Source organism: Paenibacillus brasilensis, assembly GCF_009363115.1.
In the GTDB taxonomy this organism is placed as follows: domain Bacteria; phylum Bacillota; class Bacilli; order Paenibacillales; family Paenibacillaceae; genus Paenibacillus; species Paenibacillus brasilensis.
In genome coordinates, this window is sequence record NZ_CP045298.1 from 1,291,028 (window position 1) to 1,347,758 (window position 56,731).

General features: G+C 47.2%; 59 protein-coding genes, 4 pseudogenes and 1 riboswitch (2 of these 64 cut by a window edge). Of the genes and pseudogenes, 19 read left to right on the forward strand and 44 right to left on the reverse strand.

All coding sequences use genetic code 11. The features are described 5' to 3' along the window. The 12 genes from GCU48_RS06060 to uptA all read right to left on the reverse strand — a co-directional run. Positions 1–355, reverse strand: the 5' portion of a protein-coding gene (locus tag GCU48_RS06060) for a DUF4097 family beta strand repeat-containing protein (protein ID WP_152379406.1). 1,049 nt of this gene lie to the left of the window's left edge; the window shows 355 of its 1,404 coding nt (coding positions 1–355); its start codon is at positions 353–355; the stop codon falls past the left edge of the window. Positions 356–362: 7 nt separating this feature from the next. After that, positions 363–1,016, reverse strand: a complete 654-nt coding sequence (locus GCU48_RS06065) for a hypothetical protein (protein ID WP_152379407.1) — start codon at positions 1,014–1,016, stop codon at positions 363–365. Between the two features lie 82 nt (positions 1,017–1,098). Continuing rightward, positions 1,099–1,809 (reverse strand): MgtC/SapB family protein, encoded by a 711-nt coding sequence (locus tag GCU48_RS06070; RefSeq protein WP_152379408.1) that lies wholly within the window; start codon positions 1,807–1,809, stop codon positions 1,099–1,101. Between the two features lie 59 nt (positions 1,810–1,868). Next, complete coding sequence (locus tag GCU48_RS06075; protein WP_152379409.1) at positions 1,869–2,330, reverse strand: GNAT family N-acetyltransferase; 462 nt, start codon at positions 2,328–2,330, stop codon at positions 1,869–1,871. Positions 2,331–2,429: 99 nt separating this feature from the next. Continuing rightward, the gene (gene gatB / locus GCU48_RS06080) at positions 2,430–3,875 is read right to left on the reverse strand and encodes an Asp-tRNA(Asn)/Glu-tRNA(Gln) amidotransferase subunit GatB (RefSeq protein ID WP_152379410.1); all 1,446 of its coding nucleotides are present in this window, start codon (positions 3,873–3,875) and stop codon (positions 2,430–2,432) included. Positions 3,876–3,901: 26 nt separating this feature from the next. Continuing rightward, complete coding sequence (gatA, locus tag GCU48_RS06085; RefSeq protein ID WP_152379411.1) at positions 3,902–5,359, reverse strand: Asp-tRNA(Asn)/Glu-tRNA(Gln) amidotransferase subunit GatA; 1,458 nt, start codon at positions 5,357–5,359, stop codon at positions 3,902–3,904. A 27-nt stretch (positions 5,360–5,386) separates the two neighbouring features. Continuing rightward, positions 5,387–5,674, reverse strand: coding sequence for an Asp-tRNA(Asn)/Glu-tRNA(Gln) amidotransferase subunit GatC (gene gatC / locus GCU48_RS06090; protein WP_025719083.1), 288 nt, complete (start codon positions 5,672–5,674; stop codon positions 5,387–5,389). 241 nt (positions 5,675–5,915) lie between these two features. Then, on the reverse strand, positions 5,916–6,302 hold the full coding sequence (locus tag GCU48_RS06095; RefSeq protein WP_152379412.1) for an ATPase: 387 nt from the start codon (positions 6,300–6,302) through the stop codon (positions 5,916–5,918). A gap of 79 nt (positions 6,303–6,381) precedes the next feature. Beyond that, positions 6,382–6,591, reverse strand: a complete 210-nt coding sequence (locus GCU48_RS06100) for a hypothetical protein (RefSeq protein ID WP_025719086.1) — start codon at positions 6,589–6,591, stop codon at positions 6,382–6,384. Between the two features lie 242 nt (positions 6,592–6,833). Continuing rightward, on the reverse strand, positions 6,834–7,463 hold the full coding sequence (locus GCU48_RS06105) for an MBL fold metallo-hydrolase (protein WP_152379413.1): 630 nt from the start codon (positions 7,461–7,463) through the stop codon (positions 6,834–6,836). A 3-nt stretch (positions 7,464–7,466) separates the two neighbouring features. After that, entirely contained in the window at positions 7,467–8,036 is a 570-nt protein-coding gene (locus tag GCU48_RS06110) for a thioredoxin family protein (protein WP_152379414.1), read from the reverse strand. A gap of 1 nt (position 8,037) precedes the next feature. Next, on the reverse strand, positions 8,038–8,652 hold the full coding sequence (uptA, locus tag GCU48_RS06115; protein ID WP_152382116.1) for an undecaprenyl phosphate transporter UptA: 615 nt from the start codon (positions 8,650–8,652) through the stop codon (positions 8,038–8,040). 146 nt (positions 8,653–8,798) lie between these two features. Between uptA and GCU48_RS06120 the strand changes: the two genes are divergently transcribed. Further along, complete coding sequence (locus tag GCU48_RS06120; RefSeq protein WP_152379415.1) at positions 8,799–9,122, forward strand: dehydrogenase; 324 nt, start codon at positions 8,799–8,801, stop codon at positions 9,120–9,122. 121 nt (positions 9,123–9,243) lie between these two features. Here GCU48_RS06120 and GCU48_RS06125 read toward each other — a convergent pair whose 3' ends face one another. Both GCU48_RS06125 and GCU48_RS06130 read right to left on the reverse strand, forming a co-directional pair. Further along, positions 9,244–10,458: a class I SAM-dependent methyltransferase gene (locus GCU48_RS06125; protein WP_152379416.1), complete on the reverse strand. Its 1,215-nt coding sequence runs from the start codon at positions 10,456–10,458 to the stop codon at positions 9,244–9,246. After that, a complete protein-coding gene (locus GCU48_RS06130; RefSeq protein ID WP_152379417.1) occupies positions 10,445–11,101 on the reverse strand; it encodes a DUF6483 family protein in 657 nt (218 codons plus the stop codon). Before GCU48_RS06130 ends, GCU48_RS06125 begins: the two co-directional genes overlap by 14 nt. A 399-nt stretch (positions 11,102–11,500) precedes the next feature. Between GCU48_RS06130 and GCU48_RS06135 the strand changes: the two genes are divergently transcribed. After that, positions 11,501–12,067: a pyridoxamine 5'-phosphate oxidase family protein gene (locus tag GCU48_RS06135; protein WP_152379418.1), complete on the forward strand. Its 567-nt coding sequence runs from the start codon at positions 11,501–11,503 to the stop codon at positions 12,065–12,067. A 125-nt stretch (positions 12,068–12,192) separates the two neighbouring features. Here the strand turns inward: GCU48_RS06135 and GCU48_RS06140 are convergent, their stop codons facing one another. Then, positions 12,193–12,987 carry an alpha/beta fold hydrolase gene (locus GCU48_RS06140; protein WP_152379419.1) on the reverse strand — a complete coding sequence of 265 codons (795 nt, stop codon included), beginning with the start codon at positions 12,985–12,987 and terminating at the stop codon, positions 12,193–12,195. An 87-nt stretch (positions 12,988–13,074) separates the two neighbouring features. Beyond that, positions 13,075–13,665 (reverse strand): spore protease YyaC, encoded by a 591-nt coding sequence (gene yyaC / locus GCU48_RS06145; protein ID WP_152379420.1) that lies wholly within the window; start codon positions 13,663–13,665, stop codon positions 13,075–13,077. Positions 13,666–13,786: 121 nt separating this feature from the next. Here yyaC and GCU48_RS06150 point away from each other — a divergent pair, with 121 nt between their 5' ends. From GCU48_RS06150 to GCU48_RS06170, 5 genes are all read left to right on the forward strand, one after another. After that, positions 13,787–14,014: a DUF1128 domain-containing protein gene (locus GCU48_RS06150; RefSeq protein ID WP_152379421.1), complete on the forward strand. Its 228-nt coding sequence runs from the start codon at positions 13,787–13,789 to the stop codon at positions 14,012–14,014. Positions 14,015–14,314: 300 nt separating this feature from the next. Beyond that, positions 14,315–15,028 carry a phosphatase PAP2 family protein gene (locus tag GCU48_RS06155; protein ID WP_152379422.1) on the forward strand — a complete coding sequence of 238 codons (714 nt, stop codon included), beginning with the start codon at positions 14,315–14,317 and terminating at the stop codon, positions 15,026–15,028. A 141-nt stretch (positions 15,029–15,169) separates the two neighbouring features. Next, the gene (locus tag GCU48_RS06160) at positions 15,170–15,427 is read left to right on the forward strand and encodes a GlsB/YeaQ/YmgE family stress response membrane protein (protein ID WP_152379423.1); all 258 of its coding nucleotides are present in this window, start codon (positions 15,170–15,172) and stop codon (positions 15,425–15,427) included. 43 nt (positions 15,428–15,470) lie between these two features. Continuing rightward, positions 15,471–15,875: a YtxH domain-containing protein gene (locus tag GCU48_RS06165; protein ID WP_152379424.1), complete on the forward strand. Its 405-nt coding sequence runs from the start codon at positions 15,471–15,473 to the stop codon at positions 15,873–15,875. A 96-nt stretch (positions 15,876–15,971) separates the two neighbouring features. Next, positions 15,972–16,469 (forward strand): DUF5665 domain-containing protein, encoded by a 498-nt coding sequence (locus tag GCU48_RS06170; RefSeq protein WP_152379425.1) that lies wholly within the window; start codon positions 15,972–15,974, stop codon positions 16,467–16,469. Positions 16,470–16,562: 93 nt separating this feature from the next. Here the strand turns inward: GCU48_RS06170 and GCU48_RS06175 are convergent, their stop codons facing one another. The 13 genes from GCU48_RS06175 to GCU48_RS06235 all read right to left on the reverse strand — a co-directional run bounded on the left by GCU48_RS06175 (position 16,563) and on the right by GCU48_RS06235 (position 31,132). After that, entirely contained in the window at positions 16,563–17,522 is a 960-nt protein-coding gene (locus GCU48_RS06175; RefSeq protein ID WP_152379426.1) for a magnesium transporter CorA family protein, read from the reverse strand. Positions 17,523–17,636: 114 nt separating this feature from the next. Further along, on the reverse strand, positions 17,637–18,410 hold the full coding sequence (locus tag GCU48_RS06180) for a sigma-70 family RNA polymerase sigma factor (protein WP_152379427.1): 774 nt from the start codon (positions 18,408–18,410) through the stop codon (positions 17,637–17,639). Beyond that, on the reverse strand, positions 18,407–18,859 hold the full coding sequence (rsbW, locus tag GCU48_RS06185; protein WP_025717074.1) for an anti-sigma B factor RsbW: 453 nt from the start codon (positions 18,857–18,859) through the stop codon (positions 18,407–18,409). The genes GCU48_RS06180 and rsbW overlap by 4 nt, the downstream gene beginning before the upstream one ends. A gap of 18 nt (positions 18,860–18,877) precedes the next feature. Then, positions 18,878–19,216, reverse strand: coding sequence for an STAS domain-containing protein (locus tag GCU48_RS06190; protein WP_152379428.1), 339 nt, complete (start codon positions 19,214–19,216; stop codon positions 18,878–18,880). A gap of 100 nt (positions 19,217–19,316) precedes the next feature. Next, entirely contained in the window at positions 19,317–20,987 is a 1,671-nt protein-coding gene (locus GCU48_RS06195) for a response regulator (protein ID WP_152379429.1), read from the reverse strand. A gap of 19 nt (positions 20,988–21,006) precedes the next feature. Next, positions 21,007–21,876 (reverse strand): CheR family methyltransferase, encoded by an 870-nt coding sequence (locus GCU48_RS06200; protein ID WP_152379430.1) that lies wholly within the window; start codon positions 21,874–21,876, stop codon positions 21,007–21,009. 78 nt (positions 21,877–21,954) lie between these two features. Beyond that, a complete protein-coding gene (locus tag GCU48_RS06205) occupies positions 21,955–25,671 on the reverse strand; it encodes a response regulator (protein ID WP_152379431.1) in 3,717 nt (1,238 codons plus the stop codon). After that, positions 25,655–26,836: a PP2C family protein-serine/threonine phosphatase gene (locus GCU48_RS06210; RefSeq protein ID WP_152379432.1), complete on the reverse strand. Its 1,182-nt coding sequence runs from the start codon at positions 26,834–26,836 to the stop codon at positions 25,655–25,657. Before GCU48_RS06210 ends, GCU48_RS06205 begins: the two co-directional genes overlap by 17 nt. Before the next feature lie 177 nt (positions 26,837–27,013). Continuing rightward, a complete protein-coding gene (locus GCU48_RS06215) occupies positions 27,014–27,349 on the reverse strand; it encodes a YflT domain-containing protein (RefSeq protein WP_152379433.1) in 336 nt (111 codons plus the stop codon). A 97-nt stretch (positions 27,350–27,446) separates the two neighbouring features. After that, the gene (locus GCU48_RS06220; protein WP_152379434.1) at positions 27,447–27,965 is read right to left on the reverse strand and encodes a hypothetical protein; all 519 of its coding nucleotides are present in this window, start codon (positions 27,963–27,965) and stop codon (positions 27,447–27,449) included. A 50-nt stretch (positions 27,966–28,015) separates the two neighbouring features. Beyond that, positions 28,016–28,492 (reverse strand): DUF948 domain-containing protein, encoded by a 477-nt coding sequence (locus GCU48_RS06225; RefSeq protein WP_025717066.1) that lies wholly within the window; start codon positions 28,490–28,492, stop codon positions 28,016–28,018. A 410-nt stretch (positions 28,493–28,902) separates the two neighbouring features. Then, a complete protein-coding gene (locus GCU48_RS06230) occupies positions 28,903–30,072 on the reverse strand; it encodes a C40 family peptidase (RefSeq protein ID WP_152379435.1) in 1,170 nt (389 codons plus the stop codon). Positions 30,073–30,262: 190 nt separating this feature from the next. Next, a complete protein-coding gene (locus tag GCU48_RS06235) occupies positions 30,263–31,132 on the reverse strand; it encodes a cation diffusion facilitator family transporter (protein ID WP_152382117.1) in 870 nt (289 codons plus the stop codon). A gap of 323 nt (positions 31,133–31,455) precedes the next feature. Here GCU48_RS06235 and GCU48_RS06240 point away from each other — a divergent pair, with 323 nt between their 5' ends. After that, on the forward strand, positions 31,456–31,641 hold the full coding sequence (locus tag GCU48_RS06240; RefSeq protein WP_010344684.1) for a hypothetical protein: 186 nt from the start codon (positions 31,456–31,458) through the stop codon (positions 31,639–31,641). A 198-nt stretch (positions 31,642–31,839) separates the two neighbouring features. Here the strand turns inward: GCU48_RS06240 and GCU48_RS06245 are convergent, their stop codons facing one another. The 6 genes and pseudogenes from GCU48_RS06245 to GCU48_RS06270 all read right to left on the reverse strand — a co-directional run. Next, positions 31,840–33,468 (reverse strand): ABC-F family ATP-binding cassette domain-containing protein, encoded by a 1,629-nt coding sequence (locus GCU48_RS06245; protein WP_025717063.1) that lies wholly within the window; start codon positions 33,466–33,468, stop codon positions 31,840–31,842. Between the two features lie 241 nt (positions 33,469–33,709). Further along, positions 33,710–34,489: an ABC transporter ATP-binding protein gene (locus GCU48_RS06250; RefSeq protein WP_152379436.1), complete on the reverse strand. Its 780-nt coding sequence runs from the start codon at positions 34,487–34,489 to the stop codon at positions 33,710–33,712. Further along, a complete protein-coding gene (locus tag GCU48_RS06255; protein WP_152379437.1) occupies positions 34,479–35,462 on the reverse strand; it encodes a FecCD family ABC transporter permease in 984 nt (327 codons plus the stop codon). Before GCU48_RS06255 ends, GCU48_RS06250 begins: the two co-directional genes overlap by 11 nt. Positions 35,463–35,477: 15 nt before the next feature. Then, positions 35,478–36,304 (reverse strand): annotated as a pseudogene (locus tag GCU48_RS06260) (ABC transporter substrate-binding protein). A gap of 160 nt (positions 36,305–36,464) precedes the next feature. Further along, positions 36,465–37,238 carry an NEAT domain-containing protein gene (locus GCU48_RS06265; RefSeq protein ID WP_244316249.1) on the reverse strand — a complete coding sequence of 258 codons (774 nt, stop codon included), beginning with the start codon at positions 37,236–37,238 and terminating at the stop codon, positions 36,465–36,467. A gap of 45 nt (positions 37,239–37,283) precedes the next feature. Next, positions 37,284–38,378: pseudogene (locus GCU48_RS06270) on the reverse strand (helix-turn-helix domain-containing protein); the annotation flags it as partial. Between the two features lie 262 nt (positions 38,379–38,640). On the opposite strand from GCU48_RS06270, the gene GCU48_RS06275 reads away from it, so the two are divergent. Continuing rightward, positions 38,641–39,075, forward strand: a complete 435-nt coding sequence (locus GCU48_RS06275; RefSeq protein ID WP_152379438.1) for an AbrB/MazE/SpoVT family DNA-binding domain-containing protein — start codon at positions 38,641–38,643, stop codon at positions 39,073–39,075. 274 nt (positions 39,076–39,349) lie between these two features. On the opposite strand, the gene GCU48_RS28615 is transcribed toward GCU48_RS06275, so the two are convergent. After that, the gene (locus GCU48_RS28615; protein WP_257721156.1) at positions 39,350–39,478 is read right to left on the reverse strand and encodes a hypothetical protein; all 129 of its coding nucleotides are present in this window, start codon (positions 39,476–39,478) and stop codon (positions 39,350–39,352) included. A 456-nt stretch (positions 39,479–39,934) separates the two neighbouring features. On the opposite strand from GCU48_RS28615, the pseudogene GCU48_RS06280 reads away from it, so the two are divergent. Both GCU48_RS06280 and GCU48_RS06285 read left to right on the forward strand, forming a co-directional pair. After that, positions 39,935–40,072: pseudogene (locus GCU48_RS06280) on the forward strand (Crp/Fnr family transcriptional regulator); the annotation flags it as partial. 76 nt (positions 40,073–40,148) lie between these two features. Then, positions 40,149–40,487, forward strand: a complete 339-nt coding sequence (locus tag GCU48_RS06285) for a darcynin family protein (protein WP_152379439.1) — start codon at positions 40,149–40,151, stop codon at positions 40,485–40,487. An 81-nt stretch (positions 40,488–40,568) separates the two neighbouring features. On the opposite strand, the gene GCU48_RS28795 is transcribed toward GCU48_RS06285, so the two are convergent. Then, complete coding sequence (locus GCU48_RS28795) at positions 40,569–41,336, reverse strand: carboxymuconolactone decarboxylase family protein (RefSeq protein ID WP_152379440.1); 768 nt, start codon at positions 41,334–41,336, stop codon at positions 40,569–40,571. A gap of 19 nt (positions 41,337–41,355) precedes the next feature. Further along, a complete protein-coding gene (locus GCU48_RS06295; protein ID WP_244316096.1) occupies positions 41,356–41,820 on the reverse strand; it encodes an NEAT domain-containing protein in 465 nt (154 codons plus the stop codon). A 101-nt stretch (positions 41,821–41,921) separates the two neighbouring features. On the opposite strand from GCU48_RS06295, the pseudogene GCU48_RS06300 reads away from it, so the two are divergent. Beyond that, positions 41,922–42,320, forward strand: a pseudogene (locus GCU48_RS06300) (ABC transporter ATP-binding protein); the annotation flags it as partial. 2 nt (positions 42,321–42,322) lie between these two features. After that, positions 42,323–42,673 (forward strand): heme oxygenase, encoded by a 351-nt coding sequence (isdG, locus tag GCU48_RS06305; RefSeq protein WP_025717057.1) that lies wholly within the window; start codon positions 42,323–42,325, stop codon positions 42,671–42,673. Between the two features lie 96 nt (positions 42,674–42,769). Here isdG and GCU48_RS06310 read toward each other — a convergent pair whose 3' ends face one another. The 4 genes from GCU48_RS06310 to GCU48_RS06320 all read right to left on the reverse strand — a co-directional run bounded on the left by GCU48_RS06310 (position 42,770) and on the right by GCU48_RS06320 (position 46,515). Next, positions 42,770–43,780, reverse strand: coding sequence for an MBL fold metallo-hydrolase (locus tag GCU48_RS06310; protein WP_152379441.1), 1,011 nt, complete (start codon positions 43,778–43,780; stop codon positions 42,770–42,772). A 244-nt stretch (positions 43,781–44,024) separates the two neighbouring features. Further along, complete coding sequence (cydS, locus tag GCU48_RS29070) at positions 44,025–44,135, reverse strand: cytochrome bd oxidase small subunit CydS family protein (RefSeq protein WP_425280865.1); 111 nt, start codon at positions 44,133–44,135, stop codon at positions 44,025–44,027. A gap of 5 nt (positions 44,136–44,140) precedes the next feature. Continuing rightward, a complete protein-coding gene (locus GCU48_RS06315; RefSeq protein ID WP_025717055.1) occupies positions 44,141–45,172 on the reverse strand; it encodes a cytochrome d ubiquinol oxidase subunit II in 1,032 nt (343 codons plus the stop codon). After that, positions 45,169–46,515, reverse strand: coding sequence for a cytochrome ubiquinol oxidase subunit I (locus tag GCU48_RS06320; protein ID WP_152379442.1), 1,347 nt, complete (start codon positions 46,513–46,515; stop codon positions 45,169–45,171). Before GCU48_RS06320 ends, GCU48_RS06315 begins: the two co-directional genes overlap by 4 nt. Before the next feature lie 360 nt (positions 46,516–46,875). Between GCU48_RS06320 and GCU48_RS06325 the strand changes: the two genes are divergently transcribed. From GCU48_RS06325 to GCU48_RS06340, 4 genes are all read left to right on the forward strand, one after another. Continuing rightward, the gene (locus GCU48_RS06325; protein ID WP_152379443.1) at positions 46,876–47,430 is read left to right on the forward strand and encodes a MarR family winged helix-turn-helix transcriptional regulator; all 555 of its coding nucleotides are present in this window, start codon (positions 46,876–46,878) and stop codon (positions 47,428–47,430) included. Between the two features lie 90 nt (positions 47,431–47,520). Continuing rightward, complete coding sequence (locus GCU48_RS06330) at positions 47,521–48,753, forward strand: MFS transporter (RefSeq protein WP_152379444.1); 1,233 nt, start codon at positions 47,521–47,523, stop codon at positions 48,751–48,753. Positions 48,754–49,075: 322 nt separating this feature from the next. Then, positions 49,076–50,209 carry a virulence factor gene (locus GCU48_RS06335; RefSeq protein WP_152379445.1) on the forward strand — a complete coding sequence of 378 codons (1,134 nt, stop codon included), beginning with the start codon at positions 49,076–49,078 and terminating at the stop codon, positions 50,207–50,209. 122 nt (positions 50,210–50,331) lie between these two features. Beyond that, a riboswitch (Lysine riboswitch) is annotated at positions 50,332–50,534 on the forward strand. A gap of 135 nt (positions 50,535–50,669) precedes the next feature. Beyond that, positions 50,670–52,136, forward strand: coding sequence for an amino acid permease (locus GCU48_RS06340; RefSeq protein ID WP_152379446.1), 1,467 nt, complete (start codon positions 50,670–50,672; stop codon positions 52,134–52,136). Positions 52,137–52,204: 68 nt separating this feature from the next. On the opposite strand, the gene GCU48_RS06345 is transcribed toward GCU48_RS06340, so the two are convergent. After that, positions 52,205–53,587 (reverse strand): MFS transporter, encoded by a 1,383-nt coding sequence (locus GCU48_RS06345; protein WP_152379447.1) that lies wholly within the window; start codon positions 53,585–53,587, stop codon positions 52,205–52,207. Positions 53,588–53,636: 49 nt separating this feature from the next. Next, complete coding sequence (locus tag GCU48_RS06350; protein WP_152379448.1) at positions 53,637–54,764, reverse strand: transglutaminase domain-containing protein; 1,128 nt, start codon at positions 54,762–54,764, stop codon at positions 53,637–53,639. 280 nt (positions 54,765–55,044) lie between these two features. On the opposite strand from GCU48_RS06350, the gene GCU48_RS06355 reads away from it, so the two are divergent. Beyond that, positions 55,045–55,290: a FeoA family protein gene (locus GCU48_RS06355; RefSeq protein WP_152379449.1), complete on the forward strand. Its 246-nt coding sequence runs from the start codon at positions 55,045–55,047 to the stop codon at positions 55,288–55,290. After that, positions 55,281–56,731, forward strand: partial view of a ferrous iron transport protein B gene (gene feoB / locus GCU48_RS06360; RefSeq protein ID WP_152379450.1) — the 5' portion only. The gene runs 559 nt beyond the window's last position; the window shows 1,451 of its 2,010 coding nt (coding positions 1–1,451); it begins with the start codon at positions 55,281–55,283; the stop codon falls past the right edge of the window. The genes GCU48_RS06355 and feoB overlap by 10 nt, the downstream gene beginning before the upstream one ends.

Below are 56,731 nucleotides of genomic sequence, written 5' to 3' on the forward strand. Positions count from 1 at the left end.
CCTGGCTAAAATCCATGGAGGCTGACGCCAGATTGAGACTGACCCGGTTCCACAGGTACATATAATGATTTTGCTGGGTCACGATAAAAACGGAGGCTGCTACTACCAAGGCAGAGAAAATCCCTTTAAGATCAGGTCTGAAACGCCTACCATTGTCAGACTTGCCCTCATTGCGGTAGTACACACCAAAAAAAATAAGATACTCCAGTCCCCAAAGCACGAAAATTACGGGCCACCATACAAGGAGCTGAAGCATATATTCAGTATTTTGAAGCACATCTGCGATAAGCAGAACACCTACCGCTATCAACAGAAGCGAAGAGGTGTAGCGCCCGACTCTTATTTTACGGTGCACGCCAGCTTCACCCTCTTTCCTTCAACTTTTTCCTCTTATAAGATAGGACAATTTCTCGCAGAAAAATGAATAAACCGATCAGTATTAATAAGAGGGCCAGCGTCAGGAACCCATAATCCTCAAAAAAAATGCTCAGCCAGCGAGGCTTCATGCGGAACAGAATCATAAGTCCACCTCCTGCTACCAGCAGTACGGCAAAAGCAAAGCCTCGCTCCCATACATAAAAAGGACTACTTTGCTGACCTCTGGCATCCATTCGTGCATAACGATCTGGCTTACGGCGGTAACGAACCATGTAATCTGCTGATTGTAAGACGTCATATACATTGTAAAAATACAAAACAGGTATAAATAATCCAAGTAAAATAAGCAACGGGATGTTGATCCGCAAGCCATCGGAGGAAACATACAGCATCGCAAAAATATCTAACAGGAGCAATACAATAAATGTAAGCCCCCTTATAAATAACCCCAAAAACAGATGCCCTAGTCCAGGTATCAACACTGCCATCATAATGGCAATCACTTTGCGAAATCTAGCGTATTTTAGACGTTTCCCCTGTGAGGGTTGTTCCCGCTGTTCTGACCCTAGTAGACGCCGTGTCTCTCCAGACGGTAACGGTTGTTCCGAGTTCATGCCATCCTCCCCTTTGAATTCCATACGTGTTCCGTTGAAAATGTCTTCATGGTTAAATAGTACCCCAATCGGATTTAAGAGTAACTGGAAAATACGTGGTAACCCTTCATTCTACGGAAACTGCCGCTACATCTTCCCATTGTCGAAGCTCAGCTGCAATACGCACTGGATCAAAATCGTGGCGGGTCAATACTTCCAAGGACACTTCCATACTCTGCTGATTCGGGTGCTCATGAAAAGGCACATGCTCATGTTCCTTAATCGTTATTTTGCGTATTTCTACTTTTTCTTGTTTTAAATAATTCGAAATTTGCTCCAGTAATCCATGAGAGGACAATCCGTACAAAGTAATCAGGTGAGGTTCGCGTCCACGCATATACCGCAGTTCGACTTTGTTAAATACCCTTAAATTTAAAAACACAAGCACCGTCGCTACAATAGACGGAAAATAAAAACCCGCTCCAACACCTAGGCCAATAGCGGCCACCACCCAAATGGAAGCGGCTGTTGTTAAGCCGGTGATGGATTTGCCTGTAAACAAGATTGTCCCTGCGCCCAAAAAGCCTACGCCAGTAATCACCGCTGCAGCCAAACGTGCTGGATCTACGCGCACATTGGCTTGTTTAATAAAATCGTCAAAACCATAAATGGAGAGCAGCATAATCAGTGTCGAACCCAGGCTGACCATAATATGGGTTCTCAAACCGGCAGCGTGATTGGAGCGTTCACGTTCAAAGCCAATGAATCCACCGAGAAGCATGGATAGTACAAGCCGTAAAATGATATGTGAATCATCGATAATCCACGGATTATTCACTCGAATCTCTCCTCCCGGTGATGTTGCGCTCCCTTCATCAGGTGCGCGGTTTGTGAGCATTATCCCACGTTATGCAGATGGTAGGTGGTTAATTCCACGTCTGGAGCGACCTCAGCCGCTGACACGGGGCGAAAGCCATGTTTTTGATAGAGGGCCACCGCAGGAGTATTTAAAGTTCCTGTGGAGACGATAAACAGCGGTATATGACGATGTTCATTCAAAACATGCTTCATTAAGGAGTCCGCAATCCCTTTACGAAAATGATCCGGATGAACCATCATACGTGTAAGAGTAAGCGAACCAGGCGACTCAGACTGCACAGCCAGCGCACCTAACAGCTCGTCATCCTCCATCCAGCCATAAAAGGACTCACCACAGCTTTTCAGCGTATCAAATGTATCCATGAGGGGCGGAATCTCGTCAAACCCAATTAGCTCCGCTTCCAGCCTATAAGCAAGGTGTTGCAGACACCATATCTGGCTTACGATATCATCGTCTTTTAATGAACACAGGGTAACCATGCTGTTTTCCCTCCTAAAGGAAACTCATAATTTTTCTCATCGTCTATACAAAAAGAGGCCTGTCCCTTAAAGACAAGCCCCCCTGTCAAAACTATGCCATTAGCGATTCAGCACTTCAGTCAGCAATTTATTGGCGAGACCAGGGTTTGCTTTACCCTTGCTCTCCTTCATTACTTGACCAACCAGGAAGCCGATGGCCTTTTGCTTGCCGGCTTTGTAATCCTCCACCGATTGCGGGTTAGCCGCTACAACCTGTTCGACGATCGTCAGGACCGCACCCTCATCACTGATTTGCACAAGCCCTTTTTCTTCAACAATTTGCTGTGGAAGCTTATCACTCTCCAGCATTTCCTTGAAGACCGTTTTAGCGATTTTGCTATTAATCGTCCCCTTCTCCAGCAGTCCGATCATTTCACCCAAGCCCCGACCTGTCAGTTTAACCTGCGACAACTCTACACCGGCACTATTCAAATAGCCGAGCAAATCCCCCATAATCCAGTTGGATACTGCTTTGGCATCCTTGGTATGTTGAAGGCTATCCTCGAACAAATCAGCCAATGGCTTGGAGGACGTAATCACCTGTGCATCATACTCAGGCAATCCATATTCCGAAGTGTAGCGTGCTTTACGCTGGTCAGGCAGTTCAGGAATCGAAGCACGGATGCGCTCTTTCCATTCCTCATCAATATGCAGTGTAACAAGATCCGGGTCCGGGAAATAACGATAGTCATGCGCCTGTTCCTTGCCACGCATGGACAGGGTTTTACCTTGGGCCTCATCCCAACGACGTGTCTCCTGTACAATCGTTCCGCCTTCCTCCAGCGTCTGCTCCTGCCGGAACTGCTCATATTCCAGTCCGCGCTGTACGCCACGGAAGGAGTTCATGTTTTTCAGTTCCGCTTTGGTACCCAGCTCTTTTTGTCCACGTGGACGAAGACTGATGTTCGCGTCACAGCGAAGTGAGCCTTCTTCCATCTTCACATCGGATACATCACAATACTGCATGATGGCACGTATTTTTTCCAGATAAGCCTTGGCCTCTTCCGGCGAAGAGATTTCCGGCTCCGAAACGATTTCAACCAATGGTGTACCGACCCGGTTAAAATCAACCAGTGACGCATAACCGCCATCCACATGGGTTAATTTACCTGCGTCTTCTTCCAGATGCAGTCGAGTTATGCCGATACGTTTGGTCTCACCGTTCACCTCAATATCAATCCAGCCGTTCTCGCCGATGGGTTGATCGTATTGCGAGATTTGGTAAGCTTTCGGTGAATCGGGATAAAAATAGTTTTTGCGGTCAAACTTGCTCACATCAGCAATGGTACAATTGAGCGCCATCGCAGCTTTCATCGCATAATCGACGGCCTGACGGTTCAGTACCGGCAATACTCCTGGATGTCCGAGACATACTGGACATGTATGTGAGTTTGGCGGTGCTCCGAAGGATGTCGAGCATCCGCAAAATATTTTGGACTTCGTATGCAATTCCACATGGACTTCAAGTCCGATGACCGTCTCATACTTGGATGTAGTTGTAGACATGAATGGGTTCCCTCCTTTTCGGTAAATTACAGCTGTGGGCGCTGCTTGTGAAATTCGGTATTTTGTTCAAATGCATGCGCTACGCGCAGCACGGAAGACTCGTCAAAGGCTTTCCCGATAATTTGCAGTCCGACTGGCATGCCATCTGCAAAACCACAAGGAATGCTAATAGCTGGCACCCCGGCCAAACTCACCGGAATCGTCAAAATATCGTTCAAATACATCGTCAATGGATCATCCACCTGCGAACCGATTTTGAAAGCAGTTGTCGGCGCGGTAGGTCCGATAATAACATCATATTGCTCAAATACACGGTCAAAATCCTGTTTAATCAGCGTACGTACTTTTTGAGCTTTCAGGTAGTAAGCATCATAGTACCCGGAACTGAGCGCATAGGTCCCCAGCATAATCCGTCGCTTCACCTCAGGGCCAAAGCCCTGCGTACGGGACTGATGATATAGATCAAGCAGGTTGTCCGGATTGTCAGAACGCACACCGTAGCGCACGCCGTCAAAACGGGCCAGATTGGAGGACGCTTCGGATGAAGCCAGCAGGTAATATGTAGCTACTGCATATTCTGTATGAGGGAGAGACACTTCTTCCCATACCGCACCCAGTCCTTCCAGCGTTTTCAGTGCATCCAGCACCTTTTCCTTGACCTGTGGATCAACGCCCTCACCAAGGTACTCCTTGGGTACAGCAATGCGAAGTCCTTTTACATCTCCGGTCAAAGCGTTCAAATAATCAGGAACGTCAACCTTCGCAGAAGTAGAGTCCTTCTGATCGTAGCCTGCAATAGCCTGCAGGACATACGCCGAATCTTGAACATTTTTGGTGATAGGTCCAATTTGATCCAAAGAGGAGGCGAAGGCCACCAATCCATAACGTGATACCAGGCCATAGGTTGGCTTCAGACCAACTACACCGCAATAAGAAGCGGGCTGGCGAATGGAACCGCCTGTATCGGAGCCGAGAGTGAAATAAGCCTCACCCGCTGCTACAGCCGCCGCCGAACCGCCACTGGAACCGCCGGGTACACGCTCCAGATCCCATGGGTTACGGGCCGGGAAAAAGCTGGAGTTTTCGTTAGAGCCACCCATCGCGAATTCATCCATATTCATTTTACCGAGTGTCACGGTTTGGGATGCTCGTAATTTGTCGACAACCGTGGCATTGTACACAGGATTAAAATTTTTCAAAAACTGACTGCCGCATGTTGTACGCAGCCCTTCCGTCACGATATTATCCTTAATACCGACTGGCAGGCCAAACAACAACCCGCGTTCCTCTCCCGAAACCAGCTGATCATCCAGCTGACGTGCGGATGCACGGGCCTGCTCCTCGTCAACGGTGATGTAAGCCCTGATCTTGTCTTCCCGCGCACCAATCGTCTCCAGAGCGTGTCCTACCAGGTCACTCACAGAAATTTCCTTTTGATGCAGCTTGTTATGTATTTCCGGCAATGTGTTATTGAACAAGCTCAATTTGCATCCTCCTTTCAAATGTAAAATCTATTCCAATACAGCAGGAACTTTAAACTGTCCGTCTTCTTCTTCAGGTGCATTACGCATGACCTGCTCCAGTGTCAAACTGTCGCGAACTTCGTCGTCCCGCATGACATTGCTGACGTGCAGTACATGAGTGGTCGGCTTTACCTGCTCCGTATCCAGCTCATTCAGCTTCTCCGCATAATGGAGAATGGCGTTCAATTGCCCTGTCATCGTTTCTTCTTCGGCCGCGGTCAGATTCAACCGGGACAGCTTGGCTACGTGACGGACATCTTCCGTAGAAATGTTCATACAAAACCCTCCTCATGTATATCAAAAAATGCTGCACCGAACTTTGAAATAACGTTTTTAATTATAGGATAGAACCTTTTACAATTCAATCTTTGGCGCGGTACAGAAGCAAACCCTACATCAATGAGGCAAATGTTGCTAAAAGGATATAAAAAAAGCACCTCTCGGTGCCTTTCGCGAAAACTATAGGAACGAGATCGTGCATTATATATTCCTAAAAAGAGCCGGCAGTAGCCGACTCCTATATCCAAGCACGTAAATTGACTTGTTTGATAAAATCAGCCTGTGACAACAATTCTGCCGCGGTTTCTTCTTCCTCAGCCACTACTGAATCAAGACCACCGTTCATCACATGTTTGAACAGTTTCTCATTATGAGTAGCAAGGGCGTAATCTATCAGCGCTTCACGCTCAATCCGCTCGGCTTCCAGCTTCAGAATACTTTCTTCTAGCTCGATGTCCCCCGATGGTACAAAAAAGTTGCGGTTCACCTTCGGGACGCGAATGACATAGTCAAAAGCATTGTCCGCATTACGATCGTAAGCAATGATATAACCGTGTTCGCCCACAGGAAGATTCTGCTCAAAAGCATCCGCGACGATCATAATTCTAGCTCCTAAATGATGCATCGTTAGCCCCCCCGTTTGTCTGAACTTATCTGCTAAGTCTACTAAAAAATAAGTAGCTTGTCTATATCATCTGTGCTTCTTAAAATTGACCGTCTCCACGTCCCTGCCTGTGCTCATTCAGCCTTACATGCCAGTTTTGTGTATGAGTGCAGGCCCGTCTTGTTATCTTCTTCCACGTTATGACCTTTGGTTCAGAGCCTACCCCGGAAGCTTCATCTTCTATTATATTAGAAAAACGGAGCCTACCTCCACGTTCACGCTGTAACCCATATATATGTTTTCTTTTCATTCTTGCTCCCCCCTTGTGATCTGACGGCCTCATGCCTCTTTATCCTCTTATGGGCAAAAAAAAGAACGCAAACCGGGATTCATCCACAGCTTGCGTGCTTCGCGAGTTTAGTATGTAACTTCAATAAATTTATGTTAACAAAAATAAAAACCTTTGTCTATACATAATTTATAATTTGTTGTCGAAAAGGGGCAAAACCTGTCACACCTTTGGTTCTGCCCCAATTCAAACATTCGTACATTTTACCGGATATACGGATTATTGGCTTTTTCATAACCAATAGATGTTTTGGGCCCGTGACCAGAATACACTGTAACATCATCTCCAAGCGGGAACAATTTGTTCTGAATCGAATCATACAAGTCTCGTTCCCGACCGCCAGGCAGATCCGTACGCCCGACGCCTTGACGGAATAGCACATCCCCGGAAAAGAGATCCTTGCCGCACAAAAAGCTCACACTACCAGGTGAATGCCCCGGTGTATGCAGCACCTTGAATGTATGTCCGATCAGGTTCAATTGCTGACCTTCCGCCAAATCATATTCGGCAGGCTCCGTCGAGATCGGTGGCGATGCCTCCGGCCACATCAAGGAGCCATTCAGCTTGGGAGATGTCAGCCAGTCTTGCTCCAAGGCGTGCAGGTAAACCGGACACCCTTTGGCATTGCGAATCGCCTCAACCCCACCGATATGGTCAAAATGGGCGTGAGTCAGCAAGATCGCCTCAATGGTCAGCGGTTCAATAGCTTTCAGCAAAGGGCCCGGATTCATCCCCGGATCAATAATAATGGCACGCTGCGGATCATCCCCTTGAAGCAAATAAGCATTCGTTTGGAGTGGGCCGAGATTAAAGCTGCGAATGGATAACGTCATGAGTTAAAATCCCGAGATCAGCTCGCGCAATTCCTGAACAATCACAGGATGAACCTCGGTTCCCTCCCCATATTTCACAGCCATTTCTTGGCGGGCCACCGCAATTTTCTCTTGATAATCATCGGCTTCCCGATCCGGATTTTCACGTTTGAACTCGGTCATGATTTGTTGAACATGTGCAGGGCGTGGTCCCCAATGACCCAGTACGTGGCCCCCTGTATCGGCAAAAATTACAATCGGCACTGCACGTCCACCCATGGTCAGGAAGTCGTCCATTAACGCCTGATGATTTTCCAAAATCAATACTTCGGTCGGAATACCGCTATTCTCCAACGCACGGAATACAACTGGCACGGTGCGTACCACGTCGCCACACCAGTCGGCAGCCAAAATAAGTACACGCAGATCATCCCGATGGTTCAAGCTTTCAAAATACTCCCGATCCTCTTCGCTATTCCAGACAAACTGGTCGTACCCGGAGCGGAAAGCTTCCTTGTTTTTTTCCATTCCCTCCATAAACTGCTCAGGGCTCAAGCCCTTTCCGAAATATTGCGATACGTTAGTACGGCTCATGTTATACACTTCCTTTTTTGTTTTTGGACATAATCCATTTAATTACAAAATAAATGATCAAGAGCGCAAGAGCAACCAGCAAAATCGGTTTGATGTAAGGTGCAGCCACCTCATCAATTTGCTCCCATTTGTCTCCCAGCAGCATACCTAAATAAATAAACAGAACAGACCAAGGTATAATCGCCAGCGTCGTCAAAATAATAAAGCGCCATACGTTCATTCGAGCAAGCCCGGCAGGGATTGAGATTGCGTGACGCACAACAGGGATAAAGCGAGCTGTGAAAATGACCCCTGTGCCGTATTTGTTAAACCATGCTTCAGCGTGGTCGACATGACTCTTTTTAATAAGTATGTATTTCCCATATTTATCCAATACAGGCCTGCCACCATAACGTCCAATCCAATAAATAAACAACTGAGCCAGCATACCCCCGATGGTTCCAAATACGACCGCGCCAATAAAATTAATATGACCTGACGATACTAAGAATCCACCATACGCGAGCACAATTTCACTCGGAATGACCTCAACCATTAGTCCGAGCATAATTCCGAAATATCCAAGACTACGAATAATCTCAAACAAATAATTAATGACACCAGATATATAATCCATCTCTCTGCCCACTCCCTGCCTTCTCTGCTCTATTTTCATTAGTTTATCACAGCGGCTGAACAAGTCGCCACTTCGCTCAAACAAGGAGGACAGTGACCCCTGATCTTCTGCCCGCATAAGCTGTTGGAGAGAGGAGGGGGTACGATATGCCTCCCGGCAAATTTCCCAAACACGACAACCCACAATCCCGTTTGCCCACGGCCCGTGGTATCAGGCGCGCATGCAGCAAGGAGCTATACCGAGCGCGCAAGCGTCTGCCTGTTCATATTGCTTCTGATCTGGTCAAGCAGGGCGAGGAACTGTACTGTCGCAAGGTCATCGGACACCTTATCTGGATTGCGGAAAACCGCAGCAACCGCAAACTACTGTGCGACTGGTGGGACGAAGATGTGAGCGAGGAGCTCGCGACATTATGGAAGGTGGATCGCGACGCTTTGTGCACTGCTTTCAGAAGTGCCTACGGCGGGTAGAGGCTCCCTACACACGAGTACGTGGAGCAGGGTGAACCACCTGTGACCTGTGGCTGTGAACTGCAAGCTGTGAACTGCAAAAAAGTGGAGCCGCTGCAGTGGCCCCACTTTTACTATATTTCTAATGATGTGTCTGCGTCTTCCCTGCTCCCTCGGGAAGCAAATCTGCACAAGCGCGCTCCAAGTAAGGATCAGCATGAATAAAATCCCGAAATGCCGTGTATTCACGCCATAGAACGGATTTCTCTCCCGCTTGGCCTTTGACGGCACGAATCAGAATATTTTTAGGTGTGTGCTCCATGTCGATAAATTCCAGCAGCTGTGTCCGATATCCCATCATATCCAGCAGCTTGGCCCGAATTCCATCCGTTGCCAGTGCAGAAAAACGCTCCTTCAGGATACCATGAGAAAGCAATGGCTCCAGCACCGGATTTTCCAGCTGGCTAAACAGCTCATGCTGGCAGCATGGAACCGATAAAATGACGGACGCTCCCCAGCGTACGGCCTTTTCCAGTGCAGCATCCGTGGCTGTATCGCAGGCATGCAAGGTAACGACCATATCCACCTGCTCCAGTTCGTTATAATCTGCGATATCACCGACCAGAAACTCCAATTGGCGGTATTGCAGCTTTTGCGCCAGAAGGTTACAGGTTTCAATGACATCTGCCTTCAAATCCAAGCCGACGATCTGCAAAGGTCGTTTTTGCTGTACAGCCAAGTAGTGATACAAGGCAAAGGTCAAATACGATTTGCCACAGCCAAAATCCACAATCGTCAAGGGACGACCTACGGGAAGGCTAGGCAGTACATCCTGCACCATTTCAAGAAAACGGTTGATTTGACGAAACTTATCGTACTTGCGAGCCAGTACCTTGCCATCCTCATTCATAATCCCCAGCTCAATCAGGAACGGGATTCGTTCCCCTTCCTCCAGCACGTATTGCTTTTTACGATTATGAGACAGGTCGGCCTTACTTTTACTCGGTGATTTTGTCAGAATGGAAACTCTATATTTTTTACTGATCAGCACCTGATAATCCGCATTCTTGGCACATAAAAGTCCTTGACGGAACGTATCCTCAAACAAGGCGGTCATGCGCTCATTAGCTTCGTCAGGGGTTAGGTTTTCATGAATGACTTTGTTGCTGTAATGAAAAGCAAACTGGTAATGCAGCTTGTTTTTCAATTCCACAGGCTTGATGTGTACTTTAGTAAAGGAAGCATCCTCTCGTTTGCGAAGCTGACTTAGCGTCGCGGTTATAAGAGAGCCTCCTGTGGTCAATTGGTATATAAGTTCACGCAGTGAATCCAAAAGGTACATCTCACTTTCTTTCATGTAATTGGGTGATCTCGGCCAAACCCTCGGTGACTTCCTGGCGTGAAATTCCACCCCGCTCCAGTTCCGCATTGGTCTTATCCAGCAATTGGCTGTAAAATGACTTTGCTTCCGATAGCAGCTCTGGCTGCTCCCATGCCAGTCCGAACCAAACATCAGCAGCTTCGTCCAGCCTGTCCTCACGCTCATAATAAGAAGCCAACAGCTTGCTGGTTTCAGGGGGAAGCTCGTATTCGCGCACCAGATTCACGATACACGCAATCCGTTCAGGCAAGACCTGTAGCTCACGAGCTGCGCCGTGCGAATCGCTGTACAAATATAGATGAAGAGATTTCATAAGAATTCGTATTCCCTCGTCTGTTCTGTCGGTTTCTAGGTAAATCACGGCTTCTTCTTCCAAAATACGTGCCACCTGCTGAAGCTTATCCGCTTCAATTCCAGGGCCCAATCGGAAAAGCTCAATCATTTGCTCCGGCGGCAATCGTCTGAGCAAATCTGAACGAAGACGAAACTGCTTGTTGAGCAGATCATCTAGTTGCTTCAGCGCTTCGATATGTTTATTTTCACGCCTTAGACCGAGCACCGTTGCTACTGCGGATGTCAATTCTTCCATCATACTGAGCAAATAATCTTTTCTAAACAAGCCGTTCCCTTCCTTTCATCCCGATGCCTAGACAACCAGGAACCCTGTTCCTTCTGATTGTAAGACATCCTTCTCCAAAAGCCAAATACCACCGCCATATAGAAATGCCACTTACAACATTCACATTCCGTTTTCACCATCAATGATCCGGCATCAGAATGCACACGTATGGAATGTTACATCCAATAGTACAATGCTTTGTAGCCGATCAAGTGACTGGCGGATGACGAGTGTTTTAAAAATTTAATATTGCTTCTCCATTAGTCTTATGCTATTTTTGTTTCATGTGAAACAAAAATAAATCATTAAATACAACTAATCAACACAGTGGTTTTAAAATTTATTTTCTACCGAAACAAAATTGTAGTTAATATTTTATCGGGGGAAGGATGATGGAGTATGGGTAAACAATTCAGTTCGATATTACCGGAGCATAAAGAGTTCATACAGCGACAGCATATGTTCTTTGTAGGATCAGCACCGCTATCCAAGACAGGGCACGTTAATCTTTCCCCCAAGGGATATGATTCCTTTCGGATTTTGTCAGACCATGAGGTAGCCTATCTCGACTTGTCGGGAAGCGGCAACGAGACAAGTGCGCACCTTATAGAAAATGGACGGGTAACTATTATGTTCTGCTCATTTGAGGGCGAGCCCTCTGTATTAAGGCTCTACGGTACTGGCACAGTCGTGCTGCCCGATACAGAGCGGTGGAATGAGCTGTATCCTCTCTTTGACCCGCTTCCTGGAGCAAGACAAATCATTGTCATTGACGTTCACATGGTGCAGGATTCATGCGGTTTTGCGGTCCCCTTCATGACATTTACGAGCGAACGGGAAAAACTAAAGGACGTGTGCATTCAGATGGGTGAAAAAGGAATTAAAAAATATGCATACGAGAAAAATTTAGAAAGTATTGACGGTTTGCCGACGGCGTTTGCCTTGAACAAAAGCAGTATGAATTGAACGCCTGGCAGTAATCAGAAAACCGAGTCTATAGTTACCGCGGCTAAAGAAATTTGCAGCACAAAAAACCTGAACCATCAATTTATCAATTCAAATGGTTCAGGTTTTTGAGTTCTTCTTCAGGCTTACCTTTTCAAATTGTGTTCCAAAAATGACAAGATAGCATCAGCTAATAATTCAGGTGCTTCAAACAGGCTCATATGACCAACTTTCGGTATGGTAACCTGAGTTACCCCTGGCCGATCCGTTGTAAACGTGCGGGCTGGCGGAACTGCATGATCCTGCTCACCCGCCACTAAAAGGGCTGGCAAGGCAGAGGCCGACAGCACATCTAGGCGGTCAGGACGCTCACGCATAGCCAGCGAGGTTCCTACAGCCCCTTGCGGCGGCGTTTTATAGCCAATTTCTTTGGCTTTAAGGAGCTGTCCGGACATAGAATCCACATGGTCTGGAGCAAACAGCCCAGGTACGAGCCCGTCTACAAAGCTCGTAATCCCCTCTGTTTGAATGGTGGATACAGCCTTGTTCCGCTTTTCTTTACCTTCCTCGGTATCCGCATAAGCAGTTGAGTGAATTAGCCCAAAGGCTGTAAGACGCTCCGCATATCTCTGTACTGCAGAAAGCGTCAAATAGCCCCCTAAGGAGTGACCGAACCAGGCAGCCTGCGGGATGTCCAGCTGCTCTTGAAGTTTAAGTACATCGTTTGCCATTTGATCAATGGTATAGGCTCCGAGTGGAGCATCGCTGCGTCCGTGTCCACGAAGGTCTGGGACAATACAGCGATAGCTTTGGGATAGCAAGGGAACAACTTCATCCCAATAGGAGGAGCTTCCGCAAAATCCGTGCAGCAGAATGATCGGCTCTCCTTTCCCCTGTTCGGCATAGCAGATCGTCGTTCCTTCGCACAATATATTTTTCATGTGAAACCCTTCCTTCTCTATATATAATCTATTGGAGCTGAATGATTAGTAAGTAGAACATGCTGATGTATATTATTAAGCAGAGCATCAATATCTGAAACGGTAGCCATCTGGAAAATCTGGCGTTGCCGCTCTTAGTCCAAATTCAGCGGCCGCAGCGTTAGCAATATGTGCAGCCATCGTCATGACGAGGTGGAGTGACGTCATTTGCAAGGTCCAGTAGGGCTTGGGGCTGCGCTCGTTTACAATAGCTGCAACGCTGTAATGTCCAACAGACGGCAGGGCCAGTCCAACGGAGCGGGCCGGAGTCAACGGCTCGCGTGCAGTAAGAAACATCCCCGTCGATCCCTGTTGTCCAAGACAAGCGTCTATGGCGATGACGTGATGATCCTGGGGAATACGCTCCAGATACGAAACCAGATGATCCGCGTCACACGGCTTTGTCAATGTGCCAATTACGTGTGGAAACCCCTGCTCCTTGAGCATGGTACCGACCAACGGCCCCAGCGAGTCACCTGATGAACGATCCGTACCGATACAAACAAAGGTCAACTTATCTATAGTATGCTGATCATGAATTTTCCGAAAAAACGGTAAAAGTCCCTCACGATCTGTTTTTTCTACATTACGATCTAAGGGGGAGCGACCAGATGCGGAAGCTCGATTATACAAAGACACCTTTGTCCATCCTCCTTGATTCTGTTGTTTTATCGGCATTCTGGCTTTCAGTACATTCTACAACAAAAACATGATACAATACAGGCAACTTCCCCTGTTATGAAAGGATGGAACATTAACAATGGATTTGTCTGTACCGTCTCATGCCAACATTGAGTATATGATTGAAGGTATTAAAACCAAGCTTCGTATGGCGAGTGGAGCTGCTATGCAAGCGTCCGCTTTCTCACTGGAGCAATACGAGGACATCTACGATGTCTATGATATGGTGATGAGCAAACCTAACCTGAGTATCTCAGAGGTAGAAGCCGTCGTCTCTGAACTGGGCAGATTGCGTAACCCCTCCTGATCGCCCATACGACAGGGCGTTTAATGCCCTATGACCTATCTTTTTTGGTAACACTGATGATGTGCTCATAAATGAAGCTCGTATCTCCGGTCGCAGCAACAGAAGCGCAGCGGAATACGAGCTTTATTTTTATTATTTAATATGTATATTTTTCCATTATTTCAATTCACTTGTAGAGGTCTCGCTATGAATCCATCCGGAACCTCAGTCAATTTTTGCTTTCAAGCTCATGATTAGTTAAGTTTATAGTACAACATGATCAATCTATCAGCTTGCCATAAGGAGGGAGATTGGCTATATATGCTACCTCAAAAGTCTCAATCATTCCGTTTCCTGCCAAGTTATTTACGCCGCAGTCTGTATGCGTCTATCGTCATGATTGTTATTTTGCTTCTCATCGCCTACTCCATCCGATGGATCGGTACAGCTCCCTTTTTACATTGGGATGAACGTATTCAAAGTTTGATTTTTCCACAGATGACAACTCCTAATTACAGCTTGCTCCCTGTTGCTATATTCATCACATCCTTCGGTTCATTCCATATATCGTTGCTCGTTGCCCTCGGCGTTGCATACTTGTGCCGGGTATATATTCGGTCAAAGGCTTATTCCTTTGCAGTCATAGGCAGCTTTACGGCGATGTGGGGACTGAATACGCTCATCAAAGAAATTTTGCAGCGAGAGCGTCCGGCACTTCAACATTTGGTAGAAGCCGGAGGTTACAGCTTTCCCAGTGGACATGCCATGATCTCCATGGGATTTTACGGAACTATATTTGCCATTTGGGCCATAGAACGACAAATTCGTAACCGTTCACTCTTCCTTCCATGTTTCCTTGGTTCACTACTCATTCTCTTGATTGGGCTAAGCCGTGTATATTTGGGGGTTCACTTTCCGACCGACATTGCGGGTGGCTATCTGGCAGGAATCATTTGGCTGATGTTTACCGTTCCTGTGCTTTACTGGCGAGCGTGTGTACGGCCTTCTTCCCCTTCTTCCACTCCTCCCCTGTAGCCGAAGCCGGATGGCTTGTTGTTTCACTCAAGGTCCCTGCGTTTATATACGAAGTAAGCATGACAAAGCAGCACACGAAGCTTTCGCATTATCAAAAGCATTGTGTTTCTGTGAGACTGAGGGATAAGGGAGGCGATCCTTGTGTGGGGAATTGTACTAAGTATTATCATGGCTATTATTATCGGATTAATAGGCGACGCGCTGGCTGGACATGAAATACCAGGCGGCGTTGCAGGCTCCATGATTGCCGGATTTGTAGGAGCTTGGCTCGGTGTTACCCTATTGGGAAGCTGGGGTCCGGTCATTGGTGATTTTGCAGTCATTCCCGCCATACTCGGAACCGCATTGTTCGTGTTCCTGCTTGGACTTGTGTCCAGGCTATTAAGAAGGGCTACTTAATATTTATATATATTTTTTAATTATATAAAAGGAGTGATATGACATGAGTAACATGGACAATCAAAATACGGTAGGCAATACTTCAAGCTTTGCAAAGGGTTTATTCATCGGAGGTTTAATTGGTGCTGCGGCAGCCCTGCTGTTCGCACCGAAGCCAGGCCGTGATTTGCGCAGCGAACTGTCTGATAAAATGACGATTGTATCCGATAAAACAAAGGACGTCGCATCTGTAGTCAGCAGCAGAGCGACGGATTTGGCCAAAACCGTTTCCACCAAAACAGCAGATGTAGCCAAAACAGTAACCGAGAGTAAAGACAACATCGTATCCAGTGTAGCCAAAGCTTCTGCCGATGTTGCTGATGAAGCAAACAAGGCAGATCAGGAGATTATGGATGCAACAGCCAAAACAGCCAAAGATTCACAAAAACAATTGAATGCAACATCCTAGTAACCAAACGTTTTGATTACAACAGGAATAAATCTTAAACACTGAACAGCCAGCATGCAAGAAGCTGGCTGTTTTTTAAATGATAGAAAGGCAGGGATGACGATGAACAAACCAAGCTCATATGGAGATGACCTTACCGCAAACAACAAAAAAACCTTTCATCCCCGGCAGGCTCAAGCTCAACCAGACGAGGTTTCATCCAGGCAGGCCTCCTCAGCTCATAATCCTGTTAAAAGGCAGGTTCGTGAAGAGGATTTTGACGTTAATGAGCATCCTTTTGAGCTACGACATGAGATGAAGCGGCTTAACAAACGGTTAGATCAAATCGCAGATACGCTGGAAAGAGCAGAATTTCGCGATATTCTGGAGAACTACTCCAGCACTAAACGAAGAATTATGAGTAACCTGACGGCAGGGATTGCACGGGGACTTGGTCTCACACTGGGTACAGTGGTTATACTCGCCTTACTCGCCTGGCTGCTTAGCTTCCTGGTACAGCTAAACCTTCCGGTCATCGGAGATTATATCGCTGAATTGCTGGAATATATTAAAATGAGCCAAGGCGGTAAGCGATCATCCTCCACTATCCTATAAAAACGATCCATCGTAACCGTAGCGTGCTCCTACAAGAGCCTCAAGTTACAATGGATCGTTTTTTATCTTTATACTGCAGCTGCTAAGCAGCCGCTACAATTTTCTGCGCTTGTTCGTTTTCAACAGGTCTCCTGTCCACCCCTTCATCATTAGCCAGCCATACATCCCCGCCATACTTAGCAGGGTGGCTGCAATCACAGCGGTAAAGCCCCACCCTGTTTCAAGCCAGGGCAGATCTTTAAAATTCATGCCCCAGATAGCCCCCACTACGGTTGCGGGTGTAAACACGGCAGTCACAATGGTAAGCGTCTTCGTAATCTCATTCCCCCTAAACGCGGAAATGGCATCGTCAATAGAGATCAGCGTGTCGATTTCCTTTTCATAATGCCGGAAAAGCCCCTCCATCCGGGTGACACGGTAAAGTAGCTGCTTAAAAAGGCGGTTTTCCTCCAGCTTTTCGAGATACGCCTCCCGGGAGGCCGTTACCAGCTCTGAAAAGGGAATAAACATATTGCTCCAGTACAACAGCTCGAAGCGTGCATTCAATATAGAATCCATCAGTGTACGTGCATTTCTTTTCTCCATGTCCTCTTCCAGTTTTCTCAGATTGATCTCGAACTTGTCCATCCCTGTATGAAAATAATGAAGCACAGCTCTGGCCAATACAAACATGCCGTCAGCTGCGTTTTCACACTGTGCAAGCATCTTTTGTCGTTCAGCGGTGTGCATAATTTCGCGGGTATTTTGATCCAGATTTAACGTCACCAGCTTCTGGTTCAGAACCAAAAAGTAAAACTTGTTGCAATTACGCTGACTGTCGATCTCCTCCTGAACGGAATAGATCAAGGACCCGCACATCAAGGGCTGAATGGCATCCGGGAAGCGAACAGAAATAAAGCTTGAGGGAGTACCCTCCACCTTGTCCAGCCATTCTGCGGCCTCCGTAAGCTTCCTCTTCAACTCTTGTATGACCGGGTCCTGCCAGTCCGCAGCGCTGATGTCCCACCATTCCCATCCTCCACGAAAGGAAGAAATCTGTTCAAATGCTGGCATAAATTCTATACTTCCTCCCTTTTTTCGTTTTAAAAAGGACACGCTTCCCTAATGGAATAACGTGTCCTTATGATGTGACGTCAAATATTCGAAACGATAAATTCCATGGTCTTCTCATGAGATAGAGGAATTAGACATAATCTGCTTCAGCTTTTCTGTTGCCCGCTTCTGGATACGGGAAACACTCATCTGTGATACGCCCAACGTCTGCGCAATCGCACGTTGGGATTGGCCGTCCTGAAATGCGAGAAGGAGCACCTTCTGTTCCTGCTCTTTCAGCTGGCTTAATGCCTGCTGCAAATCCATCCGTTTTTCGACTGTATCATAATCGTTGGCGTCCGAGCTAATAAGTTCACCTAATGTAGCTGCGCTCTCTTCCTGGGATAAAGGCGAGTCCAGTGAAACATAATGGTAGCATTCACGACCCGCAAGCACTTCGATCGTTTCTTCTACAGTCAGATCCAAATATTCCGCAATCTCATTCACATTCGGTGAACGTTCCAATTTAACAGTCAGTTCGTCGATAGCATGCTGAACAAGCGCTCCCTTTTCCTTAATGCGGCGGGGAACCTGAATATACCATGATTTGTCTCGCAAATAATTTTTCATATGTCCCAGCATACTTTTCATAGCATACGGCTCAAAGGGAATGCCCAAGCTGATATCGTATTGCTGAAGCAGACGGATCAAGGCCATCTGACCAGTCTGATATAAATCCTCGTATAAGTCCGGGCGATTGCGGGAGATCTTCCCGGCAGCCATTTTAACCATGGGCTCATACTTGCGAATCAGCACGGTAGCAATCTCGTTATCTTTGGTTTGCTGGTACTCCCAGATTAGACCAACGGCTTCATCCATCGACTTCGGGGGAGTTACCTTTTCATTCATACTTTCTCCTCACTTCTGGTTAGACGCTTTATCAGTACCACTTCTGTGCCTTTTCCAGCCTCATTCAAGATATGGACATCATCCATAAGCGCCTGCATGAGATAAAAGCCTAGTCCCCCCACCTCTGCATCATTCAACTCCTTGTCATGCAAGGATGCGATACGGGACGGGTCCTCTACTCGTTCAAAGCTCTCCCCTTCATCTTTGACACGAATAGACAACGAAGCTTCGTCAAATTCGAATGTCACTTCCACAACTCCTCCCTTATGACCATATGCATAAAGGACAGAGTTATTACATGCTTCCGATACAGCCACTTTCATGTCTTCAATCTCCTCATAAGAGAATCCCATTTTCGCGGCAATACCGTATAAATTTAATCTTACAATATCAACAAAATCAGCAGTGGCGGGCAAATTAAGAACTACTTTTTGAATTTGAGCATTCATTTCTTTTTCTTTCCTTTCCTATTGGGAATTCTCCTGAGGGACAAAGAATTTGGCAATACCGGTCATATCGAACAGCTTTTGAATTTGAGGCGGTACCTCCTGAACAACAAACCGAGACTCCATCCCGTGTCTTGCTTTTAAAATGGATAACAAAATGCCAATGCCCGTGCTGTCAATGTATTTAAGGTCTCTCAAATTAATAATCAAATCCTGACTGGGTTCCTCTACCAAAGGCTCCATTACCAGACGAAAGTCAGGTGCTACCGAAAGATCCAATTCTCCACTCAGATACACGATATTTACGCCATCGCTCGTTTCTGTAATTGCATTGAACTTGTCATTTCTATTAGTATTCATAGGCCTACGCTCCCAAAAAAAGATTTCCCTACATACTAACCCATTATACGGGTCCTTGAATCACACCATAACCTTTTCTGTACCTTCCAAATGCCACCAGCTAAGCTTCATTGATTTGATTTTTGCCTGACCGCATCGGGAAATGATCTGGGGAATGCCGCAGCAGCACCTGTTTTACACTGCTGATTTTAACTGGCTTGCTAATATAATCATTCATACCGGCTTCGATACAGCGAGGCTGAATACCGTCCATGACGTTAGCTGTCATGGCGATAATGGCAGGTTGAGATCTTCCAGCCAGCTGTTCACGCACTCTGCCCGTACACTCCAGACCGTCCATCACGGGCATTTGCAGGTCCATAAAAATATAGTCATAGTCCTGATTAGCGATAACCATATCAAGTGCCTGCTGCCCGTCAGCCGCAACGTCTGAAGCCAAACCGAGCTTATCCAGTATATTAACCATCAGCTTCTGGTTGATCGGATGGTCATCCACGACCAATACAAGTTTACGGCTCGGGGTCTCCTTAGGCGGGATTTCCCAATCATGACCGGACTCTCCCTCCAGTTCATTTTCCTGAGCAAAGCCCAGCTTCATTGTAAAATAAAATGTTACACCCTGTTCTCCGCTCGTATCCACACGGATATCCCCGCCCATCATATTGACCAGCGTTTTGCATATGGCGAGTCCCAAGCCAGTCCCTCCATATTTACGTGTCATTGAAGAATCAAGCTGGGAAAAGGGCTGAAACAGCCTTCCAACCTTAGCTGGCTCAATACCAATACCGGTATCCTTCACAGAAAACTCAACGGTAAGTCCTTTGTCGCTACGCTCTTTGACAGAGGCAAAGACATATACCCCGCCTTGGTCTGTAAATTTAACGGCATTGGATACCAGATTAATCAGTACTTGACGCAGTCTTCCCATATCTCCATACAGCACGGCAGGCATCTGCTCATCGAGAACATAAACCATCTCCAAATTTTTCCGGTTCACTTCTACCGTAAACAGGCTGAAAACTTCCTTGATACAGGAAACCAGCTCGAAGGGATATTCCTCTACTTCCATTTTGCCTGACTCCAGCTTGGTAAAATCCAGAATATCATTAATGACTGCTACAAGCGCGTCTGCACTGCGGCGGATGATATCGGCATATTCCTGTTGATCGCTTTGCAGCTCCGTCTCCATCAGCAGATCAATCATGCCAATGACACCGTTCATAGGTGTGCGAATCTCATGGCTCATCATCGCCAAAAACTCTGTTTTGGCATTGGCCGCAATTTCCGCTGCCTCCTTGGCGGCAATCAGCTCGCTGTTCATCTTCTCCAGCTCCTGAGTCTTCTGGTGAAGCAGCATAGACTGTGTCTTCAAGCGCTTGTTGGTCAAATACATTTGCACAAAGCCATCAATTTTGGACTTGAGAATTTGAGGAATGAATGGCTTCACCATATAATCAATCCCACCCGCTGAATAGCCTGCAAACAAATGTTCAGCTTCCTTGCTGTTAGCTGAAATGAAGATAATCGGAATATCCTTTGTTTTCTCTCTGGCCTTAATCAGCTTTGCAGTCTCAATTCCATCCATACCCGGCATTTGCACATCAAGCACAACAAGTGCGAACTCATCTTTTAACAGACATCGCAGTGCTTCTTCTCCGGATGTAGCTTTTACCAGATTATATTGTTCACTCTCCAGCACCGCCTCAAGAGCGAGCAGGTTCTCAGGTCTGTCATCTACCAGCAATATATGAATCGGTTCATGAAGCCCCATGGAATCCTCCTAAACATCTCTATTTAATCTTCCGGTATATTTTTTCTAACCGGTCCAGCGGCTCGTAGGAATCACTATAATCGGTAAAATGTATGGATTCCTTGGCCCCAAGCACCAACACGCCAAAATGACTCAAGCTATCGTAAAACAACCCATGTACGTGGTTGCGAAGTTCGTCGTTAAAATAGATCATGACATTCCGGCAAAAAATAATATTAAATTCATTAAAGGACCGGTCTGTCGCCAGGTTGTGCTCCGCAAAAATGATGTTTTTACGTAAAAAGGGGTGAAACATCACTGAATCATACTTGGCTGTATAGTATTCAGAGAACGATTGCGTGCCACCTGACTCCAAATAATTTTTGGTATACAGCTTCATTCGATCAATCCCGTATACGCCTTCCTTCGCCTGCTGTAAAGACAGATTATTCATATCCGTCGCATAAATACGGGCCTTATCATATAAGCCCTCCTCATGCAGCAGAATCGCCATAGAGTATACTTCCTCACCTGTAGAGCACCCTGCATGCCATATTCGAATGTACGGATACGTCCGCAAAATCGGTATGATTTTCTGCCTGAATTTCAAAAATAGCTCCGGGTCGCGGAACATCTCGGTCACTGGAATCGAAAGGCTCTGTACCAGCCTGTCGAAGGCGCTGCGGTCATGCAGCACCTTCTCCTGAAGCCCTGATACCGTGCTTACATTTTCGGACTGTGCATGATAATAAATACGCCGCTTGATCGAAGGCAGAGCATAATTGCGAAAATCATAGCCGTACAGTCGATGTATTCCTTCCAGCAACAGCTCAATCTCGATCATTTCCCGCTCCGTGTCGTTCGATTTTGATTCCCTAGCAGCATTATCCACCATATCCTTCGATGTCATAATCTCTCTCCAATTCCTGAATAGATTCTGCCTGTACCGCTCAATTATGTGTTGATGTATATTACCCAATTTTTTGGGCTACGAATACAGCCATACCCGCATTAATGACAAAAGCTGTTCGGTTTGAATCGGCTTTTTCACATAATCGGAAGCGCCCGCCTCAATACACTTGGAACGATCATCCTTCATGGCCTTGGCCGTCAGCGCGATAATAGGCAGCTTCTCAAATTGTGGCATCAGCCGGATACGCCGCATGGCCTCATATCCATCCATTTCCGGCATCATCATATCCATTAGGATCAGATCAAAATCAGGTGTTTGCTCCAGCAACTCCAGCGCCTCTCTGCCATTTTCCGCAAAGGTGACTTCCATGCGATAGCTTTCCAGCACGCTCGACAGAGCGAATACATTGCGGATATCATCATCGACCAGCAGTATCTTTTTACCTTCAAACAGTTCTTCCTTGTTGTATAGCTTCTGCAAAATTTTGCGTTTATCCTCAGGAAGATTCGCCTCGACCCGATGCAGGAACAGCGTGGTTTCATCCAAAAGCCGTTCCGGGGATTTGACATCCTTAATAATAATAGACTCTGCATATTTGCGAAGTTGCGTTTCTTCTTTGCTGTCCAGATCCTTGCCTGTGTAAATAATAATCGGCAGATCGGTTAGCTGCTCATTCTCCCGAATACGATCCAACAGCTCAAAGCCTGTCATGTCGCTCAGCATCAGATCCAGCACCATGCAGTCATACCGCTGGGTTTCCAACTCATTCAACGCTTCGAGACCAGTCGATACTGCCGTAATGGCGACATCATCATGGTCAATCAGTTCAATGATGGATTTACGCTGATTATCGTCATCCTCGACTACGAGGAGGCGTTTTACCGTTTGGTCTGTATACGATTTAATATGTGAAAATGCCTTATCCAAACTTTCCTTCGAGGATGGCTTTTTGAGGTAGGCAATCGCGCCCATCATCAATCCTTGCTTCACATCATCTATGACCGAGATGACATGCACCGGAATATGGCGTGTTGACGAATTTCCTTTCAACTCGCCCAAAATCGACCAGCCATCCATCACAGGCAGCTGAATATCTAAAATAATGGCATCCGGTAAATAGGATTGGGCCATGCTCAGCCCATCGTCTCCCTGGAGAGCAATAAGTGCCTTAAAGTCTCGGCTCCGGGCCATATCGTACAGAATATTAGCAAAATGAACGTCATCCTCAATAATGAGCAACACCTTATCCTTCGAGGTAATCTCATTTCGGTCGTCCCCTGGATGTATAATGTCCTCCGGTTTGCTCTTCGAAGGCATCTGATACAACGGCAAGCGTTTAGCAGGCATAATCATAGGGAGATCCTCTTCGGCCGCTGCTGCGACATCCTCGATATCCGGGTTCATATGCACTCCATTAAGACTCTCTCTCGAATGTTCCATATCCGCAACCGTAGGCGTTTGTTCCGGCAAATACAGTGTAAAGCAACTGCCCTGCCCCTGCTCAGATTCCACGGTAATGGCACCGCCCAGCAATCTGGAAAGCTCGCGACTGATCGACAGACCAAGCCCCGTTCCGCCGTATTTGCGGCTGGTGGTTCCATCTACCTGCTGAAAGGCTTCGAAGATCAGCTCCATTTTATCTGAAGCAATCCCGATGCCCGTATCACGTACGGACAGAGCCAGATAAGACTTTTGTGGATTCAGCAGACCAGGAAGCTGCTCTCCGCTTGCCCGAGACACACTGAAACGAATAGAGCCTTCTGTAGTAAATTTGAGCGCATTGGACAGCAAATTACGTAAAATTTGTTTGAGACGATAACCGTCACTTATAATGGCCTCCGGTAGATTTTCTTCGATCTCGGTATGCAGCTGAAGCGCTCGTTTGGCTGCAACTGGGGCAAAATTCTGCTCCACAAATAACTCCAGTTCCTTCAAATGGACTGCTTCATGATTAATATCCATTTTTCCAGCGTCCACCTTGGATAAATCCAGAATTTCATCAATCATTTTCAACAAATCCGCGCCTGACATATAAATGGTTTGTGCATATTCCACTTGTTTGGGCTTAAGATTGCCTTCCTTGTTTTCAGACAGGAGCTGAGAAAGAATAAGCAAGCTATTTAGCGGAGTCCGCAGTTCATGAGACATGTTGGCCAAAAACTCGGATTTGTACTTGCTTGTGATCCCCAACTGCATTGCCTGCTGCTCCAACTGGGCTCGCGCGCGTTCGATCTCGTCGTTCTTTTCTTCCACTTCCCGAACCTGTTCTTCCAGCGCTCTCGTTTTGGCAATTAGCTCGGTATTAAAATGCTCCAATTCCTCCTGTTGACGCTGTAGCAGTTCTTCGGAACGTTTAAGCTCCTCTGTCTGCTCCTCCAGGCTTTCGTTGGAGCGCTTGAGTTCCTCTTGCTGGGTTTGCAGTTCTTCGGACTGGCATTGCAATTCCTCAGTCAGCGCCTGCGATTCACGCAGCAATTGCTCAACCCGCATCCGTCCCTTGATGTTGTTCAAAATGATTCCCAGGCTTTCTACCAATTGAGCAAGCAGCTTCGTTTCCAGCTCACTGAAGCGATCCAATGACGCAATTTCTACGGCACCAATGCATTCATCTTCGAACAAAATAGGGAAAATCATAATTCCCACCGGCTTACTTTCTCCCAAGGCGGAGCCAATGGACAAGTAACCGTCAGGCGCCTCAGTAATCAGGATCGGCTTACGATCCAGAACACACTGTCCAAGCAAACCTTCGCCCACATGGATGGTATCCTTAAGCAAATCTTTGTCGTCCGGCTTGGCATAGGAACCATACAGCTTAAATCGGTTCTCTTCTACATCCTTACCTTGCAAATAAAGCGCTCCATAGCTGCCTCCCAAAATGGGCGTAAATTCGCTGATAAACATCTGAGCAACCTGCTCCAGTGAATTCACCCCTCGGAACAGTTCAGTCACCCGTGCAGTATTGGCATTAAGCCAGTTTTGATCCTTCTGCGTCTGAAGAACGGAACGTTCAAATTTCCGCTTCTCCTCCAGGTCTCCGGCCATTTGTTGAAATACGCGAGCAACCTCGCCAATTTCGTCCTTGGATGCGACACTCATCCGGCTGAGTGCCCTGTATTTTCCTTTGCCAAAGCCATTGATCATCAGATTAACAGTATTCAAGCCTTTGGCTATGCTAGGAAGCACCCATAAGATAACCAGTAACCCCATCATAAGACCGACAGCCATCAGAATCGTGGTCATCTGCACAGATTCCTCATAAGCCTGATTGGCTTGCTTCATGTCGTTGTCTATTTCCCGATCCTGAAAAACAGCCAGGGCATTAATGCTGTCCATCGCTTCCTCTTGAGCAGGCAATCCCGTACTATTGCGGAAAGCATTCGCCTCATCAATACGATCTTGTCCCAATAAGGAAACAAGTCTCTCTTCGTAACTTAGAAATTCCTTCCATGCAACAGCAACCCGGTCAACCTGCTGTTGCTCTTCACTCGTCCCGGAACCCGTTTCCAAACTAGCCAGCACTTTCGTTCCTGTAGCGGAAATATTATCAAGCTCGCGTTTGGCCTCACTGACGGAGGAGCCCGGATTCAGGATCAAGTTGGCCATAACCTTGGCCATATCATTCACCTGACCGCGGATAGCCGTTGTTTTGCGGACCTTCATATAACGATCCTGATAGACCTGATTTAACTGCTCATTCAGGCTCCCCATCTGATTATAGCTAATCAATGTCAGCACAAGGAGGATCGCCATAAGCGATCCAAAGCCGATCAGCAGCTTATTTCTGATTTTCATGCAAGCCCTCTCCCTCTTTCAATGAAATCCAGATCAGGCACTTGTCATCATCGCGATCCTGAGGTGCCTCTCTCCGAAAAAAAGCATCCAGCATCGCTTCTTCATTCCATTGCTCATACTTGCGCAGACATGCAGTCAAATACTCCATTTGCTCCTCATATTCGCCCTCTACGGCCTCCAGCAAGCCATCCGTATACAAAGCGATATGCCCCGCTCCTTCATAATGGATCGTGTGCATTTCGGCATCAATTTTATCAAACAAGCCTACCGGACTACAGGCCCGGTCGAACTTGATGATGCTGCCGTCCTGACCGAACAGCAAACCGGGAGGATGCCCTGCGTTCACATAGTCAATCCGCCGGGAACGAGTATCAATCACCAAATAGATCGCTGTAAAATAATACTGTACCAGCTGTTTGCCGAGATCCAGTTGGTTAAAACGGCGATTCAACTCCTGTATGACCTTCTCAGGCTCTACATATGTGGTCACGGTATCCTTAAGCACTGACGCAATGAACATGCAGAACAGCGAGGAAGAAATGCCATGCCCCATCATATCCAGCAGGATGATGGCATACCTTCCTTCTCCTAGCGAATACCATGAATATAAATCCCCCGCTAATTCAAAGGAAGGCTGATATAGTGCATTCACTTCCAGCACCGGGTCTTGAATAGCTGGACTCAGCACCGCCTGCTGTACCATCGCAGCCAACTTCAGCTCATCCTGAATCCGCTGATCCCGATCCTTATGCCAGTCCTTTTCCTGCTTAAGACGCAAGGCAGATCGGATTCTCGCCATGAGCTCCACCTTGTTAATCGGTTTCGTGACGTAATCGACGGCCCCTACATCCAGTGCTTCAGCCAGTTTTTTGGAATCGCCTACAGCGGTCACCATGATGATCGGAATATCTTTTAAATGCTCATATTCCTGTACAATGCTGCAAGCCTCAATGCCGTCCATTTCGGGCATCATCATATCCAGCAGCACCAAATCAATATCCGAAGGACGGGGTCGGAGACTAATGGTACGATCGCCAATCCCCAGATGCTCCAACATTTCTGCGGCTGAGCTAGCTGAAATAACATCTCTGTAATTTTCCTTTTTTAGTATTTCGCGAATAATAATGACATTGGTCGGATTATCGTCAACAATTAGAATTCTCATTGGCCTCTCCTTATCTGTAACCCATGTATTATACTATACCTGCTTAAGCGGCAACATCCTCGTTGATTAGAAATAGCGTTCCCTTAAAGAGACGTGCCCGTAAAGAAGGCATTCCAAAAACATAGATAAGGAATGAGGTTGAAACCCCATTCCTTATCTATGTTTTTGGAGGACCCGTTAAGCACTCGTACTGAGGTTAATGCCCTGATCCAGTTCTTTTTCATAAAAATCAGCTTCCGTGTCTGTAAATCCCAGGGAAGTAATCTTGGCACGAAGCTCGTCGCCCCGGGAACGGAACAAATTGGCTAATGAGTCGAAAACGCCCTCTTCCTTAATCCCGATTTCCTTGGCATCCACCGTATCGGCAATACGCTCCGTCCGATCCTGATCATGAGCAAGCACGAACACATCCTCATAACGATAGCCCGTGTTGCGCAACTCATTCACTGCTCCAACGGCTTGTACACCGTTCTCTACCACTTTGGCATAAGATTTGTGATGGGTCTGATTCATGTTTCTCACGCTCCTTTAAGGATTGACTTCTCTGACTATTACACGCTACACATGCATTTGAAACTTCCATGTTATGTCAAGAGCTTAAAAAATGGATTTACCACTCGGTCTCATCAAAAAACTCAACATATTTGGGCTTATCTGACATTTCATCCGTAAATACTTTAATCGCTCGCTGTCCGCGTACATATACCTCTCCGTCCTCTGCTGTAAATTGTGAGCCACCGAGCGCCTGATCCAGCGTTTGCCGTTTCAGCGGCAGCCACTCATCATTTACCTTAATTCGACCAGCAGCAGGGTCTACATGCACATAGGAAACGACATCCCTACGCATGCCTACTATGACGTCAGGATATTGATATTCTGTAGAAAGCTGCAGCATATCCTTCTTTATCCGAAGCGGCTTGCCCAGTTTTTTCAATACATCTGCGCGTGTATCCTCCAGAGATATGCCATTTAATGTTTGAAAATCAGCCGGTACGGCATGTTGGGCGGGGATCGTCTGCACAGCCTTCACCATATGCCCCGCTGCTTGCGGGGAAACGGTTTGGTGAACCGTATCCTGTCCGGAAAAGGGAGTGAGCAAACCAGCAATCAGTAATAAAGTCTTCATCATAAATCTCACCCTTTCAATGAATTTCCTGTAGTTTACGGTTCAAGCCTGTGCTACTGGCGCATTTTCTGCCACAGGCTGGCAGCGATATCCACATAGCTTAACCAGTTTTTAGCCGACTTCGCCGCAGGCTCCTCATAGGTCGCATTGTAGCTTTGGACCGTCCGCTCTGTTGCGGTTAAAGGTCTGTCCGCTGTGTTATGTGGCTTTTGGAACCGGGTCATTAACGCGGTCGAAGCCTGCTTGGCAGCCAATGTCACTTCGCTCAGCACCTCGCCCAGGTTTTTAACAGATTCCATCACAGGCTCTATTTGCTTTAATTTATGATCAACATCTGCGGTGATGTCATTCGCATGTCGAACCGTTTGTTTTACTTCGTAGCTCAGTTCGTCGACTGTCTTTTGTACATCCTGCAAGGTTAGAGTCACCTTATCCAAAGAGCCTTGTGCTGCTTTAAGTGTTTTAATAAGGAAAATTACGAGAACTGCAAATGCGATAGCGATAATAAAAATACTGATCTGTGTTAACATGGCGTAACCTCTCTTTCATCCTTCACGATGATGTGTATGATTACTGCATAGTTACCCTTTACATTCAGACGCGAAACAACGTTGAAACTTGCTTCTTCTTCGCACCCAGGCGCTATGCTTCATGGAATAGATCATGGTTTAAAACACTGTATAATGATGACACAGCCACGAAAATACGAATGATTTTGCATCACCCGCAATTGAGCCCTAACAGGCACGAGTATGCCACATTATATACAAAAAAGGAGGATGCGGAACAGGTTGAAATGGTTCGAAGAAAACAGACTTCGTATTGTTGGCATAGACGCGGCAGATGTAATATTCGCCCCATATTAAAAAAGGATGTTTCCAACCTGATTACAGGGCTGGGAACATCCTTTTTTGATGCGAGTTTTTAGTATTTGCGACGTTTATTGGATTACGCTGCCCCCGAACAGGAAACGGTCCTGCCAAGCTTTGCTGAAATCCGTGACTTTCACACCGCCACCCGCTACAGAAAACGTATGAAGAAGCTTGTTGTCTCCCAAATATACAGCAACGTGTGTGATCGTTTGGGAGGAATTATCCAGGGACGTGTATGCCCCGGAAGAAGCATTATAGTTGGTAAAGAAGAGCAAATCGCCACGTTTGAGTGTAGTCATGTCGGTATTCGGCTGACTGTTTTGTTTGATCCACTCACCCTGTGAACGAGAATCTGCCGGAAGCTGGATACCTACAGCCTGACGGAAAATTTGGCGGGTAAATGCAGAGCAATCAAAAGTAGCCGTACTGTTACGATCAGAACCATATTGATAGGGTGTCCCGAGGTAAGTCATACCTGTGTTAATAACCTGTTCGATCGCAGCCGCTGCATCGCCGTAAGGCAAGCTAACCGTCGGCGCAGGAGACGCTACCGCAGGCAGAGCAGCAGGATCTGAAGCAGGTGCCTCTGCAGAAGCCACAGGCTGCTCCACAACAACACCCTCACCAATACGAATATATTGTGGAGATGAGCTGACATAGCCTGTAGTACCATCAGCCGTGGTAATCTTGAACCAATAAGAGTTACTTGGATCGGTAATTGTAACGACATCCCCTGTATTCAAATAACCCAAAATCTCGGAAGAAGTGGATGCCTCAGCCCGCAAACGAACGGACGTTTGAATCGTAGCTTTCGTTTGACCGGCAGAACTATTCACTGAGGCTGGAGCCTCTTTAGTTGAAACATTGTTTTTAACGGGTTCAGTGATTTCCGGCTTACGGCTGGCAGACGGGGTGACAGTAGCAGCAACGCTGGTAGCGCCAACTTTTATGTACTTGCCGGAGCTGCTCGTGTATCCGGTAACTCCACCAGAGGTCTTGACCTTATACCAATAGCTGTTTGTTTTCTCCAATACCGTTACGGCCTCTCCCTGCTTCATAAAGCTGACGACATCCCCCGTCGTTGAAGGATTGGATCTGAGCTTTACAGCCGCTTGAATAACCGCCTTCTGACCTGTGGATGCTGTCGATGCCGCTGCGTCAACCTGACCCGGCGATACGTGAATTGCTGCCAATAGCGCGGCTGACGTCATGAGCGTTCCCATCACACGTCTTCTCAATGTTGCACCTCCTGGCTGTTTTTACGAATTTGAGAGCATATCCAATTCCGACCAATATAGCCGGACATGCCTTCATTATAGTAAAAGCAGCAGGAAGAGAGATATAATCCAAAAGTCACAAAAGAGAACGCATCCACCTTTTATATCTAGGCCTAAAGTCTCTTTTAACGTTAACTATTTAATAATTAAACTATAATTTGGGTTCCACATGAACGTGGACATGCATCGTGTTATGAACCTCTTGCAAGCGTTCCTCAATTCGGTCACTGATTCGATGTCCTTCAATCAAGCTGAGTTTCGGATTCACCTCAATGACCACATCCACCAGCGCATGATTACCGTGTACCCGTGCCTTAACGTCTCGAATCCCCTCTACTCCAGGGATATGGGCAATCGTACTCCGTAGGTCAGACAGCTCCTGCTCGTCAAATCCATCTGTCAAACTGTGTGTAGAATCTTTAAAGATATCCCATGCCGTCTTACATATAATAAATCCTACCGCGATCGCCGCAACAGTATCGAGCCATGGCAATCCGAACTGTGCGCCGATAATGCCTATCGCTGCTCCAACACTGACAAGCGCATCTGACAGATTATCCTTAGCCGCCGCCTGCAAAGCCTTATTGTTAATCTGCCGGGCCAGTCTGCTATTGTAAAGGTATACTCCCAACATAATAACTGCACAAATCACTGCTACACCTGCGGAGATGATATCCGGTGTTTGCTTTCCACCCTTAAAAATGCTTCCGATTCCATCAATAAGCACCTGAAGACCGACGACAGCCATAATAAAGGACGCCAGCAGCGCTGCGATCGTTTCTGCGCGAAAATGTCCGTAGGCATGATCAGAATCCGGCGGTTTCTGGGATATTCTCAGGCCAATCAGCACGGCCACAGACACCACAATATCGGTGACATTGTTAAAGCCATCGGCCAGTAACGCGCTGGAAGCAAAAATATATCCACTAATCAGCTTGAATCCGGACAGCAAAAGGTAAGCGCTTATGCTCACCCACGCCCCTCGTTCACCTTTTCGTATTTCATCATACACATTTACCACAACGGAGGACACTCCTTCAAAAGCAACTGTTAGTTTCAGCATAGCAGACGATCTTTGTGTGGGTCTACAGAAACAGTCTTTCCTCTCCGCATCGCTGTAGGAACAACGAAAAAGTATTGCCGAGCCCCATTCCTGTAGAGGTTGCAAAACATTTTTTCCTTCGTGCAAAAAACAGACTCTCCGCTCCCAGTCCGCCCTATGCTCGTGTTATTATTGTTGCCCTTGTCCCTTCTTTTAAAAACGTATAAAATGAGGACACAGCCGCGTTGTTCTTCAATCAGCATGATTGACATGAATCTGGCGGCAACAGGAGGAATTTATTCATGAGCGATGCCAATGAACCACGTAAAATTAATCTTGCAGATGCCATTAAGGAAAAACTGGCACAAAAAAAACAGCAGTCCGGCGCTTCACAGCAGGGCGGCTTTCAAGGCGGTTCCACCAAAACATTGAAAAGCCAAAATACGAAGAAGCCGAACAACCAACGCCGTCGCACAGGTGGATCATAAGCCACCCAGTCGCCTAGCTCCATAGGCTAGTACGGTAATGGAGGCCTAACGAGGCTAATCCTGCCTCGTTACCAGAACCGAGTGTTATGGACAACGGCACAAACGAAAAGAGGAGCCTCCCCAGCCATATCCATGGCTCAGGGAGCTCCTCTTTCGTTTATCTATTTGCTGAAATTAGCTGGGTTAGCTGTTAAGGTATTAGCCGATTTCTACCGGATACATACGCTCACGCAATTTCGCAATTTCTTCGCTTTCCAAGTATTCATCATAGCTCATCGTACGGTCGATTACACCGTTTGGTGTAATTTCGACGATGCGGTTCGCGATGGTTTGAATAAACTGATGGTCATGGGAAGTGAACAAAATGGTACCGTCAAAGTCGATCAGACCATTGTTCAGCGCTGTGATGGATTCCAGATCCAAGTGATTGGTTGGTTCCTCCAGCAGCAGCACATTGGCGCCATTCAACATCATTTTCGCCAGCATACAGCGAACCTTTTCTCCCCCCGACAGCACGCTTGCTTTCTTAAGCGCTTCTTCTCCTGAGAAAAGCATACGTCCCAAGAAGCCACGCAGGAACGTTTCGTCCTGATCCTTTGAATATTGACGCAGCCATTCCACAAGATTCATGTCCACACCTTCAAAATAGGTGGAGTTATCTTTCGGGAAATACGCCTGGCTGGTCGTAATCCCCCAGGAAAATTCGCCGTTGTCCGCTTCCAGCTCATTCATCAAGATTTGGAAAAGCGTCGTTTTAGGCAGGCCATTCGGGCCAACGAACGCAATTTTATCCCCTTTGTTCACAACCAGACTGAACTCGTTCAGCACTTGCTCGCCTTCAACGGTTTTACTGAGGCTATCTACGGTCAGCAGCTGCTTGCCCGCTTCACGCTCAGGCTTGAAGTTAATGAACGGATATTTACGGTTCGACGGACGGATGTCGTCCAGCGTAATTTTATCCAATTGCTTTTTACGCGAGGTTGCCTGTTTGGACTTGGAAGCATTCGCGGAGAAACGCTGGATAAAAGCCTGCAGTTCCTTAATCTTCTCTTCCTTCTTCTTGTTGGCATCACGAGCCAGTGTAAGCGCGAGCTGGCTGGACTCATACCAGAAGTCGTAGTTACCGACATACATCTGAATTTTACCGAAATCAATATCCGCAATATGCGTACATACCTTGTTCAGGAAGTGACGGTCATGGGATACGACAATAACGGTGCCTTCATAGTCCATCAGAAAGTTTTCGAGCCATTGAATGGATTCGAGATCCAAATGGTTGGTAGGCTCATCGAGCAGCAAATTGTTCGGACGACCAAACAACGCTTGTGCCAAGAGAACGCGGACCTTATCGTTGCCGCTCATCTCAGCCATCTTTTTATCATGCAGGTCACGCGGAATACCAAGGCCGATCAGCAATGCGGCCGCATCCGGCTCGGCATCCCAGCCGTTCAGCTCTGCAAATTCGCCTTCCAGCTCACCAGCGCGCAAACCGTCTGCTTCGGAAAACTCAGCTTTAGCGTACAGCGCATCCTTTTCCTTCATGATCTCATACAGACGCGTGTGGCCCATAATAACGGTTTCCAGAACAGGGAATTCATCGTATTCATAATGGTTCTGCTTGAGCACTGCCATCCGTTCGCCCGGTGTCATGTGGACCTCGCCTGAATTGGCTTCGATTTCACCGGAAAGAATTTTCAAAAAAGTGGATTTGCCCGCGCCATTCGCCCCAATCAGGCCGTAGCAGTTCCCGGGAGTAAATTTGATATTTACGTCTTCAAAAAGTGGGCGTTTACCATAACGAAGCGTTACGCCGCTTGTACTGATCATATAAGCATACCATCCTTATCATTAGTTAAGTGCTAAACACAAAATTACCGACGGCAATAGTATAACACACAAAAGATCGGAATCGAACTGTAGTATAAGTAGAATACCACCAGAACATCAGGTCATATCTTACAATAAAATAAAAAATGCTTCTGTCTCGACAATTGTCACCCCTGACAAATACGCGGACCAGAACCATTTTCTTGTTTTTTAAACTCAATACCTCCAGAAGCCAGAGCTGTCAGGAAACACCGACACCCATCGGAATAAGATACATTCCCGCCTCGTCGTCCTGTCTTACAACGACCTCCACACCATAGACGGCTTGAATCAGCTCGGATGTTGCAACCTTTGCGGGCGGGCCGTTTGCTATGATCCGTCCTTCCTTCATAGCGATCATCACGTCGCTATACCGAATAGCCTGATTAATATCATGCAGCACCATCACGATGGTCAGGCCGTGCTCCTGATTTAACTGCCGGATAAGCTCCAAAATCTCAAGCTGGTAATACATATCCAGATAAGTCGTTGGCTCGTCCAAAAATAAAATCGGCGTTCGCTGTGCCAAGGCCATCGCAATCCATACGCGCTGTCGTTCTCCCCCTGAAAGCTGATCCAGCGTACGTGTTCTGCGTTCCTCCAGGTTGGTACAGGCCATCGCCCATTCAACTGCTTCCTCGTCCTCGTCCCGGTTGCCTGTGAACATATGCTTATGAGGCAGTCTTCCGAAGCTGACAAGCTTCTCTACCGTCAAGTCCGATGGCGCCTCATTTTGCTGGTGAACCACCGCTAATTGACGGGCCAATTCCTTGGGCTTATAGCGGGTAAGCTCCTTGCCGTCCAAAACCACTTGTCCCAACCGGGGAACCGCATTGTTGGACATTACACTAAGCAGCGTCGATTTGCCGCAACCATTGGGACCAATAATAGTGGTAATCTGTCCCGGTTCAATCACAGCATTAATGGCGTGTAGACGATCCGTTTTGCGGTCGTATGAAAAGGTAATATCCTTAATGTCCATAGGTGCGATCCGCCTTTCTGATCAGGAATATCAGGAACGGTCCGCCAATGACGGCCATAATAATAGAAGCCGGAATTTCGTTGGGAGCAAGCATCGTCCGCCCAAGCGTATCTGCGAGCAGAAGCAGCAAGCCGCCACCCAAGGCGGAGAATGGAATCAGCCACTTGTGATCCGAACCTACCAAATAACGGGCACAATGGGGAACGAGCAGGCCGATAAAGGCGATAACTCCTGCGATGGCTGTAGCCGTTGCTGCCAGCAGCACGGCAACGACGGAAATCAAAAGTCGTGCGCGCGTCACATTGAATCCGAGGTTTTTAGCCGTTTTATCTTGAAGGGACAAGAAATTACACCAAGAAAACACAAGCATGGCCAAAATCAACCCCATTCCGCCGTAGGTCACGATCACCTCAACATCAACCCATTTTTTCATGGACAGGGTCGAGGTCGTGACCTGATTAATGCTGGTGACCGCATAACTTCCCCGATAGTTAAACGACTGCCCCAAACCGGAAAAAATGGCATTCACAGCCACCCCGATCAAGATCAGACGAATCGGGTGCAGACCTGACTTCCAGGAAAATCCGTAGACCATCAGGCAGGCCAGCGCACCGCCGACAAAAGAAAAGAACGGCATCCAGAAATAAAGCGCCGGAAAGATCGTCACCGCAATCAGCGAGATCAATGCCGCTCCCGAAGAAATACCGATAACCCCGGCATCTGCCAGCGGATTTTTCATGACAGCTTGCAGCAAGACGCCCGCCACTGCAAGAGCTGCTCCAGCCATCACAGCGACAATAATTCTCGGTAATCTCAAATCCTTAACCACATTGACCTGCTCATCTGTCCCTGTCCACAAACCTGTAACCAATTGACTCAAGTTGACCTTGAGACTGCCCGTCATCGCCGAATACAAAATGACGCCGATAAGCAGGACGGTCACAATGATAATGCTCCAACCTTTTTTTGACATGTCATCAGCTTCCTTTTAGTTCGAAGGGTACAACATCTTCATCAACTCATCCAGCGCCGAGCTGGCAGCCAGATTGCCTGTGGTGCCAAACAGCGGCTCCGGCAGATCGTAGACGTGTCCTTTTTTTACTGCGTTAAAATGCTTCCAGATGTCGTTGGTTTTGAACTCATCGTCGAACATTTTGACCAGATCGCCAATATAGGAATGCTCGGTAGCCACCAGATAACTTCCCGGTACCCCCAGCAAAATCAGGACCTTAGGAGATTTCTTTCCCTTGATTTTCTGTTGAATCTCGGCTATTTTGGCATCCAAAGCTCCATTTATCTCTTTTGCCTTTTCGGCTTTATCAAACCTGTCCCCCAGCTTTTGGATTTCCTTTTGCATATTCGCAAGGCTTTCAAAATTCAAAAATTCAGCATTGATATTCAAGTCCTTAAACTTGGGCTCCAGATCATATTTAAGCGTCGTGACCGATAATACATCGTCGGCTTCAGTGACATCACTTTTTCCATATCAGGGCTCATCGGATTACCCACATCAGGGACATCGTTGTATCGGTCAGGCAGTGCTTTTGTACTTGTCGGCTTGCCTGCCAAATCCAAACCCAGTGCATCCGTAATTTCCGTAATGGCTACCGTAGTTGCAACAATACGCGGGGTTTGGGCTTTATCATCAGACAACTTTCCTATGACCTCAGACGTTGCTGACGGTTTTGAACCATTGCTACTGCTCTGTTCAGCCTCTGCTCCTCCCGAGCATCCGGCAAGCAACAAGATTAGAATACCGATCAACATGTAAAAGCAGAATGATTTGCCTTGTGCAAAAGCTGTATAGCGTTTCATGAAAATCAAATCACCTCAATTCAAAATATTAGAGAGGACAACATAAGCCCCAGCTTTTTCGGGTATGTAAATGCTGACAAGTCTTGATGCCTGGCACCAAGACTTGCTCGCATACAAATTATGCTGTTTATTTGGACATCATTGATGTCATAGCCTGAGTTTACTTCACTTTCAGGCTTGCTTCATCAAATTGGAACTGAACCGTATACCAGTGATCATATGGCACCCCGCCCAGGACCAAGCCAGGCACAATGACGTGGGTGTAGGCACTGATTTTCCGAGACAAGTCCCCTACCTCGAATTGAACGACGCGCGTATCGCCGGATGTTGAGATTACTTCTACGTCTTTCAGGGTACCGTTCTGCTCCACTTGTAGAACCGGCATCCAGGAGCTATTTTTCAAAGTGACTTGAATATAGCGCTTGTCTCCCTTTTCAATCAATGTAGCCGGCTTATCGAGGTAGCCATCCATAACAGAGGCTTCACCCGTCTTATCTTTAAATACGTTGTAATTGATCGTGTACTGCTTCTCAGTAGCTGCGGGCTGAACGGGTTGTTCCGCTACGGGCTTTTGTTCAGCCACAGGTGTGGTTATTTGTGCTGCTTTATCCGTAGAGGCTGGTGCCGGTTCAGCGCCGGTTGCAGTTGTAGCTGCACTTACTCCCTCACCTTTAAGTGATGCACGGTCAAATTGAATTTGTCCGCCAAATTTTTCATTTAAAATGTATTTCTCAGGCAGATATACCTGCGCATATACACTCAGCTTTTTGTCCAAATCAGGGACTTCAAAGGCGATGGTGCTCGTGTCACCCTTTGTGCTGGAACCAATAATGGTCGGAGTGGTATACCGGCCTTCAAAATCGGTTTGGAATTGTTTCAAAGCCTGTCTGTCCGTAATGGTCAGATGAGCCTGAACCCTGCGTTCCCGCGCCATATGCTTTTTAGGGCCAGTACCAGCGTAGCTGACACAGACCGTAAAGTAGTTTGATAAAGATTCGGGTTCACGGTATGCTGCAATTTGAGATTCAAAGCGCTCTAAAATGTGATCTATATCTAAATTGTAACGATTAGCTGCTTCAACAACATTCAGAAGTTCGGCAAAAATTTCATTTTCGCCAGCTATATACTCTACATAATCCGGCAGCACACTAACATCTCCAGACATAAGCCTATTTACGTACGTATTAATTTTGGCCCAACCTTGGAATAATCCTAACCAATGTTGTGATTCCGGGTCTTTCTCTTTTACCCAACTTAAATCAGTATGAGCCTTCAGGTGTTTTAGGCCTTGTTCATAATCGCCTCTTGCATCACAAGCATATGCACACAACAGATCTGCGTAAGCTATGTATACAAATGGTGGTCTGCTTGGCTTCTTATTAGATTCTTGTTTCATACCATAACGAATCTTTGCTCTTTTTTTCATCATCTGAGCGAATTGATATACTTTATGCCACTGGCTCAATGCTCGATATAAGTTTGCTAAGTCTTTCAATGCATCCAGTTGGTCCACTTCATCCAAACGATCAATAAAAGGCTCAAATCTAGCAGCCGTTTGGAGATTCTGAATCTGGTCTTCCCCAATTCGAATCGTAAACAAGCGATACTGGCAGAACGCCAATCGCTCTGAATACTGCTGCTTTTCACTCTCGGACACTTTTTCATACAGATAAGCCGCTGCATCCTTGTACCCTTTTTGGAACGAATCCTCAGCTACTTCAAAGAGCAGCGACGGATAAGTAGGACTATCTAGTAACAAACTTACAACTCGTTGTAAGCAATCCAACTGGTTAAGCTCAGCACATCGGTACACGAATGGGCTTATTTTTCGCCAGTTAAGTGGCGATTCTTCAATACACTCTTCAATAAAACGTTCGTAAAAATAATCCGGTGGTAGATTCATTCCCGCAGTAATACTGTCCAGTTGGTGAACAGAAATAGATCGGTTGCCCGTCACAATACCACTAATTGTACCTACATTCAAATCAATAGTGTGACCAAACTCGGTCATGGTTAAGCCTTTCTGTTTTAGATACTTTACAATTTCTGCCCGAATCGTAGGTGTGTTTTCCATGGATAACCCCCCCTTTCAGCGTGGACTTTGGAATGTGCAAACTTAAACAAAAAGATGAATTGGAAATATTATAATATAATGAAAGTTTTGTATGTTTTCAATATACCATCTTTTGTAACAACAATAAATACCTCCTTTTGGAGAACATTGGATTATATAAGTGAAAATTCACAAGATACTTATGGATTATTAGGAGATTTTAAGATAGGTGACAGTCTGAAGAATGAAGTGGGTTTCTATAATCCGATAAGGAGGATATCAAATGAAGAGCACTGGTATGACACGTCCCTTAGATACGTTAGGCCGAATTGTTATTCCCATAGAAATACGGAACACCATGGGGATTGAGATTGGCGAGCCTTTAGAATTTTTTATGGACGTAGAACAAGGTTTTATGGGCTTAGGAAAGTATAGCAACGGGACTTCCTGTAAATTGTGCAATTCGACCCAGGATTTAAGCTATTTCAAAAGCTCTCTTTTATGTAAGCATTGTATACTCGACCTGAAGGGGAATGTAGGTGTTACTCCCATTCCTGTTACTCCTAAGGAAGAACATAAAGTCCGGCGGTCTACATTACAATTGCTTAAAAGTTTACGAAAACTAATGCGTGAACATCCAGGAGCCAAGCAGAGCGAATACGCCGAATGGCTTGGCGTGTCCCAAGGCCGAATATCTCAGATTACAAAATTATTATAGGGTATCGTTCGATTTTGAAGCAATTACCTGGATGGCCATAAGCTATTCGGAGATCCCGATCCACTTCTTTTCCGAACAATCACACCATAAAAAAAATGCCTGGCATAAATAAGCAGACATTTCATCCTCATGTATTTGTGGTATAATGGATATAAATAAGAGTAGCCGCGATGTTAGCGCATCACGGCTACCCCGACAAAGGCCGGTGGGCAACCACGGCGAGATTTCAGTTCAATACGAAATGAAAAACCACCGGATTCCTAGGCTCCCATACCTATTCCCGGTGGTTTTTCTTATCTTTACGTGATTGTTTCCATGCTTGAACCAAAGTCTTCAGACCAGTAGTAATACTGACCACCTTCAGCACAGCGTCAAGAATCTTCACGATCAGATCAAGTGACACGGCAGCACCCCCTTTCGGGTAGCTTCGCCGTGTCATTCCCCACCGGTTACCTTGTCCAATCCATTATAGCATATTTTGGGATAGTGGCCCCCAAAAATAGACTTAGCTAAAGTAATCTTTCATAAATGTGACATAATCAGTTTTAAAGTAAATTGAATCTGATTCTATCGTAATATCGTCAATAGATGGGGTAATAGCAGCGTCGCTGATACCACCCGCAAACGTCTGCAAATCACTGGAAAACCTCTGTTGAAAGTTCCTGAAACGGTGAGTATCGGAACAAAATCGAATCTCAGGTGCTATTTTCCAGAGGATCGTTTGAATTTTTGGCCTGTTGAAGTGCCAGGTTCCGATGCAAAAAATAAATTTGGAACATCGTTAAGTCGTTGTGGTTATGGTGTTTTTGATACGTTATCAAACTACTTTACGGTCTGTGTCAGCTACGCTGGTACTGGCCCAGCAAGGGAGCCCTATGAGGCGTTTCTGCTCAAATATCCTGGGTTGGAGAAGAGAATTCCTCAGTATCATGTCGCTTCTTACATAGGTGTATCTCCTGTATCGTTAAGCAGGTTGCTCCGAAGCGAACTGCATTAACCTATGTTAATGCAGTTTGATTCCTGATCGATTACAAAATCCGCAGAATTCAATATTTCTATAGGGAGAAGTGCAGATGCGGTATATGATGATCGTGTTATTGGAGTTTTATCCTTCCTGGCTCGCATTATCTCGGGAAGAGCGCAATAATCATGCTGCTTCTTTGCAGAAGATCGTCCAAAAATACAATCAGCATGTTCAGGCCCGCTTTTTTGATGCTGAGGCGCTTCCGGGGAAGGAATTTACGGATTTTGTGGTATGTGAAGTAGACGATATGAAGCAGTATCACTATATGTGGGAAGAAATTAGAGACTCCTTGGTTTACACCCAGGGATACATGAAAATTAAAGATGTCATTATGGGCATGGAAAATGCTTTTAAGTCCTATGAGTCGGAAGTGCTCAAAATGAATTGATCAAGTTAGTATGTAAAAAGACCGGAAAAACTCTGTGAGTGAAGTCCGGTCTTTTTATCAACTTGCCTTATCGGTGAATAACTATGTTAAAAATATCTTTTTGGCAACATTTATAGCATTCAAGACTTTAGGAAATCCCGTGTATGGGTAGCATTGCAGTAATGCCTCAATCACTTCTTGTCTCGTTAGACCTACACGAATGGAGGCATTGAGATGAACGTGCAACTGTGGCTCGCATCCACCTTGAGCAGTTAAGGCTCCTAATGTGACGAGTTGGCGCTGTTTAGGGTTTAGTCCTGAGCGGCTGTAGATTTCACCAAACGCAAATTCAATGATTTGTTCAGCTAATACAGGGGCAATCTCGGCAAGTGAATCGGCAACCGCCTCACCATGTTTGCCGTCGATTTCTTGAAGTTTTGCTATGCCTCTTTCCCGTCGTTCCCCTACAGAATGTAGTAGTTCGTCCTCGATGTTTACTTCGATATTTTGTTCTGTAAAAAGTTGTTTCGCAACGGTAATGGCATTTAAAGCACGAGGAACGCCGCAAAACGGAATACAATGGGTGGCAATTTCAATAATTTCGTTCGGCGTAATTCCAACTTTCAAACCGAAGTTCATGTGCCATTTGAGTTGATTTGGAGTATCACCTAACGATGTTAACGCAGAGATCACGATCATTTCTCTTTGTTGATAGGTGAGTACGGGATTATTGAAAACTTGCCCAAAAAATTCAATAATGTACCGACTTATGTGGGGAGATACATCGCTTAAAGCATGAATAATCGCTTGGATTCCTGCTTCATCAGTTTCTTGAAAATGTTTTTTTCCATTTTCATAGTTTGAGTTCATCGCTTAATTGCCTCCAGTTTTAAGGTTTTCTATTTCCCGGTACTTCTAATGTAGTTTTATTGCTGCTCGAAGTCAAATATAGGTTTTTACAATATGGGATGCCACCCAAATCCAATCCAGGTACGATCACATGTGTATTCACTGTCACTTTATCCGACAGATTTGGCACTTCAAATTGTACTGTTCTTGTATCTGCAGCGGTCGATTGATCAACCACCTGAGCTTCTGAACCATTTACTTTAAACGTTTTAATCCAACTGCTCTTGTCCATTTTGATCTGAATCACATTTTTACCGGACTGTCTTAACAGCGTGGCTGGTTTTTGCATGTAGCCATCCATCACAGATATTTCATTGCTTCCGTTTTTGAGTACAGAAAAATCAATACTATATCTGCCGTTTTCAGTCACAGGAGTTGTACCGCCATCCGTTCCTTTCACCGCAAGGCTGCTACGGTCAAATTGCAGACGAATCTTATGATCCATTTCATATACCGATCCATTAAAACTCGTACTTACGTGGACTTGTGCATTCAGAATAGCGTCCAAATCCGCTATTTTAAATTTCACAACACGTGTGTCAGATGTATGCGGATCGGATGTTCCATACTCTATCGGGAGGTGAACAACAAAAAGCGCGAATTGCAACGGCTTTGGCCCAACAAACAAGTATTCTTTTGCTCGATGAACCGACCACTTTTCTGGATATCGCTCACCAATTTGAGGTTATGGATATGCTGCGGCGAATCAATCACGAGTCCGGCTTGACGATTGTTATGGTACTGCATGATTTGCAGCAAGCTGCGGCCTATTGTCATCATATGATTGCGCTTAAAAGGGGACGAATTGCCGTTGCCGGCGATCCCCGTCACATTTTGACATCTGATTTTCTTCGCGACATTTATGGAATGAACGCCACGATCAAATTCGAGGATGGCTATCCGGTCATTATACCGACCATACCACATCATTTAGGAGGAATTTAACTATGGTTATCGTTACAAATACGTCTAAAATCACACCGGGCAACGCCCACCTGCTCATCGAACGCTTCAACAAAGAAGGAAAAGTAGAGAAAATGGAAGGCTTCCTCGGTCTGGAGGTGCTGCTGACTGAAAACACGGAGGATTATGAGGAAGTAACGATCAGCACACGCTGGAAGGAAAAAGAGAGCTTCCAAGGCTGGACGAAAAGCGAAGCGTTCCGCGAATCCCATAGCCACCGCCAAATTCCGGACTATATTATTGAAAATAAAATCACCTTTTATGAGGTTAAAATCGTTCGTCATCCCATCGCCAACAGTGACTCCTCTTTGGCGAGTGACACCGAAGCCGTTTAATCCTGAATTATAGCCTAAAAACAAAAAAAAGCGGCTCTGCAGACAACATCATTTGTCCGCAGAGTCGCTTTTTTCGATGAATATTTGTTATACTCCTCAGTTTGTAGTAGAGCCGCGGCGCCCAATTTTTAGCGTCTCTCCGTGCCCCAATACATGGATACGTTCCTTCGCGATGCCCAAACGCTCGCGCTCGGCTTCGAGACGATCCAAGGCCTCTCTTGGCGTATCATCGGCCAGCTTAAAGGCTCCATAATGCATCGGGATCATCTGATCCGCGCCGCAATCGACAAAGCCCTGCAATGCCTCCTCCGGTGTCACGTGCTGCGAGGTCATGAACCATTCCGGTTCATACGCGCCAATCGGCATAAAGGTCAGGTCAATGGCAAAACGCTCGCCAATCTCCTTAAAACCACGAAAATACCCGGTGTCTCCCACAAAATACAACGTCGGTACATCCGCCGAATCTGAGTCTGCATGAGAATCCGAGCCGGCAACGGACGTGGCAGAGCCGATCACCTGCTGCTCGCTTTGCAGTACGTACCCACCCCAATGTGAGGTGTTGGTATCAAACGGCGTACGCCGGGTCCAGTGTTGTGCCGGAACAAATGTAATCCGCACCCCGCCTACCGTAAAATGCTCCCACCATTGCAGCTCATGGCAATTGCGAAAGCCTTTGCGGATCATTTTCGACTTTAGTCCCGCAGGTACGAGCATAAGCGTGTCTGCACGATATAATTTGCGCAGTGATTGTATATGTAAGTGATCATAATGCGAATGGGACAGCAAAATGATGTCCAGCGGCGGCACATCCTGAATGCGAATGCCGGGCGGAGCCAGCCTTTTGTCCAAGGCCATACGCTCGGCCCATACCGGATCAGTGATGATATTCAGCCCAAGGTATTGGATGAAAAAGGTGGAATGGCCTACCCAGGTTGCTGTCGTCATGTCCCGATTACTGTGCAAAAACTCCAGCTCCGGGGGATGGTTCGGAACAACAAACGTATAATCCTTTGTTTTGCTGCGTCGTTCCTGCCGCCATTGTCTGAATTGCTTGATGGTTTTATCGGTATTTACATGATCCATATTGTTAAAACGAACTTTGGGCATGATGTAATTCCCTCCCTGACAAACCCGTTCTCCCAAGTAATCCAAAGGGTTTCCATTCATCTATATATTGTACACGTGAGTATGAAAAGCAAATAATACAACATGCTGGTATATGTAAAGTATAATTCAAACTCCAATCTAATGGAAATATGTAAAGGAAATTCCACAGTATACATCAAGGCACATCAGGACACATGAAGGGACCCTCCTCATAAATCAGGAAGGCCCGTTTCCGCTGCTGCTGTTAGTCCTGTGGATTTTTAAAGCGTGCCGAATATATAAACAGAAACAAAATCGCCACGATAATAATGATAGGCGACTCGTACATAATCGTAAAATGCTCGAAAGCAACCATTGAACTCACCCTTTCTTCCCCATTTCTCCCCGCACATATTTTGCATCGAACAGGAACAATCTCAATATCAGAATCAGCGAAGGGATCAATACCAGCAGTCCCGCACTAAACGCCGTAATCAATGCATACGCCATCGCAGGGTTCGTAAAGCTGCCATGCACATTAATGTAGGGGTACAAAACATACGGAAGATGCGAGCGACCATAGCCATACCAGGCAAATGCAAATTGCAGCATCACCAGGATAAATGAGGTGCCCAAATAGCGTCGTTGCCATACCAGATAAACAGCTCCTACAAAGCATACAGAAGATGCGACGAACATCCAGGCCATACCTAGCATATTGGCAAAATGTTCTGGATTTTGCTTGTTGATCTGAAAAAAAGCGAACAAACTTGCCAAAATCGTAGGAGCACTCCAGAACAACGCATATCCCCGTACAATTTCGAAAGCGACCTTGTCTCCCGCCCTTTTGGCATAAAAGGACAAAAACATCGCCGATATATACAGCACACTCACCAGCGCCAGAATAATAACTGCCCACGTATAGGGGTTGCTAAATAGCTGGTCCCATTGCAGATGAACACCTGTGCTGTTTTCCACAATAATGCCGCCTTCCGAAATGGCGAGAACCGTGGACAGCGCCGCCGGAATCAGCAGCCCTGTTGCACCGTACAACGCCATGTAGACGATATTATTGGTCCCGGAATGCCCATACGTATTGTACGCATAATACACTCCCCGAATCGCGAGAAGCACAATCGCAATACTGCCGGGAACGAGTAACGCCGTCCCATAGTAATAAGCCGCATCCGGGAAAAAACCGTTCAATCCCACCACGAAAAAGATGAGAAATACATTCGTTACCTCCCACACCGGGGATAGATAGCGTTGAATGATATTGTGGATTTTGTTCTGGTGACCTGTCAACACACTGTAAAAGCTGAAAAAGCCTGCACCAAAATCAATAGAAGCCACAATCAAATAACCGAACAGGAAGGTCCACAAAATGGCGATACCGACAATTTCATAGCTCACTTGCTTTCAGCCCCTTCCATGCCCAACTGCTTCATCTCTTCTACCGCATCCTTATTTCGGAATAGCTTGCTCAGTACCTTAATGGCCGAGAAGCACAACACCAGATACAAAATAACAAACATCACCAGCATCCAGCCGACACTGGTAGAGGTGGTTGCTGCCTCGGATACCTTCATGTATCCGCGTAAAATCCACGGTTGCCTGCCGACCTCCGCGAACATCCAACCCAGTTCAATGGCGATCATAGCCAGCGGTCCGACCAAAATAAGCGCCAGCAGCAGCCATCTGGGGTATGGTTTGCGACCTGGCAAACGCCCCCGGATCAAATATAGCAAAGGAATGACCAAAATCAGCACCCCGGTGGTGATTTTGAGGTCAAACATATAGTGGATAGATAGCGGCGGACGCTCATCTACGGGATAATCATTTAATCCCTTGACCTCCGTACTAGGCAAATTCCCGGCCAACACACTCAGTGCATAAGGAACTTTCAGGGCATACTTGATATCACCGTTTTCATCCATGTAGCCGCCATATACAAAGGGGGCGTGCGTCATCGTATCAAAATGCCATTCAGCGGCAGCCAGCTTCTCCGGCTGATATTTGGCTAAAAATTTACCAGACGCGTCTCCGATCATGACTGTACTAATGGCAAACACAATGGTGCAGGTAGCCGTCAGCTTCAGCGCTTTTTTGAAATACGGGTGATTACGCCCCCGCAGCATGCTGTAAGCAGCCAGTCCCATCAGCACCCCGGCGCTTAATGTATATGACGAAGCCAGTACATGTGAAACCTTGGTCGGCGTAGCGGGATTTAGCATGGCCTGAATGGGATGAATATCTGTCATGACTCCATTTTTGAGTGTAAAGCCTTGAGGCTGGTTCATGAACGAGTTCACAGTCGTAATAAAAACCGCTGATGCAGATGAGGCAATCGCTACCGGGATAAGCAGCATCAGGTGGAAATATTTGCTTTTAAACCGATCCCAGGTGTACAAGTAGATCCCCAGAAATATAGCTTCGATAAAGAAAGCAAACGTCTCCAAAAACAAAGGCAACGCAATCGCTTGTCCAGCCACCCGCATAAAGGTAGGCCAGAGCAGGCTGAGCTGCAGACCAATCGCGGTGCCTGTAACGACACCCACGGCCACAGTGATGACAAACCCCCGCGCCCACCGTCGGGCCAGCAAAGTATAATGTGAATCACCGGTTCGCAGCCCGCGCCATTCTGCAAGTGCAATCATTAAGGGTACGCCAACGCCAATGGATGCAAATACAATATGAACAAACAGGGTAATTCCGGTCAGCATCCGGCTTAGCAATACAGGGTCCAGTGAAGACAAATGGGTCTCACTCCTTCATTTCACATTTTAAAATAGGAAAAACATCGTGAGTTGCTCTTGATTACCAGCTAAGGAGTCAAGCGAGCTATGCTTTTAATTACGGCGTACAGCATAATAGCCGCAATCACAATACATACAATAATGAGCGTTCTTTCCTGCTTGCGGAACATAGGAACGCCTCCTTCACTTATCTTTTGGCGCATTTTGGTAACCTACTCTCAGTTTGGTTCAATCATCCGATTTTTAACCCTGCTTTGGTGCTGAATGCAGCCGTTTTTCTGTTTAGATATTGTCTTATGCCTTCAAATTCGCTATATTAAAAATAGTTAGATAACCTAATTACATGAAAAGAGTGAACTTATGCCGCCAAAACAACATCAGCGGGACGCCGTTCAACCCCCTCTTCCCCGCCTTGGGCCAGATCCTTATCTGGAGTTAATGGATCAAACAGCTCTTGCCGAAACGGACCGGCAGCTTGCCCGCATCGGTCTGTTTTTGCTATGGACGGGTGATAACGTGCTTGATGCGATTGATCTGGATTTGTCCGTTTACGGCCTGACAGAGAGCAAACTGGATTTGCTATTGCTGCTAACCCTGCATCAATCACAAGGCCAGATGAGCCCCTCGATGATTGCTGATCGTCTCGGAATTCGACGCGCATCCGTGACATCAATCCTGGACTGGACAGAGCAAAGAGGATGGATTATCAGGGAACATACTCCCACGGATCGACGCAAGATTCATGTACGTATTACAGACGAAGGCTCCCTTCTTGTACAGCAGGTACTCCCTGTATTTTGGTCCTCCTGTGCTTCTCTGGCGAGCATTTTGGAGCCTGAGGAGCAGGTCGTTTTTTCGCGGATTATAGAGAAGCTCCACCATCATATGGAGCGCAGATTGGGGGTGGGTAGATAATTTTTTTTGAGCATATAATTAGGTTATCTAATATTACAAATTGATTATATTAACAAGTTGCTTATTTTATCATGGAGGAGTGTTCCATAAATGAGTAAATTACGAACAAATCATACCGCTATACAGAAGGAAACCGCAGTTCTGCCTTATGGATGGATGATAGTCATCCTATGCTGGTCAGCGGTTGTAGTCATGTCCAGCCTATATGTAACGGTGCCTCTGGTTCCCCTCTTTGCCGATGTATTTGGAAAAACGCTTGCCGAAGCAGCCTTGCCGGGCAGTATCTTTTCCTTGGGCTTTGCGATGGGCTGCCTTATTTATGGGGGACTGTCTGACCGCTTTGGACGAAAGCAGGTCATCGTCTCCGGACTGCTCGCATTAACGATTATTTCGTTATGCCTCGGCTTAACCAGTCAGTATCCGGTATTAGTGGCACTGCGCCTGCTACAGGGCTTGGCGGCGGCCACCTTTTCTCCCGTAGCTCTCGCTTACGCTGTAGATATGTTTCCGACCGAAAAGCGGGTAACGGCTATCGGCTTTATCAGCACCGGTTTTCTGGTAGCAGGTATTGCCGGACAGGTATTTAGTATTGTCATCAGTGAACAAATGGGATGGAATATGGTCTTTTGGATGCTGGGGGTACTGTACGCCATAACCTTCCTGATCGTCCTTTTTTTCCTGCCTAAAGCTCCCTCGCCTCAACGAGGCGTCCGCATTTTAGCGGCCTTCAGTCAGTTGGGTACTGTTGTGCGCTCGTATCCTTTGTGGCTAAGCTACACGGTCGCTTTTGTGCTCCTGATGTCCTTTGTGAGCATGTATACTGTTTTGGGCAGCTATCTGGGCGGTCCCGAATTTGGTCTGAACAGCACGCAGATGCTTTATGTAAGATCCGCTGGCATCATCGGCATGCTTCTATCACCTTTTGCCGGAAAGCTAGCCCAAAAATTGGGTGTGCATCTTATATTACGAGCAGCCCTAGCTCTCTCCATTCTCAGCTTGGCGCTGATGGGAATGACGCATTCTCTTATTGTTATCGTCGCGTTGAGTGTATATTTTGTAAGCGGCATTGCCCTGAGCGTTCCTTCACTCATTGCAATTGTCGGCCAGTTGGGAGGTTCAGCAAGAGCGATAGCGGTCTCACTTTACACCTTCATTCTGTTCGCAGGTACGAGCCTGGCACCTATGCTTTCTATTCGTTTGATGGGTAACGGCGGAAATCAGGCGGCTACATTTATGCTGCTGGCAGCTGTTCTGTCTGTGGGCTTTATCGCCTCCCTGCTCATTCGTCAGAAGCAGAATGATTCATTGAAGCGGAGTGCATAAAGCTATATTATAACGAACTCTAAAATTCACATAAAAACGGAGTAGGCGGAATGGTGCTGTACAAGCGAAGCGGTGGCGATGGGAAGCACCATCCGACTGCGCAGTGGCGTCATAGTAACTTTCCAATTCAGTAAATATAGCATCCTGTTTTTATTTAAGAACCACCATATGCTCACAAGACATGTTTATATGATTTATGCGATATATGTCATTGCATTTTCCTCAAGATTACAAACTATCTCTTTGGAGACATCCATAGAATGAGGTACAATACAGATAAGCTATATATGGAGAACTTTTGAACAGGAGGCTGTACCGAGCTATGAAGATCACATCTATCGAGCCGACTCCCAGTCCGAACACCATGATGCTGCATCTGGATGAACGACTGGAAGCAGGTATCCGCAGAACATATACACGGGACAATGAGCGTTCCGCCCCTCCATTTATCCGGCGCATGCTGGCCATTGAAGGGGTCAAAAGCGTGTTTCATACGACAGATTTTGTCGCCCTTGACCGCAAAGGCAATGCAGATTGGTCTACCATTCTGGGTCAAGTCCGGGATCAACTGGGCGAGGAAGGCGCTGACGCCAATTGGGATTTACCGGAAGAAACCTCCGGGGAAGCGTTTGGCGAAGCACAGGTCTTTGTGCAATTTTTCCGCGGCCTTCCGATGCAAATTCGGGTTAAGGCGGGACAGAAGGAGGAACGGATTTCCTTGTCCGACCGCTTTGTGCAAGCCGTTACACGTGTAGCCAGTGCTACGTTGATCAAGGAGCGCAAGCTCAGTGATTACGGCATTCGTTACGGTGAGCTGCCGGATATTGCGCGCGAGGTCGAGCAGGAGCTGGAAGCCGCCTTTCCGCAGGAACGGCTGGAGCAGATTATCCAGCAGGCGATCGCCCATGGCGCGAACAACAGCGAATTCGTGGAGGAGCGCCGCGAATGGAGCGATGCCGAGTTGGAGCAGGCCCTGCGGCACGAGGATTGGCGTACACGCTATGCCGCGCTGGATCGGCTGGAGCCGACACCCGAGCATTTGCCGCTTATCCGGCAAGCGCTGCATGACGACAAAATGCAGCTGCGGCGGCTGGCTGTCGTCTATCTGGGCGATATCCGCTCACCGGAGGCGATGGAGCTGCTGGCCGAGGCGTTGCGCGATCCTTCCGCCGCGGTACGCCGTACCGCAGGCGACACGCTGTCGGACATCGGTGATCCGGTCGCTACCGGTGCGATGATTGGAGCGCTGTCGGACAGCAGCAAGCTGGTTCGCTGGCGGGCCGCCCGTTTTTTATACGAGGTCGGGACCGAGGAGGCGCGTGACGCGCTGGAGAAGGCTGTCAATGACCCCGAATTCGAGGTCAGTCTACAGGCCAAAATGGCGCTGGAGCGCATCGAATCAGGCGAGCAAGCCGCAGGCACCGTGTGGCAGCAGATGGCCAAGCGCAACTCTTGATTAAAGCTTCTACGAAAGGATTTTCAAAAAATTGTCGATTGTCAGAAGATGTACAGGTACGTTATACTGTAGTTCGCTATACAATAAAATATCATGTCATACACCTCATCAACCCTGTTTTATGATGAGGTAGAGGTCGCGGATGTAATCAGTACACCGGAGGAGACGTCAAGAGCCGTCTGTGATTCCAGTGGAAAGGTACACCCGCCGAAGTATGCGGAGCTGACTCTTTGTAAATACTCCGAATGCTGGGGCTGCTGACCGAAAGGAGCAGAACTGTCACGCGTTGTCCTGACACAGACACGTGTGTTGAGCTATCTTGTTATAGAAGAAGGTATGGTGCGGAATGCATAGACAAGACCGCAGGCGTATTTCCCTGCGGTTTTTTGATTTATATACTCCCCCTCCTTCTGGCTCTTGCCCTGACATGAAATACAATTTCATGAAGGAGTGTTTGAACGTGCAACACAAAGCAACACCTGACGCAACCTTGCGAAAAAGTCTCAAAGCCCGACATATGACGATGATCGCCCTCGGGGGCTCCATCGGAACAGGCCTGTTCCTTGCCAGTGGAGGCGCGGTTGCCGAAGCTGGACCTGGCGGAGCCCTGCTGGCCTATGCGGCAGTCGGTCTCATGGTTTACTTCCTGATGACCAGCCTTGGTGAATTGGCTACGTTTATGCCCGAATCCGGCTCTTTTAACACCTATGCAGGTCGCTTCGTTGATCCGGCCTTTGGTTTCGCCATGGGCTGGAACTTCTGGTACAACTGGGCGGTGACGATTGCCGCCGAGTTGGCAGCAGCGACAGTGCTGATCAAATATTGGTTCCCGGAAAGCCACTCCGCCTGGTGGAGTCTGATATTTCTGGCCGTAATCTTTGCGTTGAACGCGTTGACGGTCAAAGGGTACGGTGAGTCTGAATACTGGTTTGCCATGATTAAAATTGTGACCGTTGTGATCTTTTTGGCTGTGGGTGTGCTGATGATCTTCGGCATTATGGGGGGGCCGGCGGTTGGCTTCGCCAACTTCACTGTCGGAGACGCTCCGTTCCATGGCGGATTCTTTGCCGTATTGGGTGTATTCATGGCTGCGGGCTTTTCCTTTCAGGGAACAGAACTGATCGGCGTAGCCGCTGGAGAGAGTGAAAATCCGCGTGATAATGTGCCGCGTGCTATTCGCCAAATCTTTTGGCGCATCCTGTTCTTTTATATTCTGGCGATTCTCGTCATTGGATTGATCATTCCGTACACGAATCCGAATTTGCTGCGGGGAGATATCAGTGACATTGGCGTCAGCCCGTTCACGCTTGTGTTTGAAAAAGCCGGACTTGCGATTGCCGCCTCTGTCATGAACGCTGTCATTTTGACTTCCGTATTGTCGGCAGGCAACTCGGGGATGTACGCGGCGACACGTGTATTGTTTGCTTTGGCACGTGAAGGCAAAGCTCCCCGCATCCTCGGACGCGTCAATCGACGCGGCATTCCTATGAATGCCTTACTGATCACGACCGCTGTCGGGATGCTGGCTTTTCTCGCTTCTCTGTACGGAGACGGTGTCGTCTACAACTGGCTGCTAAACGCCTCCGGGATGTGCGGATTTATTACGTGGGTCGGGATTGCAGTCAGTCACTATCGCTTCCGCCGCGCCTTTACAGCACAGGGCCACAGTCTGAGTGAGCTTCCTTACAAAGCACGCTGGTTCCCGTTCGGACCGTTGTTCGCCTTCGCGCTGTGTATCATTGTTATTATCGGGCAAGGTGCGGATGCCTTCACCGGACAGGAGATCGACTGGAAGAGGATGATTGCTACGTACATGAGTGTGCCACTGTTCCTTATTCTGTGGTTCGGCTACAAATGGATCAAACGTACCAAAGTCGTTCCATTAAAAGCATGTGATTTGAGTTCAGATGCATCCTCGGATAAATAAATATAATAGTAAAAAAGCCCGTCTCCACATGTTCACCTTATATGCCCGGAGACGGGCTTTTTGTTTTTTTATTTGGAGGGAGAAGCTGCTGCTACTGTAGCTGTTACTGACGTAGCCAAGGCACGTCGACTAAAGATGCCGTATATTACAGCAATCAGTGTCAACAATGAGGAAAACAAGTACAAATTAACGATGCCCAGATGATCTGCAATCCAGCCCATTAAGAGCAACGAAATACAAAAGGTCAGACTTGTCAGTGTGGCCTGGGCAGACAGCACCTTGGGCAAATCATGCACAGACACACTCATTTGCATCATCGTACGGCGGGATACGACAGACATTTCCGCAGGTAGTCCCATCAACAGCACGATCAGCAGCGTCAGTGGCGGTAGTGTGTTCAGAGCATACCAAGCTGTCAGCAGGCAGTAGCCTGCCATCCCCGCCAGCATGGCAGGCAGCAGTCTGCGCTGCAAAAGCTTAACGCAGGCGAGGACAACGATGCCACCACCAATTGCGCCCGCAAAATACGCTGCATTAATGTATCCCCACCATGCCTCGCTCTTGTGCAGAACCTGCTGAGCAAAAGCAAGCGTGAACGCGCCGACCCAAACTGAGCCTCCTAGCAGGTCAATCATATCCATAAAAATAAGAGCTTTGAGCCTTCGACTGGCTCCGATAAGGCTCCAGCCTTCACGCAGTATCTCTTTTTTACGCTTCGGAGGTAATGCCGGGCTCTCTGACTCATGTCCAAGCAGCGTATCCTCCAAATGCACAGGAGGCATATCATGATGCTCTTGCCCCGGCTCAGATACAGTTTCGGACGCTAAAGCATCCCCGCTTCGTACTCGTGTTCCGGGCTGCAGCAAGTAATGGACCTTGCCCTCTAATGGATCTCGGATCAAGCTGGTGAAAATCAGAGCCACCATATACAGCCCACCAGCCACCAGCAGTGTCTTCTCAGAGCCCAGCATGGCTACAAGGACACCGCTAAGCCCCCACCCCGCTAACTGCACCGTCTGATCGCTGACCGATACAAGACTGTTCGCCCGCATCAGCCCATCTCCGGATGCAAGTCGAGGAATCAACGCATTACGTGCAGGTGTAGTCCAGCCATCCAGAAAAGACATGGCTGCCACCATCGTAAACACAAGCATCCATATCGGCTCCGTACCCGCTGACCACAGGTGACCCAGCAGAACGGCGAAGAAAGCCAGCTGCCCGAGCTGGGAAACGAATAAAATAAAAGGCAGCTGAAATCGGGCCAAAAGCAGCGGTGCCAAAAATCCGCTGATCATCTGTGCTCCCATCCGCAGCAATGGAACGAGCACCGAGGAAAAGATCGAATCCGTTTCATGAAAAACGAGCGATACAAGTGCCATAATATAAAGAATGTCGGCCGCATTTGACATGGTCTGCGTGCCAAGCAAATAGGTAAAGGAACGCTTGTGCATATCAATAAAATGCTCCTTTAGTAGTGTAGCTTTTTTTACAGCAAGATGATCAGGTCCATTTCAGTGTTACACGAAGATTCCCGGTACTGCCTAAATTCGTAATCTGATAGGAGATGGACTTCAAACCGAGCTGATACAATGGCTGCAAATCTTCCTTGAGGCTTCGCTCTGTTCCCTGATATCCGAAGGTAAGCGTCGTCCCCCCTTTATTTACAGCCGTGCGAACCTGCTCCCTGATGTCGGCAGATGATTTAACCAGCCCTTTGCCGTCTTGCAGCGGATATTCCAGGTTATTGTACAGCTTTTGATACACAGCAGCCTTCGGTCCTCCCGCAGCTATTAGCGCTGATAAGGTCTTCCGATATATTGTGTTCGCCTGAGGGTACGGTTTAACCCATGTGTGGTCCCGGCGCATTTCGGTATCAGTCAGCAGATAATAGGAAGTGCTTACCTCATTCCCGCGATCCGGAGTTGGATCATCCCAGGTCGTATCCATGTGATACCAGTGCCCATCCAGTAATACAAGATTCCATGCATGCAGTTGGCCCCCTGCTCTTCCTTCTACAATCCGGTTCGTAATCCCTGCACGTTCCAGCATTTTGTAGGCTAGCAGTGAATAGCCCTGACAGACAGTACTCCCGGTTTTCAGACCATCGTAGGCTGTATACTTTTGCTGCGTTTCATCATATTTGAGACGAACCACGATCCAGTCATGAATGGCCTTTACCTTCTCATGATCGGTCATGCCCTTCGTAATGATGTCACCCAGCACGGATTGAACTGTGCTATCCACGTAGGCTGTCTGTTCCTTCGTTTCACGGTAGCTCAAACGAATCGTGACCTGCGCAGACGTGGTGGTGCCAGTATAGCTGAATGCATAACTTTTGATCGTATAATTCACATACGGGTCGCTTTCCATAGCCTGTTGAATGGCCGTCTCTAGCTGCTGCTTGAGACCGTTCACCCGCCCTTGATATGTAAAGGTCAGCGTTTCACTCCGTGTATCCATGGCCTTTAAAAGCTTATTCTGAAGCTGCTGCGATGATACGGATAAAGTCGGCTTGACCGAAGCCGCATATACGTTGTTACCCCACTTCACAGCCTGCGGCAGCAACACAGCCAGCGCTGCGCCCGCAACCAGACATTTTACAAGCCTAACCCCGATTTTTCTGTTCATACAGAGCGTTCCTGCCCTTCTTAGCATAGTTGTAAACAGCTCTATCTTACCATAAAAACAGCTGCCCCAAGCGCTCTAGTTTTGTCGGTTGCAGACGAGTATAGGCCCAATCCGAGGCAGTTTGCGACACCATACTGCCTTTTATAACAGACGGAATAGCAGGCACACATTCATTTCAGTGAGAATTTTATCATTGCAACCTGGCACTCCTTATGATATGGTACTGGCATCGGAACTAAATGATATTGATTCTCATTCTACATCAGAAAGGCTGAGTACCATGCCAGAATGTATCTCACTCCTTCGTAGTCCATTAGGCCAGACTGTGCGTTTGCAATCTCTCGCACCTCTCCATCCCTCATTGCGCCGCCGCTTAACAGACATGGGTATTGACGAAGGTTCCATTATACGGTTGAAAAAAATCAGTTTGTTGGGTGGTCCTATTGTCATTGAATGCAATGGTCAGCTGGTTGGTCTCCGCCAAAATCAGGTGAAGCAACTGGAGGTCGTTCCAACATGGACATGATTGCTCTATTTGGTAATCCCAATACGGGAAAAACCTCATTATTCAACAAGCTGACGCGTACGTATGCAGAGGTGGGCAACTGGTCGGGAGTCACGGTAGAAAAGAAAACGGGGCTCCTGCGCGACAAGTCTGCCGTTTTGGTGGATTTGCCGGGGGCCTACTCCTTACTTCCTCTTTCGCTGGACGAAGGTGTAGCGACCCGTTATTTGCTGGAGGAGCCACCAGCGGCCCTCATTAACATCGTGGATGCCTCCCAGCTCCAGCGTAATCTGTATCTGACCGTACAGCTACTGGAGTATGGCCGTCCGCTTGTACTCGGCTTAAACATGACCGACGTAGCTGATGCGACGGGGCTCCACGTAAACAAAGAATTGCTGGCTGAGCAATTGAACGTTCCTATTATTCCTATGGTGGCCCGTACAGGCAGCGGAAGTAAGCAAATGCTTGCCTCTCTGCGAGAGGTACGGCGCACATCCAATACTTTTCAATTAGACTACGGTCCTGCCGTCGAAGCCGCGATTACAGATATAGGCAGCCTGTTAACGGAGGCGCCTGTACTTCAACTTCGATGGGCCGCGCTGCAATGTCTGGAAAACAATCCTGTCGTCATGGACTGGATGACAAATGAGGTACAGCGTGAAAAGGTCACTGCACGTATCCAGCGCTGTGAGGAAGATCTTCACGGCGAAGGTTATACAGCCACCCCTGCCCAGCATATCCGTTCTGTACGTTCAGCATGGATCGCTGATCTGTGCACCAGGGTACTCGACACCTCCAAGCTCAAGCCACACGGTCTGACGGATAAGCTGGACGCGGTGCTAACCCATCGGTATCTGGGGATTCCGATCTTTCTGCTGCTGATGTACGCTACCTTCAAGTTTACCTTCGATTGGGCAGGTACGATCCTTTCAGATATGCTGGACGGATTCTTTTCCGGGACACTAAGCAGCTTTATTTCTGAAGTGCTAGTTCAATGGAATGCCTCTGCTTTTACGCAAAGTCTGGTCGTGGACGGCATCGTGGCTGGAGTCGGGGGCGTGCTCGTGTTTCTGCCCCAGATCGCTATTTTATTCCTGATCATCTCGGTGATTGAGGATTCCGGATATATGGCACGGGTCACGATATTAATGGACCGTCTGATGCAGGCGGTTGGCTTGAACGGGAAAAGCTTCATCCCCTTCATCATCGGATTTGGCTGCAATGTTCCGGCGATTATGGCGGCACGCACCATTGAACAGCCGAGAGAACGCCTCATTACAACGTTGCTGGTGCCTTTTATGTCCTGCTCGGCCCGCCTGCCGGTGTATGCGTTGTTTGCGGGGGTATTTTTCCCGACACATGCGGCAAGCATCATTATGCTGATGTACGTACTCGGAATCACCGTATCGCTTATACTTGCTAAAATTTTTTCCAAAGTGTCGATTTTATCAGGGGAGCCCTC

Bases quoted from the DNA above. Each gene is read 5' to 3' on its own strand.
- GCU48_RS06065 (WP_152379407.1), bottom strand. From the start codon at position 1,016: ATGGAATTCAAAGGGGAGGATGGCATGAACTCGGAACAACCGTTACCG.
- GCU48_RS06075 (WP_152379409.1), bottom strand. From the start codon at position 2,330: ATGGTTACCCTGTGTTCATTAAAAGACGATGATATCGTAAGCCAGATA.
- gatB (WP_152379410.1), bottom strand. From the start codon at position 3,875: ATGTCTACAACTACATCCAAGTATGAGACGGTCATCGGACTTGAAGTC.
- gatC (WP_025719083.1), bottom strand. From the start codon at position 5,674: ATGAACATTTCTACGGAAGATGTCCGTCACGTAGCCAAGCTGTCCCGG.
- GCU48_RS06095 (WP_152379412.1), bottom strand. From the start codon at position 6,302: ATGCATCATTTAGGAGCTAGAATTATGATCGTCGCGGATGCTTTTGAG.
- GCU48_RS06100 (WP_025719086.1), bottom strand. From the start codon at position 6,591: ATGAAAAGAAAACATATATATGGGTTACAGCGTGAACGTGGAGGTAGG.
- GCU48_RS06105 (WP_152379413.1), bottom strand. From the start codon at position 7,463: ATGACGTTATCCATTCGCAGCTTTAATCTCGGCCCACTCCAAACGAAT.
- GCU48_RS06110 (WP_152379414.1), bottom strand. From the start codon at position 8,036: ATGAGCCGTACTAACGTATCGCAATATTTCGGAAAGGGCTTGAGCCCT.
- uptA (WP_152382116.1), bottom strand. From the start codon at position 8,652: ATGGATTATATATCTGGTGTCATTAATTATTTGTTTGAGATTATTCGT.
- GCU48_RS06120 (WP_152379415.1), top strand. From the start codon at position 8,799: ATGCCTCCCGGCAAATTTCCCAAACACGACAACCCACAATCCCGTTTG.
- GCU48_RS06125 (WP_152379416.1), bottom strand. From the start codon at position 10,458: ATGAAAGAAAGTGAGATGTACCTTTTGGATTCACTGCGTGAACTTATA.
- GCU48_RS06135 (WP_152379418.1), top strand. From the start codon at position 11,501: ATGGGTAAACAATTCAGTTCGATATTACCGGAGCATAAAGAGTTCATA.
- GCU48_RS06140 (WP_152379419.1), bottom strand. From the start codon at position 12,987: ATGAAAAATATATTGTGCGAAGGAACGACGATCTGCTATGCCGAACAG.
- GCU48_RS06150 (WP_152379421.1), top strand. From the start codon at position 13,787: ATGGATTTGTCTGTACCGTCTCATGCCAACATTGAGTATATGATTGAA.
- GCU48_RS06155 (WP_152379422.1), top strand. From the start codon at position 14,315: ATGCTACCTCAAAAGTCTCAATCATTCCGTTTCCTGCCAAGTTATTTA.
- GCU48_RS06165 (WP_152379424.1), top strand. From the start codon at position 15,471: ATGAGTAACATGGACAATCAAAATACGGTAGGCAATACTTCAAGCTTT.
- GCU48_RS06170 (WP_152379425.1), top strand. From the start codon at position 15,972: ATGACGATGAACAAACCAAGCTCATATGGAGATGACCTTACCGCAAAC.
- GCU48_RS06175 (WP_152379426.1), bottom strand. From the start codon at position 17,522: ATGCCAGCATTTGAACAGATTTCTTCCTTTCGTGGAGGATGGGAATGG.
- GCU48_RS06180 (WP_152379427.1), bottom strand. From the start codon at position 18,410: ATGAATGAAAAGGTAACTCCCCCGAAGTCGATGGATGAAGCCGTTGGT.
- rsbW (WP_025717074.1), bottom strand. From the start codon at position 18,859: ATGAATGCTCAAATTCAAAAAGTAGTTCTTAATTTGCCCGCCACTGCT.
- GCU48_RS06190 (WP_152379428.1), bottom strand. From the start codon at position 19,216: ATGAATACTAATAGAAATGACAAGTTCAATGCAATTACAGAAACGAGC.
- GCU48_RS06195 (WP_152379429.1), bottom strand. From the start codon at position 20,987: ATGGGGCTTCATGAACCGATTCATATATTGCTGGTAGATGACAGACCT.
- GCU48_RS06200 (WP_152379430.1), bottom strand. From the start codon at position 21,876: ATGACATCGAAGGATATGGTGGATAATGCTGCTAGGGAATCAAAATCG.
- GCU48_RS06205 (WP_152379431.1), bottom strand. From the start codon at position 25,671: ATGAAAATCAGAAATAAGCTGCTGATCGGCTTTGGATCGCTTATGGCG.
- GCU48_RS06210 (WP_152379432.1), bottom strand. From the start codon at position 26,836: ATGAGAATTCTAATTGTTGACGATAATCCGACCAATGTCATTATTATT.
- GCU48_RS06215 (WP_152379433.1), bottom strand. From the start codon at position 27,349: ATGAATCAGACCCATCACAAATCTTATGCCAAAGTGGTAGAGAACGGT.
- GCU48_RS06220 (WP_152379434.1), bottom strand. From the start codon at position 27,965: ATGATGAAGACTTTATTACTGATTGCTGGTTTGCTCACTCCCTTTTCC.
- GCU48_RS06225 (WP_025717066.1), bottom strand. From the start codon at position 28,492: ATGTTAACACAGATCAGTATTTTTATTATCGCTATCGCATTTGCAGTT.
- GCU48_RS06240 (WP_010344684.1), top strand. From the start codon at position 31,456: ATGAGCGATGCCAATGAACCACGTAAAATTAATCTTGCAGATGCCATT.
- GCU48_RS06245 (WP_025717063.1), bottom strand. From the start codon at position 33,468: ATGATCAGTACAAGCGGCGTAACGCTTCGTTATGGTAAACGCCCACTT.
- GCU48_RS06250 (WP_152379436.1), bottom strand. From the start codon at position 34,489: ATGGACATTAAGGATATTACCTTTTCATACGACCGCAAAACGGATCGT.
- GCU48_RS06255 (WP_152379437.1), bottom strand. From the start codon at position 35,462: ATGTCAAAAAAAGGTTGGAGCATTATCATTGTGACCGTCCTGCTTATC.
- GCU48_RS06265 (WP_244316249.1), bottom strand. From the start codon at position 37,238: ATGGCGCGGGAACGCAGGGTTCAGGCTCATCTGACCATTACGGACAGA.
- GCU48_RS06275 (WP_152379438.1), top strand. From the start codon at position 38,641: ATGAAGAGCACTGGTATGACACGTCCCTTAGATACGTTAGGCCGAATT.
- GCU48_RS06285 (WP_152379439.1), top strand. From the start codon at position 40,149: ATGCGGTATATGATGATCGTGTTATTGGAGTTTTATCCTTCCTGGCTC.
- GCU48_RS28795 (WP_152379440.1), bottom strand. From the start codon at position 41,336: ATGAACTCAAACTATGAAAATGGAAAAAAACATTTTCAAGAAACTGAT.
- GCU48_RS06295 (WP_244316096.1), bottom strand. From the start codon at position 41,820: ATGGATCATAAGATTCGTCTGCAATTTGACCGTAGCAGCCTTGCGGTG.
- isdG (WP_025717057.1), top strand. From the start codon at position 42,323: ATGGTTATCGTTACAAATACGTCTAAAATCACACCGGGCAACGCCCAC.
- GCU48_RS06310 (WP_152379441.1), bottom strand. From the start codon at position 43,780: ATGCCCAAAGTTCGTTTTAACAATATGGATCATGTAAATACCGATAAA.
- cydS (WP_425280865.1), bottom strand. From the start codon at position 44,135: ATGGTTGCTTTCGAGCATTTTACGATTATGTACGAGTCGCCTATCATT.
- GCU48_RS06325 (WP_152379443.1), top strand. From the start codon at position 46,876: ATGCCGCCAAAACAACATCAGCGGGACGCCGTTCAACCCCCTCTTCCC.
- GCU48_RS06330 (WP_152379444.1), top strand. From the start codon at position 47,521: ATGAGTAAATTACGAACAAATCATACCGCTATACAGAAGGAAACCGCA.
- GCU48_RS06335 (WP_152379445.1), top strand. From the start codon at position 49,076: ATGAAGATCACATCTATCGAGCCGACTCCCAGTCCGAACACCATGATG.
- GCU48_RS06345 (WP_152379447.1), bottom strand. From the start codon at position 53,587: ATGCACAAGCGTTCCTTTACCTATTTGCTTGGCACGCAGACCATGTCA.
- GCU48_RS06350 (WP_152379448.1), bottom strand. From the start codon at position 54,764: ATGAACAGAAAAATCGGGGTTAGGCTTGTAAAATGTCTGGTTGCGGGC.
- GCU48_RS06355 (WP_152379449.1), top strand. From the start codon at position 55,045: ATGCCAGAATGTATCTCACTCCTTCGTAGTCCATTAGGCCAGACTGTG.